Source organism: Nostoc sp. UHCC 0870, assembly GCF_022063185.1.
In the GTDB taxonomy this organism is placed as follows: domain Bacteria; phylum Cyanobacteriota; class Cyanobacteriia; order Cyanobacteriales; family Nostocaceae; genus Trichormus.
Window position 1 is genome coordinate 5,169,457 of the sequence record NZ_CP091913.1, and the last position, 57,671, is coordinate 5,227,127.

The 57,671-nt window shown below is 40.7% G+C and carries 47 protein-coding genes, 1 pseudogene and 1 riboswitch (2 of these 49 only partly in view); of the genes and pseudogenes, 18 read left to right on the top strand and 30 right to left on the bottom strand.

Annotated features, from left to right (window positions below; translation table 11 throughout):
• Window positions 1–415, bottom strand: the start of a protein-coding gene (locus tag L6494_RS21850) for a CHAT domain-containing protein (RefSeq protein ID WP_237989852.1). It extends 1,055 nt beyond the left edge of the window; only the first 415 of its 1,470 coding nucleotides appear in the window; the start codon lies at window positions 413–415; its stop codon lies beyond the left edge, outside the window.
• A gap of 457 nt (window positions 416–872) precedes the next feature.
• On the opposite strand from L6494_RS21850, the gene L6494_RS21855 reads away from it, so the two are divergent.
• Complete coding sequence (locus L6494_RS21855; protein WP_237989853.1) at window positions 873–3,308, top strand: beta-propeller fold lactonase family protein; 2,436 nt, start codon at window positions 873–875, stop codon at window positions 3,306–3,308.
• A gap of 347 nt (window positions 3,309–3,655) precedes the next feature.
• Here the strand turns inward: L6494_RS21855 and L6494_RS21860 are convergent, their stop codons facing one another.
• The 4 genes from L6494_RS21860 to L6494_RS21875 form a co-directional block, all read right to left on the bottom strand.
• Window positions 3,656–4,297, bottom strand: a complete 642-nt coding sequence (locus L6494_RS21860) for a hypothetical protein (protein ID WP_237989854.1) — start codon at window positions 4,295–4,297, stop codon at window positions 3,656–3,658.
• Between the two features lie 124 nt (window positions 4,298–4,421).
• Window positions 4,422–5,342: an SGNH/GDSL hydrolase family protein gene (locus tag L6494_RS21865; protein ID WP_237989855.1), complete on the bottom strand. Its 921-nt coding sequence runs from the start codon at window positions 5,340–5,342 to the stop codon at window positions 4,422–4,424.
• Window positions 5,343–5,411: 69 nt separating this feature from the next.
• On the bottom strand, window positions 5,412–5,756 hold the full coding sequence (locus tag L6494_RS21870; protein ID WP_237989856.1) for a type II toxin-antitoxin system PemK/MazF family toxin: 345 nt from the start codon (window positions 5,754–5,756) through the stop codon (window positions 5,412–5,414).
• On the bottom strand, window positions 5,743–5,967 hold the full coding sequence (locus L6494_RS21875) for a ribbon-helix-helix domain-containing protein (protein WP_190708513.1): 225 nt from the start codon (window positions 5,965–5,967) through the stop codon (window positions 5,743–5,745). The genes L6494_RS21870 and L6494_RS21875 overlap by 14 nt, the downstream gene beginning before the upstream one ends.
• A 537-nt stretch (window positions 5,968–6,504) precedes the next feature.
• Between L6494_RS21875 and L6494_RS21880 the strand changes: the two genes are divergently transcribed.
• Together L6494_RS21880 and L6494_RS21885 are read left to right on the top strand one after the other, a co-directional pair.
• A complete protein-coding gene (locus L6494_RS21880) occupies window positions 6,505–9,381 on the top strand; it encodes a glycerol-3-phosphate acyltransferase (protein ID WP_237989857.1) in 2,877 nt (958 codons plus the stop codon).
• On the top strand, window positions 9,378–9,728 hold the full coding sequence (locus L6494_RS21885; RefSeq protein ID WP_237989858.1) for a cupin domain-containing protein: 351 nt from the start codon (window positions 9,378–9,380) through the stop codon (window positions 9,726–9,728). Before L6494_RS21880 ends, L6494_RS21885 begins: the two co-directional genes overlap by 4 nt.
• A 73-nt stretch (window positions 9,729–9,801) precedes the next feature.
• On the opposite strand, the gene L6494_RS21890 is transcribed toward L6494_RS21885, so the two are convergent.
• Window positions 9,802–10,683 carry a hypothetical protein gene (locus tag L6494_RS21890; RefSeq protein ID WP_237989859.1) on the bottom strand — a complete coding sequence of 294 codons (882 nt, stop codon included), beginning with the start codon at window positions 10,681–10,683 and terminating at the stop codon, window positions 9,802–9,804.
• A 367-nt stretch (window positions 10,684–11,050) separates the two neighbouring features.
• Here L6494_RS21890 and L6494_RS21895 point away from each other — a divergent pair, with 367 nt between their 5' ends.
• From L6494_RS21895 to L6494_RS21905, 3 genes are all read left to right on the top strand, one after another.
• A complete protein-coding gene (locus L6494_RS21895) occupies window positions 11,051–11,326 on the top strand; it encodes a hypothetical protein (protein ID WP_237996209.1) in 276 nt (91 codons plus the stop codon).
• Window positions 11,327–11,701: 375 nt separating this feature from the next.
• A complete protein-coding gene (locus tag L6494_RS21900) occupies window positions 11,702–12,004 on the top strand; it encodes a DUF6464 family protein (protein WP_237996211.1) in 303 nt (100 codons plus the stop codon).
• A gap of 141 nt (window positions 12,005–12,145) precedes the next feature.
• Window positions 12,146–13,123: a carbohydrate kinase family protein gene (locus L6494_RS21905; RefSeq protein WP_237989860.1), complete on the top strand. Its 978-nt coding sequence runs from the start codon at window positions 12,146–12,148 to the stop codon at window positions 13,121–13,123.
• Between the two features lie 60 nt (window positions 13,124–13,183).
• Here the strand turns inward: L6494_RS21905 and L6494_RS21910 are convergent, their stop codons facing one another.
• The 5 genes from L6494_RS21910 to ntrB all read right to left on the bottom strand — a co-directional run bounded on the left by L6494_RS21910 (window position 13,184) and on the right by ntrB (window position 19,063).
• The gene (locus L6494_RS21910) at window positions 13,184–13,828 is read right to left on the bottom strand and encodes a universal stress protein (RefSeq protein WP_237996213.1); all 645 of its coding nucleotides are present in this window, start codon (window positions 13,826–13,828) and stop codon (window positions 13,184–13,186) included.
• A gap of 232 nt (window positions 13,829–14,060) precedes the next feature.
• On the bottom strand, window positions 14,061–15,572 hold the full coding sequence (locus L6494_RS21915; protein WP_237989861.1) for a transposase: 1,512 nt from the start codon (window positions 15,570–15,572) through the stop codon (window positions 14,061–14,063).
• Between the two features lie 161 nt (window positions 15,573–15,733).
• Window positions 15,734–16,570 (bottom strand): ABC transporter ATP-binding protein, encoded by an 837-nt coding sequence (locus L6494_RS21920; protein WP_237989862.1) that lies wholly within the window; start codon window positions 16,568–16,570, stop codon window positions 15,734–15,736.
• Window positions 16,571–16,677: 107 nt separating this feature from the next.
• Window positions 16,678–18,120 (bottom strand): ABC transporter substrate-binding protein, encoded by a 1,443-nt coding sequence (locus L6494_RS21925; protein WP_237989863.1) that lies wholly within the window; start codon window positions 18,118–18,120, stop codon window positions 16,678–16,680.
• 91 nt (window positions 18,121–18,211) lie between these two features.
• Entirely contained in the window at window positions 18,212–19,063 is an 852-nt protein-coding gene (gene ntrB, locus L6494_RS21930) for a nitrate ABC transporter permease (RefSeq protein WP_237989864.1), read from the bottom strand.
• Between the two features lie 97 nt (window positions 19,064–19,160).
• A riboswitch (cyclic di-AMP (ydaO/yuaA leader) is annotated at window positions 19,161–19,349 on the bottom strand.
• Window positions 19,350–19,653: 304 nt separating this feature from the next.
• On the opposite strand from ntrB, the gene L6494_RS21935 reads away from it, so the two are divergent.
• Window positions 19,654–20,853, top strand: a complete 1,200-nt coding sequence (locus L6494_RS21935) for a sensor histidine kinase (RefSeq protein WP_237989865.1) — start codon at window positions 19,654–19,656, stop codon at window positions 20,851–20,853.
• A 134-nt stretch (window positions 20,854–20,987) separates the two neighbouring features.
• Here L6494_RS21935 and L6494_RS21940 read toward each other — a convergent pair whose 3' ends face one another.
• Entirely contained in the window at window positions 20,988–22,658 is a 1,671-nt protein-coding gene (locus tag L6494_RS21940; protein WP_237989866.1) for a transglutaminase domain-containing protein, read from the bottom strand.
• 401 nt (window positions 22,659–23,059) lie between these two features.
• On the opposite strand from L6494_RS21940, the gene L6494_RS21945 reads away from it, so the two are divergent.
• The 4 genes from L6494_RS21945 to L6494_RS21960 all read left to right on the top strand — a co-directional run bounded on the left by L6494_RS21945 (window position 23,060) and on the right by L6494_RS21960 (window position 30,436).
• Window positions 23,060–25,954: a cation-translocating P-type ATPase gene (locus L6494_RS21945; protein ID WP_237989867.1), complete on the top strand. Its 2,895-nt coding sequence runs from the start codon at window positions 23,060–23,062 to the stop codon at window positions 25,952–25,954.
• 130 nt (window positions 25,955–26,084) lie between these two features.
• Window positions 26,085–27,215 (top strand): DNA replication/repair protein RecF, encoded by a 1,131-nt coding sequence (gene recF / locus L6494_RS21950; protein WP_237989868.1) that lies wholly within the window; start codon window positions 26,085–26,087, stop codon window positions 27,213–27,215.
• 87 nt (window positions 27,216–27,302) lie between these two features.
• On the top strand, window positions 27,303–27,716 hold the full coding sequence (locus L6494_RS21955) for a hypothetical protein (RefSeq protein ID WP_237989869.1): 414 nt from the start codon (window positions 27,303–27,305) through the stop codon (window positions 27,714–27,716).
• A gap of 392 nt (window positions 27,717–28,108) precedes the next feature.
• Window positions 28,109–30,436, top strand: coding sequence for a putative PEP-binding protein (locus L6494_RS21960; protein ID WP_237989870.1), 2,328 nt, complete (start codon window positions 28,109–28,111; stop codon window positions 30,434–30,436).
• A 24-nt stretch (window positions 30,437–30,460) separates the two neighbouring features.
• Here L6494_RS21960 and L6494_RS21965 read toward each other — a convergent pair whose 3' ends face one another.
• Entirely contained in the window at window positions 30,461–31,633 is a 1,173-nt protein-coding gene (locus tag L6494_RS21965) for a baeRF7 domain-containing protein (protein ID WP_237989871.1), read from the bottom strand.
• 272 nt (window positions 31,634–31,905) lie between these two features.
• On the opposite strand from L6494_RS21965, the pseudogene L6494_RS21970 reads away from it, so the two are divergent.
• Together L6494_RS21970 and L6494_RS21975 are read left to right on the top strand one after the other, a co-directional pair.
• A pseudogene (locus L6494_RS21970) lies at window positions 31,906–32,773 on the top strand (segregation/condensation protein A).
• A 194-nt stretch (window positions 32,774–32,967) separates the two neighbouring features.
• Complete coding sequence (locus L6494_RS21975; protein ID WP_237989873.1) at window positions 32,968–34,137, top strand: sugar phosphate nucleotidyltransferase; 1,170 nt, start codon at window positions 32,968–32,970, stop codon at window positions 34,135–34,137.
• A 163-nt stretch (window positions 34,138–34,300) separates the two neighbouring features.
• Here L6494_RS21975 and speA read toward each other — a convergent pair whose 3' ends face one another.
• A complete protein-coding gene (gene speA, locus L6494_RS21980) occupies window positions 34,301–36,313 on the bottom strand; it encodes a biosynthetic arginine decarboxylase (protein WP_237989874.1) in 2,013 nt (670 codons plus the stop codon).
• Window positions 36,314–36,539: 226 nt separating this feature from the next.
• Here speA and ndk point away from each other — a divergent pair, with 226 nt between their 5' ends.
• Window positions 36,540–36,989, top strand: a complete 450-nt coding sequence (gene ndk / locus L6494_RS21985; RefSeq protein ID WP_237989875.1) for a nucleoside-diphosphate kinase — start codon at window positions 36,540–36,542, stop codon at window positions 36,987–36,989.
• A gap of 90 nt (window positions 36,990–37,079) precedes the next feature.
• On the opposite strand, the gene L6494_RS21990 is transcribed toward ndk, so the two are convergent.
• Together L6494_RS21990 and L6494_RS21995 are read right to left on the bottom strand one after the other, a co-directional pair.
• Window positions 37,080–37,808, bottom strand: coding sequence for a TerC family protein (locus L6494_RS21990; RefSeq protein ID WP_237989876.1), 729 nt, complete (start codon window positions 37,806–37,808; stop codon window positions 37,080–37,082).
• 173 nt (window positions 37,809–37,981) lie between these two features.
• On the bottom strand, window positions 37,982–38,269 hold the full coding sequence (locus tag L6494_RS21995) for a hypothetical protein (protein ID WP_330911036.1): 288 nt from the start codon (window positions 38,267–38,269) through the stop codon (window positions 37,982–37,984).
• Here L6494_RS21995 and L6494_RS30990 point away from each other — a divergent pair.
• Both L6494_RS30990 and L6494_RS22000 read left to right on the top strand, forming a co-directional pair.
• Window positions 38,255–38,383: a hypothetical protein gene (locus tag L6494_RS30990; protein WP_330911037.1), complete on the top strand. Its 129-nt coding sequence runs from the start codon at window positions 38,255–38,257 to the stop codon at window positions 38,381–38,383. The two genes, L6494_RS21995 and L6494_RS30990, sit on opposite strands and share 15 nt — an antisense overlap.
• A 355-nt stretch (window positions 38,384–38,738) precedes the next feature.
• Window positions 38,739–39,173: a hypothetical protein gene (locus tag L6494_RS22000; protein WP_237989877.1), complete on the top strand. Its 435-nt coding sequence runs from the start codon at window positions 38,739–38,741 to the stop codon at window positions 39,171–39,173.
• Window positions 39,174–39,258: 85 nt separating this feature from the next.
• Here L6494_RS22000 and L6494_RS22005 read toward each other — a convergent pair whose 3' ends face one another.
• The 3 genes from L6494_RS22005 to L6494_RS22015 form a co-directional block, all read right to left on the bottom strand.
• The gene (locus tag L6494_RS22005) at window positions 39,259–40,149 is read right to left on the bottom strand and encodes an ABC transporter permease (RefSeq protein WP_237989878.1); all 891 of its coding nucleotides are present in this window, start codon (window positions 40,147–40,149) and stop codon (window positions 39,259–39,261) included.
• A gap of 78 nt (window positions 40,150–40,227) precedes the next feature.
• Window positions 40,228–41,310, bottom strand: a complete 1,083-nt coding sequence (locus L6494_RS22010) for a polyamine ABC transporter substrate-binding protein (RefSeq protein ID WP_237989879.1) — start codon at window positions 41,308–41,310, stop codon at window positions 40,228–40,230.
• Between the two features lie 3 nt (window positions 41,311–41,313).
• On the bottom strand, window positions 41,314–42,447 hold the full coding sequence (locus L6494_RS22015; protein WP_237989880.1) for an ABC transporter ATP-binding protein: 1,134 nt from the start codon (window positions 42,445–42,447) through the stop codon (window positions 41,314–41,316).
• A gap of 262 nt (window positions 42,448–42,709) precedes the next feature.
• Here L6494_RS22015 and mrdA point away from each other — a divergent pair, with 262 nt between their 5' ends.
• The gene (mrdA, locus tag L6494_RS22020; RefSeq protein WP_237989881.1) at window positions 42,710–44,527 is read left to right on the top strand and encodes a penicillin-binding protein 2; all 1,818 of its coding nucleotides are present in this window, start codon (window positions 42,710–42,712) and stop codon (window positions 44,525–44,527) included.
• An 86-nt stretch (window positions 44,528–44,613) separates the two neighbouring features.
• On the opposite strand, the gene L6494_RS22025 is transcribed toward mrdA, so the two are convergent.
• Together L6494_RS22025 and L6494_RS22030 are read right to left on the bottom strand one after the other, a co-directional pair.
• Entirely contained in the window at window positions 44,614–45,015 is a 402-nt protein-coding gene (locus L6494_RS22025) for an ExbD/TolR family protein (RefSeq protein WP_237989882.1), read from the bottom strand.
• Window positions 44,999–45,652 (bottom strand): MotA/TolQ/ExbB proton channel family protein, encoded by a 654-nt coding sequence (locus L6494_RS22030; protein WP_237989883.1) that lies wholly within the window; start codon window positions 45,650–45,652, stop codon window positions 44,999–45,001. Before L6494_RS22030 ends, L6494_RS22025 begins: the two co-directional genes overlap by 17 nt.
• A 261-nt stretch (window positions 45,653–45,913) precedes the next feature.
• Between L6494_RS22030 and L6494_RS22035 the strand changes: the two genes are divergently transcribed.
• Entirely contained in the window at window positions 45,914–47,350 is a 1,437-nt protein-coding gene (locus tag L6494_RS22035) for a TonB family protein (protein WP_237989884.1), read from the top strand.
• Here the strand turns inward: L6494_RS22035 and L6494_RS22040 are convergent.
• The 9 genes from L6494_RS22040 to L6494_RS22080 form a co-directional block, all read right to left on the bottom strand.
• The gene (locus L6494_RS22040) at window positions 47,314–48,450 is read right to left on the bottom strand and encodes a WD40 repeat domain-containing protein (RefSeq protein ID WP_237989885.1); all 1,137 of its coding nucleotides are present in this window, start codon (window positions 48,448–48,450) and stop codon (window positions 47,314–47,316) included. The two genes, L6494_RS22035 and L6494_RS22040, sit on opposite strands and share 37 nt — an antisense overlap.
• A 129-nt stretch (window positions 48,451–48,579) precedes the next feature.
• Window positions 48,580–49,146 carry a ferric reductase-like transmembrane domain-containing protein gene (locus L6494_RS22045; protein ID WP_237989886.1) on the bottom strand — a complete coding sequence of 189 codons (567 nt, stop codon included), beginning with the start codon at window positions 49,144–49,146 and terminating at the stop codon, window positions 48,580–48,582.
• Between the two features lie 406 nt (window positions 49,147–49,552).
• A complete protein-coding gene (locus L6494_RS22050; RefSeq protein ID WP_237989887.1) occupies window positions 49,553–50,866 on the bottom strand; it encodes a glycosyltransferase family 4 protein in 1,314 nt (437 codons plus the stop codon).
• An 86-nt stretch (window positions 50,867–50,952) separates the two neighbouring features.
• Window positions 50,953–51,717 (bottom strand): class I SAM-dependent methyltransferase, encoded by a 765-nt coding sequence (locus L6494_RS22055; RefSeq protein ID WP_237989888.1) that lies wholly within the window; start codon window positions 51,715–51,717, stop codon window positions 50,953–50,955.
• Between the two features lie 5 nt (window positions 51,718–51,722).
• Window positions 51,723–52,733: a glycosyltransferase gene (locus L6494_RS22060; RefSeq protein ID WP_237989889.1), complete on the bottom strand. Its 1,011-nt coding sequence runs from the start codon at window positions 52,731–52,733 to the stop codon at window positions 51,723–51,725.
• A 34-nt stretch (window positions 52,734–52,767) separates the two neighbouring features.
• A complete protein-coding gene (locus L6494_RS22065) occupies window positions 52,768–54,123 on the bottom strand; it encodes a glycosyltransferase family 2 protein (protein WP_237989890.1) in 1,356 nt (451 codons plus the stop codon).
• Window positions 54,120–55,331, bottom strand: coding sequence for a glycosyltransferase family 2 protein (locus L6494_RS22070; RefSeq protein WP_237989891.1), 1,212 nt, complete (start codon window positions 55,329–55,331; stop codon window positions 54,120–54,122). The genes L6494_RS22065 and L6494_RS22070 overlap by 4 nt, the downstream gene beginning before the upstream one ends.
• 28 nt (window positions 55,332–55,359) lie before the next feature.
• Window positions 55,360–57,153, bottom strand: a complete 1,794-nt coding sequence (locus L6494_RS22075) for an ABC transporter ATP-binding protein (RefSeq protein WP_237989892.1) — start codon at window positions 57,151–57,153, stop codon at window positions 55,360–55,362.
• Between the two features lie 96 nt (window positions 57,154–57,249).
• A protein-coding gene (locus L6494_RS22080) for a glycosyltransferase family 2 protein (RefSeq protein ID WP_237989893.1) crosses the window boundary here: on the bottom strand, window positions 57,250–57,671 show its 3' end. Its footprint extends 682 nt past the window's final position; only the last 422 of its 1,104 coding nucleotides appear in the window; its start codon lies off the right edge, out of view — the gene reads right to left on this strand; it ends in the stop codon at window positions 57,250–57,252.

Sequence of the window (57,671 nt, forward strand, 5' to 3'; positions counted from 1 at the left end):
CCAAGAAGTGACAATTCCGACCATAATATTTTTCTATCTCTATCATTTGCAAATCACCAATATCGGCAATTGCTGAGTTAAGATTGTTACTCGTATACCGGATATTTTCCGCTACTAAACTTAGTTTGTTACCAATTGATTGACGGCGGAAATTTTCCCCAATACCTTGATTATCAGACTGCGAATTTATTTGATCAATACAAACATCACCACGATTTTCTTTTAAATTTCCAGATGCTGGTTGAATATCATTTTTTGTATTGACTTTAGATAATACACTAGCTGTCTTTACTAAACTTCTTGCTGCTGCCAATTCCATCGATCCATCTGTGATAAAAATCTGGTTGATTACTAAGTTGAAAATCAGGCTACACAGAAATAGCCATCCTAATAAGTGATGTCGCTTTAGCATCATAGCTTTTTATTCAGGATTTAATTACAGATCAATGATGAGAATACACTTGTCAAACAACTATTAGCTTGGCAGAACAGCACTAATAAGACTTACGCAATTTTCATATGATATATATCGTATAGGGTGCGTCAGATATCAAGAATCTGTTTATTGACAGCATTTGATCTGTCTGACGCACCCTACTAATATGCCAGTTACGTAATTCCTGACTAAGTAAAAACTTAATATAGCATTTCTAGCAATCAACATTTAGCATTTTTGGTAGGCGGAATCTTGTTAAACTGAAGAAATTGAAGAAATTGAAGAAATTGAATATTTATCTCTGACAAAACTAAATTACAGTATTAAATCAAGTGACAAAAGAAACTAATTTATAGGACAATATAAAATATTAGAAGTAATTGCTGAATTATTTTGAACATTTATTAAAAAAGTTATTGGGTTTTTAGTACGTATTATGCTAAACACAATTCTGAATTTTGTAGAAGTGCAAAAAAATCTGCATCTCGCTAGTTCTGTAACGATCAGTGCTGACGGCGAATTTCTCTATGCAACAACATTAGATAATCCGTTAACACCGGAAATCAATGAGTCAGCGATCGCAGTATTTCGGCGAGATGCTCTTACAGGTAAACTAAGTTTCGTAGAAGCTCAACGGGATGATATAGGCAATATTAATGGGTTAGGTGGTGCTTATTCGAGCGCAATTAGCCCTGATGGTACTTACCTCTATGTAGCGGGATTTGATGATGCAGCGATCGCCAGATTTCAGAGAGATACGATTACAGGCGAGTTGATTTTTATCGACTTTCAACAAGATGATGATCTCCTGGGTGGTGTCACTGCGATCGCTATTAGTCCTGATAGTGAATTTCTCTATGCGATCGCTTCTAATGAGGAATCTATAGCAGTATTTGCACGAGATCCCATTACAGGTGAACTGAATTTCTTTGAAGTTATACAAGATGTGAATGGGCTAGGTGGTGCTTATTCCCTCATCCTTAGCCCTGATGGTAAATTTATTTACACAGTTGGAATTGTTGATGAAGCTATAGCGGTATTTGAGCGCGATTTGATCACTGATAAACTGAATTTTGTAGAGGTTCAAACAGGTTATACAGATAGTATTGATGAGCCATTTATTCCCTACTCTCTAACTATTAGCCCCGATGGTAAATATCTCTATGGGGTGGGAGTGAGTGGTGTCATCGCCGTATTTGAGCGAGATAACAGCACAGGTAGTTTAAGTTTAGTAGAACTTCAAGAAGATGCTGCAAGCGATACCGAGGGACTGGCTGGTGTCAACGCCATTACTATCAGCCCCGATGGTAAATTTCTCTATGCGGCTATATTTCCAGATGACGCAGTGGCTATATTTCGGCGGGATGCAGCTACAGGTAAACTGAGTTTCATCGAATTTCAACAAGATAATACCGACGGTGTAGATGGGTTAGATGGTGTTTTCTCCCTCACCACCAGCCCCGATGGTAAGTTTATCTATGCAGTCGGATTTGCTGATGCGGCTGTAGCGGTGTTTAGCCAAAATGTCCTTCCTACTTCCACAGATACCAACATCTACACTCAGCCCAACAGCCTCTACACCTTCAAATCTGCTGACTTCCCATTTAGTGATGCTGACACTGACGACAGCTTACAAGCTGTGCAGATTGTCAGTTTACCACAATTAGGAGAGTTTTTTCTAGATAGCAATGACGATCAAAAGCTCAACGATGGCGAACTTATTGCTATTGGACAAACTATTCAGATAGCAGAGTTACGCCAGCTAAAGTTCCAGACTGATAAAACTGCGATCGGTGACAATTATACGAGTTTTCAATTCAAAGTTAATGATGGTGCAGAAGATAGTAATGAGGCGAATAAATTAACTATTAATGTCCAGGGAACAATCATAAATAACACTAAAGATGATATTTTTACTATCAAAAATTCAGATATTACTACCAAAGCAAAACTACAATTTGAACTCACAAAAATTAGTGCTAATACTATTTATGAGTTAGGCGTATTTAGCGTTGATGATGCACAAGGTAATATTAATGGTATAGCCCCAGGTACAAGTAATTACAATCTCACCGCATTAGAACGAGCTAAAGTAGTTTTATTCTCTCTAGCCGATGCGCCCAATGCTTTTAATCCCCTTGACTTACAAAGAATAATAGAATTTAATTCGGGGGAGAATTTCAGGTTTTACTTGATACCTAATAGTACAACTAATGAGGTGTTATCAGGAAAAATATCGTTCTCTGAAGTAGTGTTTCTCTCGAATCAAAATATTCAAGTAGAAGATGATGGTTTCTCTTTAAATTTATCAGATTTCGGAGTGAAGATTCAAACTACACAACAAGTATTACCCCTGGGTATTAGTCAACAAACAAAACATCAAGGTGAATTGATTGATTTGCGGGGTGTAACACAACCAGTCAAAGCTGAATTTATCGTCAATAGAGAAGCAGCATTTGATAATTTTGTCGGCTTCTATCAAGTGGTTGATGAGAATGGCGGGATTGATACTAATGGCGATGGGACAGCAGATATTTTAGTAGGACAGGCTGGTTATACACAAGCGGCGGTGCGTGGACGAGTGAGTGGGATTGATTTGATTGTGCGTAACCAAAGTACAGAAATTTACACTGGTTTTTTCGAGCATGGGGCTATTTTTGCGCCATTTATGATTGTTAATAGTAGACCCGATGCAGTTCTGAATGGAGAAAATAATCCGGCGGTTTATTTTCCCTTTTTAGGTGCGAATGCTGACAAGACAGATCATATACATTTATTGGGTGATAATACTTTCGGTTTTGAAGATTTAGTTAATGGTGGTGATAGAGATTATAATGATATGATTGTGCGCGTTAATTTAAGTTTTATTTAAGGCGATGTTTGCACAATTATCAATAGCCTAATATAATTTTTGCGCTCAAAATGACATTTTATACATCCTAAAACTTTTAAAACATCCTCTAAGAGGATGTTTTAAAAGTTTTGTCAGGTATCCTTTGTCATTCTGAGTGGAGCTTTGCGGAAGGAAGAATCCGCGTTTTCACCGTTATACTGGGATGCTTCCTTCGTCAGCATGACATAAAAGGGGACTTTTCAAACATACTCTAAAGTGGGGAAACAAGAAAATCCCTAACCCTCCCATTTCCAAGGGTAGGGTTAGAGTGGAGTAAAAAGATATTTTGATACATCAATCATGATTTTTCAAACATCTTTTTAGTTTTAAGATTTACAAGATTTCAGTTTGCTTTTAAGAGTTGAACCTACACCTAAAGTACCAAGGGCGAAGAGACTTAGAGTTGAAGAGGTTTCTGGAATTGGTTTGGCTGTCAAAGATATTCGATAATTTATGAGTGCTTGTGTAGCAATCCCAGGATCTTTCCAGCTTGTTAAAGTTCCTGAACCGATAAAATTTGGTACAGATGGATCAAGAATTGGATCTCCTGATGCGTTTAAAGCAACGCTACCGTTGATTCCTAGATAAAAAATGTCATCCTTTACTCCGCTAAAGCTTAACTTACTAAAACCTGTTGCTAAACCTTGGCCGCTTTTGTCAAAAAGGAATAAATTTAAGCTGGGTTCAAAGCTTGCTACGTCCACTTTTCCATCAAAGCCTAGCTGAAGTTGATATAAATTAATATCTCCTCCATTTCTGAGAATCCCTTCAATTGTGTTGAAAGCAGGAATTGTGACTGGACCAGATCCTGGAATCAGGTTTCCAGCACCGATTTCTCCTATATAAGTAGCAGCCTGTGCCATACTTTCTATTCCTGGCGTTAGAATTGTCCCGATGATTGTCAGGGTTGAGATTGTGCTAGCTAGTCCTACAGAAGATAGTTTCTGAAATAAGTTAGATTTACTCATAAGCTGAGATTGCTCACAAAGCATATAAACAAGTTGCTATTAATTAACTTACCTCAGATCGCCTTACTAGGAAAATTTCTTAAATATTTGGAACTTCATCAGAAATTTAGTCCTGACTACAAACTCAATTCATCAGCGATCGCTCAATTTCTTGACTAACTAACTGATTCCCTTGTAAGTTGAGATGAATGTGGTCTTGGTATAAGGCTTTGGGGTTGTCGGTAGCGTTAAATATGGGGAGAAAATCTATATAGGTAATTTGTTGGTCTTGGGTAAAGTCTTTGAGGCGTTGACGGGTTTTAATTTCATAGTCACGGGGGCCGGGTTCACCAATTTCTCGCAACAGGGGAGTCATGGCTAGCAAGAATTTGGTATTGTGTTCACGGGCGAATGTCTGAATTTTACCAATAGTCTCTAAATTAACTGCAACTATATCGCCTTTTTCTTTGGGTATGGCTTTGAGTTCTGGATGTGGCGTTGGCTTTTGTAGATAACGCTGCCATACTTCTATATATGCTAAGGCTGGTTTTTGATTAGGGTAATTGCGATCGCGTCCTACTGGTAATGATGTAGGTGCAGTAGCAAATAAATCATCTGTATTCAGCAATAAGACTACCACCTGAGCCTGGAAAGTCCCGAATTTCTGGAGATAAGCGAGTTCATTTCTTGGCCCCCAGGAGTTAGCAGAAGCATTCATCACTTCTGTAGGTTGACGATGAGACAGGCTAGCCATCAGCAAGCTAGAAATAGTATTAGCTTGATCTGTCCACCAACCACCATTAGCAATTGAGTCTCCTAAGATTAATATTCTTAGGGTTGAGGGTGCAGGTATTTTGGATATAGACCCACTCCGCATAGAATACTCATTAATCTCAATCCGATTACCAAAGCGGCGCGTGCGTTGGTTTGGTGCTAACAAGTAACCGATATTATCATCAGCAATATAAGTCAGAGGATTACCAAAACCAAATAGCGATCGCAATCCGATTTCCCCTAGCACTAAAGCTACCACGACTACCCCAAAAATCACCAATAATAATTTCACCTGCAAACACCCTCCTTTTCCCAGTCTAAGAACCTATTTTCTGGAAGTCCCTAATGTTTAGCAGAGATTTTACCTTTTCTCCAACTCTAAATGTAGTTTGAGAGACGCATCTACTAATTGCATCAACTCTTCACTTAAACTATTTACCACCTCTGACACAATCCTTTGCTTGGAAATTGTTCTTACCTGCTGCGCCTGTACTTTGGACGCTAATGGTAAACCACTATCTTCTGGATTCAGTAAAACCTCGAAGGGGTAAACACGGCTGACATTGGATGTAAGGGGTAAAATTGTTACCGTGCTAGCTGCGCGATTATTAGCATCATTGCTAACTATCAGCACTGGGCGGCGTTTATCCATCTCAGAGCCTAAAGTCCGACTGAGATTAGCGTAATAAATATCACCACGCTTCATCAGTTAATCCATCTGTAATCGTGATTTCCCAATCATTGTCAACTTCCGCAGATGCTTCTCGGTAAGCCTGTTCTAGTTCCTGTGTTCGCAACAACTGCAATGCTTTTTCAATGACTTGGGAGCGAGATTTACATTCATGGGCTACTTTGTAACCTTCAATAAATTGCACCAGGGAAGCTGGTAAGGAAATTGATAGCTTTTCAACTTGCATAGTGTTACCAAGTGGTAGTAAGCATCTTCTTACTTAATGGTACTCTAGAAACTAGTAATTAATTACAAAAAATGTTTGTATAAATTTAAACAGCGAAATTATAATAAACCGTAAAATTAATGTGGAAAACGTTGCAAAGCTTAAACAAAATATTATCTGTAAAATCGTTCTATCTGCAAATAGAAAGACTAAGATTAAAGCGGACAAATTAGCACCGTAACAAAGGGAGTAATACAAAGCTATGTCCGACTTAAATAGAGGAATTATGAAATTTGAAGGGGCAGATGCCCCCAAACTAGTCACAATCTCTACTGTGTTACTATTGGGATCAATCGCTGTTTTGATTATTTGGGCGTTACAGTCTGCTTACGCTCTTAATTGAGCAAATAGCAGCGAAGAAGGACACCGGTTAAAGCCGCGTGTCCGCTAACTAAATTTCTTGTGCGCCCTAAAAATTATCAAAAACTTGCGGAAAAACTTAAGATGTTAAGATTTGAGATTTTAGGTGGAAAATCAATCTAAAATCCAAAATCCATAATGAGAGAACTTTGGGGTGCTTTAACTATTTTAATTGTCTGTCCGTTCTTGGGTGCGTTACCTGTAATCGCTTGGATTACTTACGCACTGAAGGGGAGACGACTAGGACAAATTGGGACGAAAAATATCAGTGTCTCCGCCGCTTTTTATCATGGTGGGACAATAGTAGGGGTTTTGGCAGTTTTGTCAGAAGCCCTTAAAGGTATGGGTGCTATTTTTCTCGCCCGTGCTTTTTTCCCAGAGGGATCAGTTTGGGAACTCCTGGCGTTAATTACCTTGGTATTTGGTAGATACTCGATGGGGCGAGGCGCAGGGACAACTAATGTTGTTTGGGGGTTGCTGGTACATGATCCGCTATTATCAATATTTATCGGGTTACTAGCGATTATTAGCTTTACCCTGTTGCAGTCAAGAATTTTGGTGAAGTATGGAGTTTTAGTTGTGTTTCCGTTATTTATGGTAATTCTCCATGCCGAAGATTTACCGAAAATTCTGGCGGCTGTGGCCTTGGCTGGGTTATTAGGATGGATTTACAAAAAAATCCCCGATGATTTGAACCTACCATCCCAAGAGGGAGATGCTCAATCTCAGGCAGTCTTTGAATATTTGCGCGGCGATCGCGTTATTCTTTCTTTAGATGATCAGTTAGATACTGCCCTAGTCGGACAAAAAGCCTCTACCCTATCGCAAATTAAACGTTGGGGTTACTCAGTCCCGAAAGGTTGGGTACTCGTTCCCGGTGATGATCCCGAAAAATTATTAAATTTCCTCCAACCTTCCGATTTATCGCCCTTGGTGGTGCGTTCCTCCGCCATTGGGGAAGATTCAGAACAAGCTTCGGCGGCTGGACAATATCAAACATTGCTGCAAGTTACCAGTAAAGAGCAATTACAGCAAGCCATTGCCATTGTTAGGGATTCTTATAATTATCCAGCTGCGGTACAGTATCGGCGCGATCGCGGTTTACCAGACTCAGCGATGGCGGTACTGATTCAACAGCAAGTCCAAAGCGCATATTCGGGAGTCGCTTTTAGTCGTGATCCCATCACCCAGCAAGGCGATGCAGTCGTGATTGAAGCCTTACCCGGTAGCCCCACACAAGTAGTCTCAGGGAAAGTCACACCAGAACAATATCGGGCGTTTGTGGTGGAAGCAGACAATCTTTCATCTGTGCAGTTGGAGGGTACAGGACGAGTTCCCCAAGCTATTATCAAGCAAGTAGCATACCTAGCCCGCCGCATTGAAAAACGTTACCTTGGTGTACCCCAAGATATTGAATGGAGTTACGACGGTCAAAGCCTGTGGTTACTCCAAGCTAGACCTATCACTACCCTACTCCCCATCTGGACGCGCAAAATCGCGGCTGAAGTAATTCCTGGGGTAGTTCATCCCCTCACTTGGTCGATTAATCGTCCTTTAACTTGCGGAGTTTGGGGAGATATTTTTAGTTTAGTATTAGGCGATCGCGCTACGGGATTAGATTTTACAGAAACTGCAACTCTGCACTACTCTAGAGCCTATTTTAATGCCTCCCTCCTAGGAGAGATTTTCTTGAGGATGGGATTACCGCCAGAAAGTCTAGAGTTTTTAACTAGGGGCGCAAAAATGACTAAACCGCCCTTGCAGTCTACCTTTAAGAATCTGCCAGGGTTAATGAAATTACTCCAGCAAGAACTAAATTTAGAAAAAGATTTTAAGCGGGACTATCAAAAGGTATTTATTCCCGGTTTGTCAAGATTAGCTAATGAAAACACAGAAGAATTAGAACCGGCGGAACTATTAGAAAGAATAGATTTTAACCTAGAATTAATCCGTATTGGTACTTACTACAGCATTTTAGCCCCCTTAAGTGCTGCCATCAGACAGGGGATTTTTCGGGTGAAAGATGAGCAAATTGATAACAGCATCACCCCAGAAGTAGCCGCCATGCGTTCCCTGAGAACCTTAGCCGCCGATGCTAAACAAATATTATCGGAATGTGAACCGGAGCAAGTATTTGAGCAGTTGACGCAAACCCCAGAGGGAGAAAAGATTCTCTATGAATTAGATGAACTACTGGAGGACTACGGCTATTTAAGTGATGTGGGTACTAATATCGCCGTTCCTACTTGGAAGGAAGAACCCCAACCCATCAGACAGTTATTTGTGCAGTTGATTCAGTTGAGTGAACCCGAAAAAGCGGCTTTAGAACCAAGTAAACGTAAACGCGGCATAGTCCAGAAGCGGATAGATATTAAAGGCAGAGTTACAGAGGTTTATTCGCGGTTATTGGCAGTATTACGCTGGAAATTCTTAGCTTTAGAGCAGATTTGGTTACAGTCTGGCTGGTTAAAACAACCAGGGGATATCTTCTTTTTGGAACTGGAGGAAGTGCGCCTGTTAGTCGCGGATGCTAACACCGAATTAGTACAACACTTAAACCAAATAATCGAATTTAGGCGATCGCAATTTTACCAAGATAGCCAAATTGAGCAAATCCCCCTCGTCGTCTACGGTGATATACCTCCCCATCCTACAACCGCCGTCGGTGTTTACTCTGACCAAATCTTACAAGGCATTCCCGCCAGTCACGGACAAGCTGAAGGGCGAATTAAGGTGGTGCGGAATTTACAAAACCTACCAGAGATAGACAAAGATACAATCTTAGTCGTACCTTATACAGATTCCGGTTGGGCCCCTTTATTAGTCAGGGCTGGAGGCTTAATTGCCGAAGCTGGTGGTAGACTTTCTCACGGTGCGATCATTGCCCGTGAGTACGGGATTCCCGCAGTTATGGATGTCAAAGGTGCTACATGGATTTTACAAGATGACCAACGGGTCAGAATTGATGGATCTAGGGGTATTGTGGAATTATCAAACGATTTAAGACCACAATGATCACCACATCTCTGAACGATTTACCAGAAGAATCGGTTTCCCATAATCCTGAAATTAAAAAAAAGGTCATGCTGAGGTTTGGTGATTTACCCCACCTCACCAACTTTTCTCAAGCCCGTTTTGCACCCGGACAAACCTCCCCAGCCCACGCCCACCAAGATATGTGTGAGGTATTCTTTGTAGAAGCCGGTGCAGGGATAATTAGCATTAATGGCGAAGAATATCCCTTGCTACCTGGAAACTGTATAGCCATCGAACTGGGAGAAGTTCACGAAATTGTGAATAATGGTACGACTGAATTAGTGTTGACTTACTTCGGCTTAAGAGTGGAAGCGGGAGAGAGGTGACAGGTGACAGGTGATAGGTGACAGGTGACAGGGGAAGAAAGGAAGAAAAAACCCAATCACTAATGACTGTTGACTACTGAGTGTTGACAAAATAATCTACCTTTCCTAACCAAGAAACTCCAGGAACTTGATATGGCTGAAAATGCAGACTATCTAAGCCGCCAAATTTAACTAGGTGAGATAAAAAATGTAAAGAACCAGTCAGCAAATCAGTAGCATTTGGTAGATTATCGTTTTCTGATGCTAAGTTTGGCTGTAACTTGACTAGATTTTTCACCGATTTATAGACATTAGATGCCGCACTAGACAACTTAATATATGTAGAGACAGTACGGCGAATTTCAGCTTCTACAGTGTCGGGATTCTGGAGTGTATTACCTAAAATATTTCCTCCAAGACGTTTGGTGAGAAATGTTTTGATATGTGCGGCATAGTCAGTAGTGTCATATTGCACAATTGTTTGGGAAATGATAGCTTTGCGATCGCAATTTAACTTATTCCCAATGACATAAGCTGCAATATTTGCCGTGTAATCAGTATCACTTGCTAGTCTTTTGAGTGCTTCATCAAGGGTAATTTTAGCAGTGCGTTCAGATTGGGAGCGATAAAACACAATAGCCGAACCAATATCCCCCGCCCATGAAGTATGGTCGCCTGTCCAACTCGTTAAATCAGACTTACGTATTCCCTGTTGATTGATTTGGTCCGACAGGGAAGCGATGAAGTGAGCAAAATCAGTCTGCTTACCGCTTAACACTAATTCCTGATTGAGTTTTCCTTGGAATTCTCCCTGAATATATTTTTGGTTATATCCTGTCGCTAGAGTCCATAGCTTAGTTGTGTATTGTGGTTTGGTATACCCACGTAGCTTATTCGCTATTTCATAAGCACATTGACCAAAACTTTCAGATTCGATCTTCTCAATAAATCTTAATACTTCTTTTAAGTCAGCCATAAATTTAGCCAGTTGATTTAGTGTAATGAGTGAATTTTATTAATTAATCTACCCAATGTCAGAAGAAATTTACGAATTGGTGTTTAGTTTTACCAAATACTTGTTTTTTTTGTTGATAATACGTAACTCTTAACTCAGATAAATTTGATCTAGTATTAGCGAAATATAAATATTAAAATATTGATTCCTTAATACAGCACCGCGAAAATAAAGCTACCATCTAAAATGAGTAAAAAGCTGACAACATCAAAAAGTGTTATTTCTTTTTACTGTTGTTGTTTGCATTATTGTAATAGTCCTGATTTTCAGTAACAACCCATCACTGAAGTACCGGACGGATTGATCAGTGAGTTAGACAGGTAAAATGATGGAAGTAAGAGAAATTAAGAAACCCTACAAACCAAGAAACCAAGACAACGAAATCAGGAATTTTCAACACGTTAAAATACTGGACTGCAATGAACCAGTTCATCGCATCATTTTTGAGTGTTGGCACTGTAAACAAGGTTTATTAAGTGAGGTGGAAGGAATATCATCACAAACTCTAGATGTTCCTTGTCCTAGTTGTGGTAGAACTGCAATCAAGTTGATGGCAAATCAAGTCATTTCCACAACTCCAATTCCCTCACCTTGGCAATCTTGACTTGCTGAGAGCCTATTTATAAAGTAAATATTAAGTAGGGTGTGTTACGGCAGTGTGATGATTTGAGTATGAGCGACAGTATAAATTGCCGTAACGCACCATAATCACACGGTGCGTTACGCGTTGCTTTAACGCACCCTACAATTTAAGCTTTACTTTATAAAGTATCTCTGAGACTTTCTTTTGGGATATTTTAGAAACAAAAGGATGCAGGAAACAAGGGCGATATCGCTCAAAATATGGGATTTCCTAGAAATAAATTATCCATCTTGTGAGGTGCGCCCGGAATCTGGGAAGGGTGGGGACACCCATCCCACCAGAAAATTTGGGATATTTTTGTATTTGGAAGTCCCTAATCAAAGAGGTGGAGACAAGGTGTTCAAAACACTTTTGCTAATTACCATTGGTTTGTTTCCCTCCCTGTTTTCCCTATGGGTGATCCGTAAAACTCAGTGGCGGATACGTTTACGGTTGCAACAAGCGGCCATTAATGCTTCTAGAGCCAGGATACAGCAAAATCTCAGACCAGTGACAGGCGATCGCTATTACCTAGAGGGAGTAGGCTTTTTAATTGGTGACATCAGCTGCAAATTTAATGCTCGTTCCGGCTATCTCCGTTGTGCTATTAACCCCAACGGCCCCTGTGAAAGCTGCCGATATTATGAACCTAAAGACTAGTTGAATAAAATTAAACTTATTATTTTTCTCATAAAAATAGAAAATTAGAGGTGAATGAGCCTCAAATACCAATAAAAAATCAACAAAAATTTAAAATGAAATCAGATGAGATGAACAGTCCCCTTGAAAGACTAAAATGAGATGAGTAATCCCCGTGTTTTGTGCCTCGGTGAAATTCTATTCGATTGTTTAGCTGATCAGTTAGGGCTAAAGCTAGAAGAAGTGCAATCCTGGACTCCCTACCCTGGTGGTGCGCCAGCTAATGTAGCCTGTGCTTTAGTCAAGTTGGGAACTCCCACCGCATTTATTGGATGTGTTGGAGAAGATGAGCCAGGTAATGAACTAGTCAAGCTATTACAAGAAGTAGGTGTAGATACAAGGGGTGTACAGCGTCATTCTACTGCGCCAACGCGCCAAGTTTATGTGGTGCGGGATATGACAGGCGATCGCAATTTTGCAGGCTTTGGTAAATATGACACCTCAGAATTTGCCGATACTCGCTTACAAGCCAAACAATTGCCAGAGTCGCTGTTTCAAGATGCAGAGTTTCTAGTTTTAGGTACTTTAGAACTAGCTTACCCTGACAGCGAAAAGGCAATTAATCGCGCTCTAGAACTGGCAGAACAGTATGATTTAAAAATTGTGCTAGATGTCAACTGGCGGCCAGTCTTTTGGCAAGATGAAAATATTGCACGGCAAAAAATTCAAGCTATATTCAAACGTGTCGATTTTCTCAAACTCTCCAAAGAAGAGGCGGAATGGTTATTTGACACCGCAGATCCAGGTGCTATCACTTACCGCCTAGGTTCGATTGAAGGGGTACTGGTGACAGATGGTGAACATGGTTGTGCCTATTGCTTGGGTGAAAATGAAGGTAAGCTACCTGCTTTTGATGTTGCTGTCACTGATACCACTGGTGCAGGAGATAGCTTTTTAGCAGGATTCATCCACCAACTAAGTCAAAATGGCCTCCATAGCCTCAGTAATGCAGACACCGCTAAAAGCATGATTGCTTATGCTAGTGCTGTAGGTGCGTTGACTACCATTAAACCAGGTGCGATCGCTTCTCAACCCACCCCAGCTGAAGTCGAATCTTTTCTAGCTGACCATCAGGGATAGGGACTGGGAACTGGGGATTGGGGAGAAATATTTACTGCCCAATTCCCAATTCCCATGCCATTATTCATCTATGCAATTAGGAATACCTACAACAGCACAGGGAAAATTAGAATGTAGCTGTTTAATAAGGGGATGGTAAACAGATTTACATCCCAAAAATAAGATATCAGCAGATTCATTTTCCACCACTGTTCTTAGTTCTGTGCTAACTCCACCAAAGCGCAAATGTGATTTAAAAGAACCTTGCCATTCTTCAGCTAAACTTCTAGCTTGCCAAAGAATTCTATCGGCTTCATGGAGGGAATTTAGCGTCTTTTGTTGTAGATGTGATGCAATTCCCTGAAGTTTCGGTTGAGTTAATACAGATGTGCTAGATTTGGATAATTCACCAATAGGACATTCTAATTTTGGTAATTTATCGACCAGTTGCAATCTATTATTATTTTGACTATCATGACTTTCTTCTAATACATAAACAGCTTGCACTATGACTTCTTGATTAGTTGCTAACCGTGTTTGATATGCAATCCAAAAAGCTATATCTAGTGCAGTATGACTATTAGGAGAACCATCATAAGCAACAATTAAATTAACTGATTTAGCTAGTTGACATTGCTCATAAACAGCTTGTTTTGCTTCTGGCAATAATAGAATTTGTTCGATTAAGTCATCTCGACCCATCGCGCTTTGTAAGCGTGCTAACATTGGCTTGATGTTCACAGTTTTGACTTCTCCTAAATTTAACTAAACAATGAATGAGAAGCAGGGTAGAAACGAATAGATAAAGCCTTATTCGCTAGGAATCTCCAAGAACAACTGGTATACAGCCAAAGTTTTGGAAGTTCCTTCCATTGCCGACGGAGTTAGCTGACGGGCTAAGACTGGAAGTTGAGCCATTCCACGAACTAGAAGTTGGTGGATTCAGGCAAAGTTCACGCTAACTTTTCGCGCTTTTCACTATCTGGTTAACGCTTTTGCCCTTTAGATCGAACTGCTCTGAGGATAAATGAGATAGCCTACTTTCAGACGCGCTTACTTGTTCGCAGTTTGTTTGATATTGCTGCCATGCCGATCTTAAGATTAACTCCAACCCCGGATACTGATTCACAGCATCCCGCAATGACAACGTATCATCCTCATTAACATATCTACTCAGAAATGCACTGAAAATATCACGGTGCATAACAATTCCTGTCACATCTCTATGAACTCTTTGGGATAGCGATTTTTTGACACGGCTACCATCTAAATGAGTTTGAGAGAGTGCAGTTTTCTGGGTAGAAAAAGTTATGAATTGACCACCAGCATTTTCAGCTTTGCGTTTCAATTCAGATTGTACAAATCCAGGTGACTTGCTTAAAATCGCCTTACCATATCGCTTCTGCCAACCTTTTATCGATACTTTCTCGGTTTTTATGATATTGCCATACCTTAAAATCTCATTGACTAATTTACGGTTTTGAGACTTGGCATAAGCACCCTTTAGTCTTTCTAATTCACGTTTTTTTTGAGCAATCTTTTTGTAGATATTAGACTTGTTCCACTTGCGACTACCTTTTTTTACTTTACCTTTTGTAACAACTATTTTACGTCCCTTCTTAGCTATAAAATCTGGCTCATAATTATCAGAATTAAAGCTACGTTGGAAACGTTGCATTTTTCTTTGTAGTCGCGTTATCTCCTTCTGGAAACTAGGAACTTTATCAGCAAAGGGTAGTAATCCAGCGTGATTATCCGCTACAAAAGCAATATTGGAGATATTAACATCCAGTCCAACAACGCCATCAATAATATAGTTTTGTGGCTTTTGGTATGGAACTCCTTCATGAATTAACTGTACAAACCAGCGACGTTTACCATTAATCTCTTTCCACAAAAGGCGAACATACTTAACAGGTGAATATAACCCATGTTGTATTACTGGATTAGATTCATCGATAATAGGATTGAGTTTAATTTTTCCCCAGACTAATTGATTATCTTTCCAGCGTAAGCCTTGTTTATTGGACTTGCCTTCAACAGACCTGAATCGGTTAGGGGTTTTAAACCTGACTTTTTTAGCTAGTCCAAACAAAACTTTTTCGCTTGTTCTAAAAGCGCGAGTAGCTATTGTCTGTTGAGTATTCGAGTCTATTTTGTCAGCAATCCACTTTGATTTATTGCTCACATTAGTGGCATAAGCTTGCAATTCATAATCTGAATATCTATACAACTTTCTAGCTTCAGAGAACATGGTAGAACGTTGTTTCTTTTGTTCTCTAGACAGCTTTTTAGCTGCTTGGTAAAAATCAGATTTTTTTACTAACTCCATCCTAGTCATTGCTTCATTTAGGCAAGCATTATATAGCTGTCTACTTGCTTGAAAACGAGCTAGTAACTCTGATTCTTGCTTGCTATCAACCAATAAAGGAATTGTATTTACAAAAGATGGAGTTTTACTCTTAGCCACTATTTAATCACCTCCTTTATTGCTAACAATATTCTCCTACTTAGTCACACCCTGAAGTTGCTACTCTCTATAAGATACGCCCCATGATTTGGTTTCTCCGCTTCAAATCTATTTTGACTGAATTTGAATTAGGCCACCCACTACAAAAATCATAGTCCACTTCACTCTTCCTGAGTAAAATATTTATCAAGAAAGTTTAAGGCATGATTACGAAGTTCAAAATATTCTTTTGAGTTTCGTATAGCAGTTCTATCCCGTGGATGGGGAAAGGGGACTTCTAATATTTCACCAATTGTAGCTGCTGGCCCATTGGTCATTAAGACGATGCGATCGGACATATAAATAGCCTCATCAACATCGTGGGTAATCATCATGACGGCTTGGCGATTATTTTCCCAAATATCTAATACTTGCTTTTGCAATTTACCTTTAGTTAACGCATCTAATGCGCCAAAAGGTTCATCCATGAGTAACATTTTTGGACGTATAGCTAAAGCTCTCGCAATGCCTACTCTTTGTTTCATCCCTCCAGAAATTTCATCAGGATACTTCTCTGCTGCCGCCGTTAAGTTTACCATTGCCAAGTGTTTGTTCACAATGCTAATTTTTTCAGCCCGATTAGCATTTTTTAATACTTCATCTACAGCTAGACGAATATTGTCTCGAACTGTTAACCAAGGTAACAAAGAATAATTTTGAAATATCATCATTCTTTCAGCACCTGGCTGGCGAATTTCTTTACCGTCAAGCCTGACTGAGCCAGAGGTTGCTTTCTCTAACCCCGCTACAATTTTTAACAAAGTTGATTTGCCGCAACCAGAATGTCCAATTACAGAAATAAATTCATTTTCACCGATGCTTAAATTAACTTCATTAAGAACTACAAAGTTACCTTTATCCTGTGTCGGATAAGACTTGACTAAATTTTCGATTTGTAAAAAGTTTGTGGGAAAGTTAGCTTTTTCGTGAGTATCAACTGACAATGGTATATATTTCATTTGACATACTCCTAATAATTGCAAGTTTTTACTTTACTGGGTGCTGAAATAAGAGGAAGAGTAACTAGCATTTTTCACCACAGAGTCACAGAGGCACAGAGAGAAATTTAAGACATGAAGAAATTTGTGGGGGCGTTAGTTCTAATTTCAAAGCTATTTAAATAGCCAATTGGATCGCTAGGATCAAAGCTTTTTTTATCGATGAATACTTCTGATGATTCAACTTTATAGTCTTGTTTAGGACATTCAATGCCCATTTCACTGGCTATCTCTCGATATAAGTCTGTTCTCCAGCCTTGTGCTGCTAGTTTGTCAGCATTTTTGGGAAATTCTTTGATCTGTCCCCAACGGGCGGCTTGAGTCATTAACCAGATACTTCTGGATCTCCATAAGAATGTTGAGTGTTCGCCTGGTTCTTTGGGTAGGTTGTCAGGAATATCATAGAAAATCGTGGTGTCTGCGGCGTTGATGGTGCGGTCTTTGCCATCAAACCCACCATAGTTGTAATTGCCGATAATTCCGGGTGCGGTCAATTTGGTAATTGGTGCATTCTGTTTTTTTGGTGTTGCACCTGTAAAGGAACGGTCTGTCATGAGTTCGGCGACTTCTTGACGATTTTCAGGCTTGCTGCAATACTGACAGGCTTCTATCATGGCTTTGACTAAAGAACGATAGGTTTTGGGATATTTGTCAATGAAAGATTCCATCACCCCTAGTAACCTATCTGGGTGTCCTAACCAGACTTCTTTGCCTTGGGCGAAGGTGAAGCCGATATTTTCATTACCTGTAATGGCTCTGGTGTTCCAGGGTTCTGCTACCATGTAGGCTTGCATTGCCCCAATTCGCACGTTTGTTAGCATCTGCGGGGGTGAAACAATGATGACACGAAACTCTTTTAGGGGATCGACACCAGCAGCCGCAGAGATATAGCGGACGAAGTATTCATAAATCGATGAACTCAAAACTACTGCCCAGACTTTGTTTTCTGCTGGTTGTTTTTGAAAGTAGCCACGAAAATCTTTGCCGAAGGCTGCTAATGCCCCATCGCCATATTGTTGTTGATACTCGTACCAGGGACGTAAGCCAAAATCCCACATGGCCTTATTCATGGTCATGGCGTTACCGTGGCTGTGAATGGTCATGGCTGCACATAGGGGGGCATGGCGTGCGCCTTCTGCACCTATGCGGGCGTTGGTGACTGCACCAGAGACTACAGGTGAAGCATCTAGACGACCAAAGATTAAACCGTCGCGGGAGGTAGCCCAGCTTGCTTCGCGGTTGAGTTGGACGTTTAAACCATACTTGCGAAATAAGCCTTTTTTCCAGGCGATCGCAAATGGCGCACAATCATTAACGGGAACGTATCCGACAATTAGATCCGGTTTTTCTAGGTCATCAGATTTAACTAGTGGTTTGATCGCTAAAGCTTCTTCTGTCAAGCCTTTGGCTGATCTGTCTCCTGATATAGCACAGGCGGATAAGGTGATTCCGGCTGTGGTTGCTCCTATGCCTTTAATAAAGTCTCGTCTTGTCCAGTTATAGTTGCTCATGTTGAGTTCAATGGTGTGATTAGCTCACGCTCCAGACGCTCCAGACGCAGAGAGAGAGGCTGCGTCTGGAAGTGTATTAAAAATGAGAGTTTTATTTAGAAGTTATGGGGCGATGGGTGGCTAGTTCTTGCAATTTGCTGACGGCGAAATCTAGGATGAGTCCAGTTAAGCCAATGACGAAAACGGCTAGGAAGACTGAACTGAGGTTTAAACGACTCCATTCATCCCAGACAAAGAAGCCTATACCTACTCCGCCGGTGAGCATTTCTACTGCAACTATGACAAGCCACGCAATTCCTAAGCTGATTCGTAAGCCTGTAAAAATGTAGGGTAAACTAGCAGGCCAAATAATTTTGATAATTCGCCGCCAATGAGGGATTTCTAGGACTTTTGCAACGTCTAAATAATCTTTGGGAACGCTGGCTACTCCTAGGGCTGTATTAATAATGGTCGGCCATAGGGAGGTGATGAAAATTACGAAAATGGCTGAAGGCTCTGCTAAGTTGAAGATAGCTAAAGCTATGGGTAGCCAAGCTAAGGGTGATACTGGTTTGAAAATTTGAATAATGGGATTAAGTGCTAGCATGGCTGGTCTAGACATCCCAATCAAAAAGCCTAAAGGTATAGCTACTACTGCACCTAATAAAAAACCTATCAGTACCCGTCTTAGGCTGGCTATCAATAACCAACCAATCCCTAAATTACCTGGGCCTCTTTGATAGAATGGATGAAGTATGTAGTCTAAGTTAGCCACGAATGCTTCAGGTGGTGTAGGCATTAACTCGTGGTTCATGAGTGCTACAACCCACCACAGCAAGATAATTCCTAAAAAACCCATGATAGGTAATAGGAATACATCCCTCAAAATTACAGGTTTAGTCTTTTTCCAAACAGCTCGACTCGCAACAGATGCGATCGCTGCTAAATTTAATTGCAATATCATTCAGGCAACCTCAACAGAGTTAAGTGCAGGTACAAAAAACTGAGCAGTACCAGCCACGGACACTGATGAGAGCAAAACATTAAAAAATGCTGTCTCTTCAGTCTCCTCCCAATGCCTACGAAGTTAGCTGACGGGCTAGGGCTGAGAGTTGCCCTTCTCATAAGAGTTTTAAGTTCTGAGTTCTGAGTTCTGAACTTGCTACTCTCTACAAGATACGCCCCAAAAACTTGGTTCCTCCGCTCCAACATTACATACTGTGATCTGTTGGATTAGGCTGACTTACTTTTAATAGATAGTAATCTTGATCAAGATAACATTATTGATCCAATAAAAACAACTTCAACCTGATAAATTTTTCTTATTATAATACCAATATTAAATGCTGTTTTAGCGTATAGTATAGGGTCAAAGCACAAAATTACACTTTATTGATTTTTTTTGTGTTGCGGCACACAATAAAGTTAATAACAGGTAAATATATGTCATCCGATAGGTGAAACTTGGCAATAGTTTCGATAAACGTCACTGTAATCGCTAAACTAATGACATAGATAATTTAGTTCCTCTATTTACTCGGTGAATTTAAAAGCATGGATTTTAGTCAATTACTGGCTGAAAATACTCACAATATCATCGAAAAATGGGTTTTAGCAGTTAGGAATGATCAGCATATAGAAAGTGCTGATGATTTATCCTACAGAGCAATTAAAGATCATATTCCTGAAGTTTTTCAGGCGATGGTAAAAGTGCTGTCACCTTCTCAAGAGGGTGATATTAAATCAATAGTGACTGCTAGTTGGCAGCATGGTATACTACGCGCGGAACAAGGGTTTGATCCGTCCGAAATTGCCCGCGAATATCGTCTACTAAGAACAGTTATATTTGACACTGTAGAAGGCGATTTAGTACAGGCAACACCAACAGAAATTATTCGTTATATGCGGTTAATTGATGCGGTGATTGATGAAGCGATCGCTCGGTGTTTTCATAGTTATGTTAAAGAACGCTTGCGTGAATTAGAACATTTGCAAACTTCTCTTACTCTCCACAATGAAGAATTAACACGTTTAATTAATATTAATCAAGAAAAACTTTCACAACTAGCCCATGAACTCAAACACCCTTTAACATCTATTATCGGTTACTCAGATTTATTTTTACGGCAGCAACAAAGAGAGATTCCGAGAAAAGATAGCTACGCCAATGTAGAACATATTGAACGTGTACTACGCAATGGTAGACACTTACTGCGTTTAATTAATAATGTATTAGAACTTTCACGCTATGAAGCCGGTCAACTCCAATTGGAATTAGCATCTATTAATATACGGGAATTGATCAACAATGTCTGTGAGATGTTAGAGCCTTTAGCGGCGGAGAAGAATTTACGAATCCTGGTTGATTGTGAAAGTATATCTTCAGAAGTATTCACAGATGGCTTTCAATTACAACAAGTTGTCACAAATCTTGTTAGTAATGCGATTCGCTACACAGACTCAGGCAGTATAAGTATACTGTGTCAGATGCTGGATCATGAGAAGTGGGCGATCGCAGTTTCTGATACTGGTATTGGTATTGAGCCAAAAGACCAAATCCAGATATTTGAACCTTATTTTCGCGTTAGTTCTAAAGAACGTCCCTATCTTCCCGAAAGCACTGGCTTAGGTTTAGCAATAGTAGCGCGGTTAGTCAAACTATTAAAAGGTGAAATTAGCCTAGTCTCTCAACTAGGGACTGGTTCTACTTTCACCGTGATTTTACCTTTAGATTTGAGAAAAGAATTGAGGTAATAAGTAATGGGTATTTACTCATTACTCATTACTCATTACTCATTACTCATTACTCATTACTCATTACTCATTACTCATTACTCATTACTCATTACTCATTACTCATTACTCATTACTCATTACTCATTACTCATTTATAAAGGTGGTAATTCTTGAAGAATTGTAAAGCGAATATGATTAATCGCTAAGTCACCTAGAGGGATATCATCTTTGGTTAACCTCTTACCTTGGCTGCTTAACGTCTCAAAAGAGATGCCTTTGCCAATTTCAATATGATACCAGCATAAGCCCATGAAAAAGCGAGTGGGATAAGGGCCGTTATTACCCAAATCATCGGGATTAGATTCCATTGGTAACCAGCCCATACCCGGTATGTAGAACTCTAACCACACATGATTAAAATCTGGTTGTAGGGGAACTCCTTGGTGTTCGCTATGGGGAGGGCATTTATACCTACCAACGGTGCGGCAAGGAATGCCATTCAAACGACACAGTGCCAGCAACACACCCACATACTCGCCACAAGAACCTACACCCCTTTCTAAAACAATATCTGGTGTATCAATGTAGGGTTTGATGCCATAGGATAATTCATCATAAACGTAGTTGCGGATGCTGTACATTTTCCGCAGCAGATTTGTTTCTGAACCAATAGCATCACGGGCAGAACGTCGGACAATGGGAGTATCCATTGCTAAATCATCATTATCCACCAGATAGCGAGTTTGCAGTTCTGGTGATACTTCGGGAATATTTTCCACATCTTTAGGTGTGATGCGATACTTAATTCCCCGCACTTCTACTTGTGCTTTCCAACCAAATATGTGACGTTCCCCAGGAGCGAGGGAATCAAATTTGAATAAAGCTACCCGTTGTCCATCAATAATCTCTTCTGTGAAGGGGATACCAATGGGTTCGATATGCTTGACCTTTTGGCGTTCGGTTTCTGAGGGGAGGGCAATACGCCATTCCACATCAGGTATATGCACCTCTTCTAAAGGGGCTATTTCCTCAACATAGGACATTTCAATTAGATAGCCATTAGAGAGAGCGTATTTTTTCTCTGGGTCGTAATGATAATACAGGGGGTGAATAAAAGTGCGATCGCGGTATGTTAATTCATGATTAGGATCAGCATTAGGATTATCCCGAATGTAAGGCTCTTCCGAAGCATAGGCGACAAAAATGCTTTCCTTGCCCGTTTGAGTGTCTAGATGTACTGCTATGCCTGTAGGCGAATCAAATGGGGTTAAGACGCTAAATCTAACTTCCCCAGTTGCCCGATCCATAGAGTAAACTGTTTGTTCAGTGCGATCGCAAATCCACAGGGTTTCTCTATTGACTGTTAAATTCTCTACCCCAACCCCAGGAGTATAGAATCTAGTAATTTCTTTGCGACTATCACGGTCATAAATCAAGATATAGCCGAGTTTTTGGCAACTAATATAGACTGTGGAATCCCAAACAGCGACACCATCGGCAGTATAGGGCAATGTAGCAAAATGCTCTAAAGCCAAAGACGGAAGTTTGGATACATAAACACCGTTACCACGAGTTACCCACAGAGTATCTTCCCAGACAGCTAAACCTGTCACCTCACTAAATTCTTCGGTTTGGTGAGGATTGAGAATTCTACTGTTATCGGTATTAGGGTCAATTTCTAATAAATGCCCTTTAATCGTGTCAATCGCAATCAGTCTATCTTGGAGAAACGCAATACCACATAATGTGGCAGCAGTCAATGGTCGAATTGTTCTTTGCCCAAACATTTGGCTAGCTGTCAAACTAGTGGGTGCAAAACTCATATTAAGCATATTTGTCAACGGTTTAGCACACCTAATATTAATTGTGGCATATCTTTAATTGGGGATTGGGGATTGGGGATTGGGGATTGGGGATTGGGGATTGGGGATTGGGGATTGGGGATTGGGGATTGGGAAAAAAAAGTTAATCCCTGTCACCTGTCACCTGTCACCTGTCACCTTCATCATTTAGGTCGGTCATCATTATGGGTTAAAATGTTGTCTAAAAAACTCTTACCTAGGGAATAATACATATGTTGCTCACGAAAAAATTAATCCTTGCTGAGAATCCAATATCATACTTATACAGCTTGGCAATAGTTGTAATGTAACTTTAGTAGATGGTTTTCTTGCCATCACTAAATTATGATCGAATTCTGTAACCATTTCCTGTGACTTACACAATGTCTGCTAATTCTCTGCCTGTTCGCCCAGCATCTCCGTCAGGAGAAGGTGTTGCCATTTGGCATAGTTTGGAAGTTGATAAAGCACTAGAACTGCTTGATAGTCATCCAGACAGTGGCTTAACAACCGAAGAAATTGAACAGAGGTTGCAAAAATATGGCCCCAATGAACTAGAAGAACATGGAGGCCGCAACGCCTGGGAAATTTTGCTCGATCAGTTCAAGAATATTATGTTGTTGATGCTGATTGCGGTGGCTTTCATTTCTGGGTTTCTAGATTTTATAGCTTGGCAAACTGATCAGCTCAAGCCTGGAGAAGTGCCATTTAAAGATACGATCGCTATTTTAGCGATTGTGATTCTTAATGGTATTTTGGGATACGTCCAAGAAAGCCGTGCGGAAAAAGCCCTCGCAGCACTGAAAAAAATGGCTTCTCCCTTAGTGCGAGTTATCCGCAATGGCAAACTGCTGGATGTTGCAGCCAAGGATGTAGTCCCAGGGGATGTGATGCTGGTTGAAGCTGGGGTGCAGATATCCGCCGATGGACGCTTAATTGAACAAGCAAATTTACAGGTGCGAGAGTCTGCACTGACTGGCGAAGCCGAAGCTGTTAATAAACAAGCCACGATACAACTACCAGAAGAAACATCTTTAGGCGATCGCATTAATCTAGTTTTTCAAGGTACGGAAGTTGTCCAAGGGCGCGGGAAGGTGCTAGTAACTAATACTGGCATGACTACCGAACTGGGTAAAATTGCTGTGATGTTGCAGTCGGTGGAGAGTGAACCGACCCCCTTACAGCAACGGATGACCCAGCTAGGTAATGTGCTGGTGACGGGTTCTTTAGTGCTGGTAGCGATCGTTGTGATCGGCGGTATTATTCAAGCTAGAGGCTTCAGCAATTTACAAGACTTGTTGGAAGTTTCTTTGAGTATGGCGGTGGCTGTTGTGCCGGAAGGTCTACCAGCTGTGATTACCGTGACATTGGCACTAGGAACTCAGCGCATGATCCGCCACCATGCCTTAATTCGCAAATTGCCGGCGGTGGAAACTTTGGGTTCTGTCACCACTATTTGTTCTGATAAAACCGGGACACTGACTCAGAATAAAATGGTGGTGCAATCAATTTACACCAATCTCACTAACTTTCGGGTGACAGGAGAAGGTTATACTCCTGTGGGTGATTTTTACTTAGATGGTGAAGCAGATTATGCCGTTGTTCCCGATGAATATCCTGAAATCCCAGCTTTACTAGTTGCTTGTGCTGTTTGTAATGACTCGGTGCTGCAAAAAGAACAAGGGGAATGGGCGATTTTAGGCGACCCCACAGAGGGAGCTTTAGTCACCTTGGCGGGGAAAGTGGGGATTGAAAAAGACCAATGGCATAGTAAATTACCCCGTGTGCGCGAATTTCCTTTTACCTCAGAACGCAAGCGCATGAGTGTAATTACTCAGGTGGAGAACGTAGACACAGGGGAACAGTCTTTTACAGATGTTGATCCAAAACTTGCCGGGTTGATCAATGGTGAACCTTACATCATGTTTACCAAAGGTTCACCAGAATTAATCTTGGCGCGTTGCAGTGAGATTTATGTAAGTACCAACTCAGCAGCCATTAGCGAAGAGCAACGTAGTCAAATTTTGGCTCAAAATGACCAAATGGCAAGTAAAGGTCTCAGGGTGTTAGGTTTTGCCTACAAACCCTTGGGAGAAGTGCCGCCAGAAGGTACTGATGAAACCTCAGAGCAGAACTTGGTGTGGTTGGGCTTAGTGGGAATGCTAGATGCACCCCGTCCAGAGGTGAGAGCCGCAGTCCAAGAGTGCCGGGAAGCTGGGATTCGTCCAGTGATGATTACTGGCGACCATCAACTAACTGCACGCGCGATCGCCACGGATTTAGGTATTGCTCAAGAAGGTGACAGAGTTCTCACTGGTCAAGAATTGCAACGCATGAGCGACCAGGAACTAGAAGAACAAGTTGACCTAGTAAGCATTTATGCACGGGTAGCCCCAGAACATAAACTGCGGATTGTGCAAGCACTGCAACGCCGGGGCAGATTTGTCGCCATGACAGGGGATGGTGTGAACGATGCCCCCGCTTTAAAACAAGCTGATATCGGGATTGCGATGGGTATCACTGGTACTGATGTCAGTAAAGAAGCCAGTGATATGGTGCTACTGGATGATAACTTTGCTACCATCGTTGCCGCCACTAAGGAAGGTAGGGTGGTTTACACCAACATCCGCCGTTTTATTAAATACATCCTCGGCAGTAACATTGGGGAAGTTCTCACTATTGCCTCTGCCCCGCTTTTAGGGTTGGGTGGTGTTCCATTGACACCGTTACAAATTTTGTGGATGAACTTGGTGACAGACGGTTTACCTGCTTTAGCCTTAGCAGTAGAACCAGCAGAACCAGATGTAATGAAACGTCCCCCCTTCAGTCCCCGTGAAAGTATTTTTTCTAGGGGTTTGGGTTCGTATATGATTCGGATTGGGATTGTTTTCGCCATCATCACAATTATTTTGATGCAGTGGGCATACCATCATGCTCAAGCCTACACAGAGGGAGGACTTGATCCTGAGCGTTGGAAAACAATGGTATTCACTACTTTATGTTTAGCTCAGATGGGTCATGCTATAGCCATTCGCTCAAATAATCGCCTAACCATAGAGATAAATCCCTTCTCTAATCTATTTGTATTAGGGGCAGTAATTGTCACCACGATTTTGCAACTAATGCTGGTTTATGTTCCACCCCTGCGAGCATTCTTTGGCACTCAATGGCTACCACCTACAGAGTTGGCAATTTGTTTTGGTTTCAGTGCTTTAATGTTTGTCTGGATTGAAATGGAGAAACTCTTCTTCCGCTTTATGGGCAAAAAGACTGTGTAGAAGAGGGGGAATAGGTGACAGGTGACAGGTGACAGGTGACAGGAAGGAAGCAGAGGGGTAAAGGAGACAAGAAATAATTTTTTAACTTTTGACTTTTGACTGTTTTCTGCCCTATTCCCAATTCCTGATTATGTACCTAAAAACTCTACAACTCCGGCATTTTCGCAACTACCAAGACCAAGAAGTAGAATTTACTGCTGCTAAAACAATTTTGGTAGGTAATAACGCCCAGGGAAAGTCTAATTTGTTAGAAGCAGTGGAGTTATTGGCAACATTGCGATCGCATCGGATGGGACGCGATCGCGATTTTGTCCAAGAAGGTGAACCAGTAGCTAAAATTAATGCCACCGTCGAACGTCAAAATGGCGTGAGTGACCTAAGTTTAACTTTCCGTCGCAACGGTCGCCGGAGTGTGGCGTTAAATGGGGAGACGTTGCGGCGACAAATGGACTTTCTGGGCGTACTCAATGCCGTCCAGTTTTCTAGCTTGGATTTAGAATTAGTCCGTGGTAGTCCTGAAGTCCGGCGCAACTGGTTAGATACGCTCCTAATTCAGTTAGAACCGGTTTATGCTCACATTTTGCAGCAATATAACCATGTGTTGCGCCAACGTAACGCCCTATTAAAAAAGTTACAAGACTCAGCACCCAGCACTCACAACTCAGAACTCGCCCTTTGGGATGCACAATTAGCCATCACAGGGACAAGGGTAATTAGAAGACGCGATCGCGCTCTACAAAGACTTGCTCCCCTGGCGGCTGCTTGGCACTCTAGCATTAGTGGTAGTACAGAAGTTTTACAAATTACATACGCCCCTAATGTCCCCCTAATCCAAACCCATCCCGAAGAAGTACAGCAAGCTTTTTTAACCAAAATACAACAACGCGCCGTTGCTGAACTACACCGAAATACTACCCTGGTAGGCCCTCATCGTGATGAAGTAGAATTAACAATCAATCAAACTCCGGCTCGTCAATACGGTTCTCAGGGTCAGCAGCGCACACTTGTACTAGCATTAAAACTAGCAGAATTGCAACTTATTGAAGAAGTTATCAAAGAACCACCATTACTTTTACTTGATGATGTTCTAGCTGAACTAGATCCTTCTCGCCAAAATCAATTGCTTGATGCGATTCAAGACCGCTTTCAAACCTTAATCACTACCACTCATTTGAGTTCTTTTGACTCTCAGTGGTTAAATTCTTCTCAAGTTATGTGTGTACAAGCAGGAAAAATATTATCAACAAATGTGATCTCATAAATTAAGCTATGTTTATCAGGAAAAAAAAAGTTTTTCTGAGAATAATTATTGACTAATAAATGCCTATTATTGATTAAGATATTCCTTATGCGAGAAACAGAATTTATATTAAATCACAGTGAAATCTTATCCCTAGGTAAATCTTTACGAAGAATTGAACAAAAAATTCTCAAACAAAATTCCAGTGGGGGTAAATCAAAAATTTGGTTTCAAGGAGAAGAGCCATACTTTGATGTTTTTTTTGAGTTTGAACATACTGAAATAGTATGGTTTCAATTTACATTGCGTGGTAAGTCACTTTCATGGGATCGAAAAAAACACGAACTACAAACAGGTACTACCAATGAATTAAGTATTTATGATGCTAGTTTTTATGCGGCTAGTAAAACAATTGAACAGGATATTAAAACAGATAGTGAATTTATCTATTTAGTAAAATCAATCCTCGAAACAAGGTCAGAAGAAGTAGTTTTCGCTAAAGCACTAGAATTATTTAACTAGGAATAATTAGAAACAAGGTAGAGGTGTAGGAGAAAAAAGTGAATATCTAGGAAAAAATCCCATACAAACACATATAAATATAAAATTAGATTTAATGGGCAATTAAATAGTAAACTTTGACACAAATAAATATTTTGTTGATAAATTCAAAACGATTCTGCAATAAGCATTTATACTTCCTGCCTCTGGATTTTGAGTAATAGGAGATGAAGTTGGCAAAATTATTACACTTCAGGCATTATTCCTGGGAGATATTTATTAGCCATCATGAACTGCGTACACCAGAACTGATGAAGAATTTTTTCCCCTACCTCCCCTGTTCCCCCAGCTTTTTCAAGTCAGGTTGGATAGCTGTAGCTGTAAACTAAGCAAATGATAATCAAAAAAATTGAGTGGATAGACTCTATTGGCTTGACCAAATTAAACTGCAAGACCGCACCAAAGTAGGTGATAAAGCGTTTTACTTGAGTAGACTCAGACAGCGTGGCTACCCGGTTGCCCCTGGTTTTGTAGTTCCAGAAGAATTGCTGCGGTTATTTTTAGAAACTCTCAACACTTCGGAGTCATTAGTCGCTAACTTACCCAATTCTTCTTTGCACTTGGATGTAGGTAACTGGCGACAACTTCAACAAGTGGCTAGTCGTTTGCGTCAGGAAATTATTAATGCAAATGTACCACCCGACTGGGTGAGTACCATTTTTACGTCAGCAAAAGAATGGCAATCTGAGTATTTAATTTTACGCCCAACCCTAGCAACGCCAAAGGTGAGGAACACTGCCGGATTGCTGGAGTCCAGCTTTTGTAGTTGTGATGAAGCTGCGATCGCTTCTTCACTAAAAAATATCTGGAGTCAACTGTTTCGTGCCAAAAGCCTACTATATTGGCGGCGCATGGGAGTTAACCTACAACAAGTTAATTTAGGAATTCTCATCCAACCCGTCAGAAATGCGATCGCTAGCGGTTTACTCAAAGTGAATGCTACGGGATGGATCATCCAAGCAACTTGGGGGTTAGGAAATGCGATCGCTCAAGGTGAAGTTCTCCCGGATACCTACTACATTCAACAAGAAACAGGTGTTATTTTAGAAAGGCATTTGGGTCATAAAATCCTGGCTTATCACCTGAATCACGATAAACCAGTCTTAACTATCGATCACAGGATTCCCAATGTGTATTTAATTGAGGAAGCCCAACAACAGGAATACGCTTTACAAGAAGAATTACTTCAACAAGTAATTACCCTAGGGCATCAGCTTGTCAGTGAGTTAGGTAAAAACTTTACCATTGAGTGGACAATTGCCGAAGAAAACCCAGTTCCCCGTATCTACATCACCCAAGTTAGCACCCCCCAATCAGCAATTCCCAATTTACAGTTCATTAAAGGCGTAGGTGCAGCTGGAGGACGGGTAACTGCCAATGCTCATGTAGTAACCAACGCCCAATTAAAACCAGCACAATTACCTAAAAAAGTAATTTTAGTAGTACCGAAAATTACGGCAGATTGGTTGCCACTGATGGAACAGGTTGTGGGTTTGGTGACAGCAGAGGGAGGTATGACTAGTCATGCAGCGATTTTGGCTAGGGAATTGGGCATTCCAGCCGTAGTCAATGCAGCAGATGCGACAGTGATTATTCACAGTGGAGAACGTTTACTTGTAGATGGCGATCGCGGCGAAGTGTATCGTTTGAGGGATGATGAAGTCAGCGAGGGGGAAACTCAAAAGCTAAATACACCCTTACAACCCCTGACTACCTCACCTAAAACTGTTGTTACTTCCCACTTACCAATGATTGCTACCCAACTGTTGGTTAATCTGAGTCAAACCAGTTTAATAGAGCAAGTACAAAAATTACCTGTGGATGGCGTGGGGTTATTACGCTCAGAACTCATGCTAGTCTCGCTCTTGAAGGGACAACATCCCCATCTTTGGGTGATAGAAGGGCGACAATCAGAATTATTAGCATATTTGACGGAGCAAATTACCCAATTCGCCCGTGCTTTTGCTCCCAGACCAGTTTTTTATCGCTCCTTAGATTGGCGATCGCACGAATTATCATCAACTAATTTACCATCTACACAGCAATCAGTTTTAGGCGATCGCGGGACATTTAGCTATGTCCAAAATTCCGCCGTTTTTGATTTAGAATTGACTGCCATAGCCAATGTTCAAAAAGCAGGCTATGGCAATATTCACCTGATTTTACCCTTTGTTCGCAGTGTCGCTGAGTTTAGTTACTGTAAACAAAAAGTTGAGCAAATCGGCCTCACCCAAGTACCCCAGTTTCAATTGTGGATCATGGCTGAAGTCCCCAGCGTCTTGTTTTTGCTCCCAGAATACATCAAAGCCGGAGTAGCAGGTATTTCCATTGGTACAAATGACCTCACCCAATTATTGTTGGGAGTAGACCGCGAACAGGCACAATTAACCAGGGTATTAAATGAACGTCATCCGGCGGTGATGGCGGCAATTTCGCAACTTATTCAAATGTCAATAGATGCGGGTATACCTTGCTCCATCTGCGGTCAAGCACCAGCCACCTATCCAGAAATGATTGATCAACTGGTAAAATTGGGGATTACTTCTATTTCTGTAGAACCGGAAGCAGTAGAGCGAACATATCAAGCGATCGCTCGTGCTGAACAACGTTTAATATTAGCAACAGCACGTCAAGTCGCTTCTCTACAATTCAAAATTCAAAATTCAAAATTCAAAATTTAAAATTAGAGACAATTAGTGGAAGCTTCAATATCGGAAAATTGCTGCTACTAGCTGATTATTTGGCATTTCTTCTGGCTCAACCGTGTAAACATGACCACCGTTTAAGAAGGTGTGAACAGCAGCAAAATCTAACATATCCTCATCATCTGGCTGGGGTTCGGGGTGTAAGTCTACAGTCATGGTATCAGGGTCAAACTTACCCCAAAGTTGCTGTCCCAGAGAGACAAACAAAGTGTCAACCTTTTGATAATAGGCCGCTGGGACAATTTCTTTGATGTCACCAGAGGCTTGAACAACATCTTCTCCAGCTAGTTGTTCATAAAGTGCGATCGCCTCCTCTTGTTTTTGTTGCGCTAACGGTGACACAATTGGCCAAGCTTGATGGTGTAATTCTTCCAGGTTTGTCACTTCGTGATTACCAGTTATCCCTTCTTCCAGCAAATGGGGATAGGTATTCGCCTCCTGATAAAGTGGGTGAAGATACTCAACCCCTGCCACAATTAAAGGTGCTTGTTTGTCCCGTAGTTTGTCATGTAATGCCTTATCAACGGCGTAGCAAAATTGTAAAATGCCAGCTTGAGGTCTATCCATCTCTGGACTTCCCTCCCCGTGAAATTGACCTGGTTGTTGAGCAGGATTAGCCGTTCCCCCTCTTGATGTGGCCATTCGGTGCTGTACGCCTTTTTCTGAGTTATCCTGCATCAGCAGAACTTCTTCTAAATTTTTGGGCATATTTTCTACTTCCACTTCTTTAATGTCATAGTAGTCGCCCTCAAAGAAGCGGACATCTTGTTGGCTCAAAGTAAGGAGGTAAAATTGGCGATCGCTATTAATTAAATGCAGTAATGGCTTGATGTGAAATTTATTACCAACAACTACCAACTCTGGTGACTCCATTGGTAAACAATAATACCGAAATATTTCGGGAGAAATAAAAATGGCTAATCCCTGGTCTTGGTGTTCCCAAAAATCATTCTGATCCAGTTCCATTGCAGGTTGCAGAAAGTTTATAGCTTCCGTAGAGCGCATTCCTATTACTTCTAAACGTTCTTGAGCTTCACGGATAACATTTTTAAATCGAATAGGATTTTGTCTGATCTCTGCACCTAATTTTTGCATGGGAATATACAGAGATAGGCAGGGTGTATGGGAATTCTCAACAAGAGTTTTTAATTCATCAATAGATAGTAGTGTCATATTATTAAATTCCTATCTTCATGAAATAAACTTAAATTGTGTAATCTTATTTCAAGTCATCATTGATAGAAAATCATCTTTCTTTTGATAAGAATTTAACTGTATCTACACCTTTCCTAAGTAAGATAAATCTGCTTATATTTCTATTAGATTGGTGAAAATGACGATAAAAATATAAGATTATAATAATTTTTCTCTCCATACCACACTATGTGCTTATATAGTGGTCAACAAAATACTGTAAGTAAAAACTTGCGCCATCAAAAATCAGCATGGATGCTTCCGAGCTATTAGAAACAATTACACTCCTAATTGAGCAAGCAGAACAAGGAGAAATAGATCCTTGGGATGTCCAAGTAATTGAGGTGATTGACCGTTATTTGCAACTGATGACACCAAAAACAACAGCTAGAGGCTACGAAGCTGACTTGTCTCAATCTGGACAGGCTTTTTTATCGGCATCAATGCTAGTTCTATTCAAGGCTAATACTTTGATGCAATTGTCAACAGCAGCCGCCGAATTAGAAAATGTAATAGATGATACTTTATTAGACGGTGAAAACGGATTATTACATCCAGGTCATCGTTTACAGTTAGAGCGACATTTGCGCCGTCGTCCAGCAGCAATGCCGCCACCAAAACGGCGCGTAACACTGCAAGAGTTAATCCAGCAACTGCAAATCATGGCGAACCAGCTCAAGCTGGTGCAGAAAGTCAGTAAACCTATCCGTGCCAAACGCCAATCCAGTGTCAAAAGTATGCGTGAGGCACTGGAGTTAGCGCACCAAGAAAATTTAACGGAGGTGGCTGATGAATTAGAACAAGTATTGCTGTCTTCCGCACAAGAGTTACTTTTAGAGCAAAATTACTTAGATTTAGAACAACTAGTACAATTATGGACTCAGACTAAGCCAGCACCAGAAAATAGCTCTCACCATGAATCAGAAAATAGCCATTTAGTTAGTGTTTTCTGGGCTTTACTGCTGCTATCGGCTCAATCCAAAGTAGAGCTGCTTCAAGAAGAGTTTTACCAAGATATTAAAATTAGGTTAATTACAGATCACAGCTAACACCTGCCAATCTTGGGAGCAGACAATGAAATTCCGGGAATCTACAGACGAGGGCTTCAGTCAAGGCTAAAATCCGATTATCTTAAAAAGATAAGCGATCGCTTGTCATTTGTCCGTACCTCTGCTTGCATTAATCACTAGATTCCTGCTATCCCTGTTGACAGAGGTTAATCAACGGTTACTTAGAGCAGACATAAAAACTGATGATTAAGTATCACTCAATGAAAGAAAGTAAACTGGCTGGTGGTTGAGGAATAAACTTTTATGAAAGCGATGATTCTCGCAGCAGGTAAAGGTACTCGTGTCCGTCCGATTACCTATACAATTCCCAAACCGATGATTCCCATCCTGCAAAAGCCAGTGATGGAATTTTTACTGGAACTTCTACGTCAACATGGATTTGACGAGATTATGGTCAACGTGAGCCATTTGGCTGAGGAAATTGAAAACTATTTCCGTGATGGTCAACGGTTCGGCGTACAGATTGCCTATTCTTTTGAAGGGAAAATCGATGACAACGGTAAACTCGTAGGGGAAGCTATTGGTTCGGCGGGAGGGATGCGACGCATCCAAGATTTTTCACCATTTTTCGATGACACCTTTGTAGTTTTGTGCGGTGACGCTTTAATTGACTTAGATTTGACCGCAGCTGTTAAGTGGCATAAATCCAAAGGCTCAATTGCGACTATCATCACCAAAACTGTTCCTCAAGAGGAAGTTTCTAGTTACGGCGTAGTAGTTACTGATGAAGATAGCCGAATCAAAGCCTTCCAAGAAAAACCTTCAGTAGAGGAGGCACTTAGCACTAATATCAACACAGGTATTTACATTTTTGAGCCAGAAGTATTTAAATACATACCTTCTGGAGTGGAATATGACATTGGTGGTCAATTATTTCCCAAACTAGTAGAAATCGGTGCGCCCTTCTATGCAATTCCTATGGATTTTGAATGGGTGGATATTGGTAAAGTCCCAGACTACTGGCGGGCGATTCGTGGCGTGTTATTAGGTGAAATCAAAAATGTGCAAATTCCTGGTCATGAAGTTGCTCCTGGTATCTACACTGGTTTAAATGTGGCGGTGAATTGGGACAAGGTAGATATTACCGGCCCAGTTTATATTGGTGGTATGACCAGAATAGAAGATGGAGCAAAAATCGTTGGACCAGCGATGATTGGCCCCAACTGTTGGATATGCAGTGGCGCAACAGTCGATAACAGCGTCATCTTTGAATGGTCAAGATTGGGGGCTGGAGTGAGATTGGTTGATAAGTTGGTGTTTGGTCGTTACTGCGTAGATAAAACAGGATCAGCTATTGATGTCCAAGCCGCCTCCCTGGATTGGTTGATTACCGATGCACGGCAAACACCACCAGAACACACGCCCGTAGAACGACAGGCGATTGAGGAGTTGCTGGGGACGAATGTAAGTTAGTTAGGGCAGGGGGCAGGGGGCAGGGGGCAGGGGGCAGGGAGTAGACAAGGGAGACAAGGAGGATAATTTTTTATCGCCAATGCCCAATGCCCAATGCCCAATGCCCAAAATTCTTTAATTTTGAATTTTGAATTTTGAATTTTTCTGCCCCAGTCCCCAAATCCTAGCTATTTAGATATGTGTATCTTCTGAGACTTTGCTCATAGGTTTGCAGCAGTCTTTGAGATTCAGCTAGAGTGATGCGCTTTTCTTCTAAGGCTTTTTCACAACGCTGGCGGATGTTTTCTACCAGATCCTCAGAGTCATACTGCACGTAGCCAACTACTTCACTCATGGTGTCACCTTTGACTACGTGTTGAATTTGGTAGCCTTTGGGGGTCAATTGGATGTGAACTGCGTTAGTGTCGCCAAAGAGGTTGTGTAAATTACCCATGATTTCTTGGTAAGCACCATTGAGGAACATTCCCAGATAGTAAGGTTCTCCCGGCTGGAAGTGGTGCAACTCTAAAACTGATTTGACATCCCGCAGGTCAATAAAACGGTCGATTTTGCCATCGCTATCACAGGTGAGGTCTGCTAAGATTCCGCGCTGTTTTGGTTCTTCGTCTAGGCGATGGATGGGCATAATTGGGAATAGCTGATCGATCGCCCAGCAATCTGGTGCTGATTGAAACACTGAGAGATTAATGTAGTAGATGGAAGCCATGATTTTCTCTAGGTCTTCCAATTCATCGGGTACGTAATCATGCTGTCTGATAATGTTCAGAATTTTTTGACAGGAGGCCCAGTATAAGCGTTCGGCTTTAGCTCGTTCTCGGAGTCCCAAAATTCCCAAGTTAAAGCGGCTGATGGCTTCTTCTTTGAATTGAGTTGCGTCGTGATAGAACTCTTGATAGTTCTCTTTGTTAATTGATTGGTAGGTTTCCCACAGGTAATTAATCACTGGAGATTCACCTTCCTGGGGCGGTTCTGGTAAATCAAGGAGGACATCGCTGGTACTAAGAACATCAAAAATTAGTACCGACTGATGGGAAGAGATCGCTCGACCGCTTTCGCTAACCAGTGTGGGTACGGGTATTTGTCGTTCCGCACAGGTATCTTTTAACTCTGCTACGATGTCGTTAGCATAGTTCTGCATATTGTAGTTTTTCGAGGCGTAGAAGTTGGTCTGAGAACCGTCATAATCTACACCCAAGCCACCACCAACATCGAGGTATTTCATATCTGCACCCTGGGCTGCTAGTTCCACGTAGATACGGCTAGCCTCTTGGATGGCATCTTTAATCACGTTAATGGCGGAAATTTGCGAGCCGATATGGAAGTGCAGCAATTGCAAAGAACCGAGTAAATCAGCATCACGCAACTTGTCAACGGCCTGGATAATTTCGGGAATCGTCAGCCCAAACTTAGCGCGATCGCCTGTGGATGTACCCCAACGTCCCATCCCTTGGGTGCTTAATTTGGCGCGTACACCCAAAATCGGTTTAATTCCCAATTGGTGGCTAGCAGCAATCACCAAATCGACCTCTTCCACCTGTTCTAAGACGATAATAGGCGTTTGGCCTAGTCTTTGGGACAACATCGCCGTTTCGATGTATTCCCGGTCTTTGTAGCCGTTGCAAACGAGCAATGCGCCTGGGGTATCCAATAAAGCTAAGGCAATCATCAATTCTGGTTTAGAACCGGCTTCTAAACCAAACTGATGGGGTTTGCCAAATCTCACTAAATCTTCTATCAAATGACGTTGCTGATTACACTTGACAGGAAACACGCCACGATATACACCAGGGTAATTATAACGGGCGATCGCTTTCGCAAAACAAGCATTTAACCGTTCAATGCGGTCTTCCAAAATATCTGAAAAGCGGATTAGTAGGGGTAGCCCCAAATTACGCTGTTTCAAGGCGTTGACGAGTTCAAATAAATCAAGAGAACCCCCGCGATCGCCTTTGGGAGAAACAGTCACATGACCAGCCGCATTAATCGAAAAATAAGGTTGTCCCCAACCTTCAATCCGATATAAATCTTCGCTATCCTCAATTTTCCAAGCGCGAGATACATCTCCTGTACTTGGTGGTAACAGCTTTTTCTGTCTGTAACCTTTTCCTTCGAGTTTGTTCCCGTTGGACGGTACTTTTACCACCTCGTCTGATGTAGCAGTTGATTCAACACCCATGTCTGACCTCTGTGTTTCACCCACGAATAAACAATTTAACGCATTCATTTGGCAACGTATATGCACTCAGCGATAATTTCTGAGATAAACTCTGATTGGTCGTTAGTAATTAGTCATTAGTAATTAGTTATTAGTTATTAGCAAAGTAGTCTGAGGCTGTAGACTATGGACTTTTGACTGTGACTCTTGACCGAATAAAAATTTTATTAAGTTTTGGGAGATAGCAATGGAGCGCACATTCTTAGCAATTAAGCCTGATGGCGTACAACGTGGACTGGTAGGCGAAATTATCCGTCGCTTTGAAACCAAAGGTTTTACCCTGGTTGGTTTGAAGTTTTTACAAGTAAGTCAGGAATTGGCTCAAAAGCACTATGATGTCCACCGTGAAAGACCATTCTTCCCCAGTTTAGTTGAATTTATCACTTCTGGCCCAGTGGTGGCAATGGTCTGGGAAGGTGATGGTGTGATTGCTGCTGCTAGAAAAATGATTGGTGCGACAAATCCCTTAACCGCAGAACCAGGAACAATTCGGGGCGATTTCGGGATTAATATCGGTCGTAACCTCATCCACGGTTCTGATGCACCAGAAACTGCTGTTCGGGAAGTCAGCCTGTGGTTCACGGATGCAGAATTAGTCAATTGGCAACCTCAGTTAACACCTTGGTTGCACGAGTGATTGAGTAATTGAGTGCTGAGTCGGGAGTCGGGAGTCAGGAGTAAATTAATTTTGACTTTTGACTTTTGACTTTTGACTTGGTTTGTCCCCTCACTTCGTTACTTCACTTTTTTCCGGTTCAACTTGGGGTGCTGGTGCTTCAATGAGAGTGCGTTTAGAGAATCCCCAAGCGAAAATTAAACCAATCGCAGTAATCATTACCCATTCTGGGGGGACAAAATCATCGTTTACTACCTTCAATAACAGGCGTAAACCCACTAACGAAACTGTGATGTATCCGGCATCTTCCAGGTTGGCAAATTCATCTAACCAACGGATAAATAAGCCAGCCATGAAGCGTAGGGTAATAATACCTATGGTTGTTCCCGTTAGCACTAGCCACTTTTCTTGAGATACTGCGATCGCGGTTGTGACGCTATCTAAAGAAAATGCTAAGTCAGTGAAAGCAATTACTGGTATTGCTCGCCACAATGAGCTAAAACGCGGCCCGTGGTGATGGTCGTCTTTTGTTTCTGCTGAAGAAAAGTGTTGGAATACCAACCATAGCAGGTATACAGCACCCAACAGTTCAAATTGCCAGAATTTTTGGATCTCAGTGGCAGTCAACAGTAAGGTGATTCGCAGCACATAGGCAAAGACTAAACCAATGTTGAGTGCCTGACGTTCCAGTTTTTTATCTTCTAGTCCTTGGGCTATGGCGGCCAGCGCGATCGCATTGTCAGCAGATAGCACTGCTTCTAAAAGTATCAATATCAGCAGGACTATAGAGGCTTCAATGCTGAGATGAAAGTGCAGGTAATCAAAAATTTGGTCTAGCATTCCAGGTTTCTCAAGCAGGGAAAATTTAAAAGTAGCAGGGATAGCCAGTTTAAACTAAAAAGTGCAACAAATTGCTACCTTCATTCAGCTTAACGTGTAGGTGCTGCATTTTAAAAATCTCAGGGGTGATAGGATAACCGATTCCCTGAGTTATAAAATTCAGGGTTGATATTTCAGGTCATACAAAAACCAATCCTATTGCAGTAATTCTTGGCTTCTTGCTCAAGTCTCAGAATTTCAGTGTTCCATACCTGAATTTTTCTTTCTCTCTCTTGCCATTGATATGTTGTAGGACTGTTGTAAGGTGCAGTACCAGCGTTGGGGAAAATTCCTTTATCTTTGAGCCATTGGCGACAAAAGAATTGCCAAAGATAAACGTGATCGTGCTTATCACCACCTAAACAGCGAATTTTTTTAACAGATAGCGGAGAATCACCAAAAAGAATTTGCTGATTTCTCAAGTTATTCTCCAACAAGCGCGTTTCACTACCTCTTCCACGGAAAAATTCTACTACCAACCACTCACCAAAATCGAAAATACAAACTTCAGTGCGATCGCTACCATCATTCTCTAGGAAATGAATATCACCTTGTAGCTTAATTTATACAAGCTTTAACAAGCTTATATTTCCCACATATAGGCGTTAATCCAACTTTTTTAGTTAAGAATCGTCTAAAGCATCAATATGAGTGTCTTTTTTGTTTAACCGTCATTTGTAATTGATCTCTTCCACCTGGGGAAGAATCGGGTTTATTGAGAATAAATTAAGCTAAAACCCTAATTTATTAGTTAAAAAACCCAATTATTTAATTCTTATTGAGAATAATGCAGTATATTATAAAGTTATACTAGATTTGCCTAGAATCAAGATTCGTGTAAAATTATGCCATTGACAATGTGAATCATACTGAAGATTAAGGATATTCTCAATGGCTATTGGTAAAACCAGGTTGTATCCAAAACCGTTAATTGTTGGTTTAGGTGTCGTCTGTGGAGTGTTGGGTGTGGTAGTTCCTAATGCTGTTTATTCTCAGACTCAAAGCGTACCTGTGATCAGGATTTTAAGGGTTACTTCTAATGGAGGTACTACTTTCAAGCTACAAGAAAATTGGTTTCGCCAGTCAACTGAAATTAAAGAAAATAACAAAAAGTGTCCTCTCAGATCAGGCGATAAATTTTTTGTTGCGTCTATTAATGATAATAAAAATAGTACTACAGAGTTTCGTGAAGGTAATCGGGTGGAAAAACTCAAAGATTATTACACAGTAACTTTTGACAAAACACTGGCTTGTAATCAGCAGGGGCAAACATGGTATATCTTTAAAACCCATGTACAACAATTACAAGCTGTTCCGGTGCGTTAAACCCTGATTTGCACTCAATCGAAAGTGTGGGGGATATAGATACCCGAATTATTTAAATTATGAGGGTATCTCAGTATTCCAACTATTATTGCTTAGGTGTGGCTTCACCAAATTTAATTAGTAGAGCGATCGCAATACTCACAGTTAAAATTAATGTCATACTCAAAGCTGAACCAAACCCCCAATTTTGAGTAACTCCGAGAAATTGGTTATAAACTAACCTCGCTGCCGTCATACTAGAACTACCACCCAACAATTCTGGATCAATAAAATCCCCTAATCCTGTGATAAATACTAGCAGTGAACCAGCCATAATTCCTGGTAAAATTTGCGGAACTGTCACTTTCCAAAAAGTCTGGATGGGATTTGCACCTAAATCGGCTGCTGCTTCTAATAAACGCCTATCTAACTTTTCGAGGGAAGCATATAAAATTAAAACCATGTAGGGTAAAAAGCTGTAGCTCATACCAATCAATACAGCCGGTACACTGTGGAGTAATTGTAAAGTAGGTAAACCTAGACTAGTTAGCAGACTGTTGAATAAACCCGTGCGGCGCAAAATCGTAATCCAAGCATAGGAACGCAGTAGAGAAGAAGTCCACAAAGGTAAGACAAAACCCAATATCAGTAAATTACGCCAACGTTGCGGTGCAATTTGAGCAATCCAATATGCAACGGGAAAACCAAGAATTAAACAAATAATTGTTGTGCTAACGGCTAACCCTAGCGATCGCACAATCACTCTCAAGTATAAAGGATCAAAAATGCGGATATAGTTATCAAATCCACTTGGGTTAACTATATCACCTGGTCGAATATCCGGTACTAAACTTAATTGAAAAATGATCAGTGTTGGTAGCACCAGCAAAAGTAACAACCAAACACCAGCCGGGGCGAGTAATGTTAAAGGTTGTAACCAATTAAATCGGGGGCGATTTATTTCTATGTTCTCAATATTACGAATTTCAATAGACACAATTTTTATTTGAGAAATTACTTTAGCGTAGCGGGACGCAGCCCATTATGAATTACGAATTACGAATTACGAATTATTTTAACTGCTAGTTAATTGAGTCCAATATCGCTCATAAACTTCTTCAAATTGTCCCAAGGGACTAAGGCGTTCACACTTTTCTAAAAGCGTATCTGGAGGAAACAAATTAATATTATTTTTAATTTCATTAGGTAATAGTTCAAAACCTGCACTATTGGGTGTGGCAATTTTTAATCTTTTGCTAATAGTTGCTGCTATCTCTGGTTGCAAAATAAAGTTAATCCAAGCATAAGCACCATCTATATTTGGTGCTGATTTGGGAATTACCATTGTGTCAGTCCATAGTGAAGAACCACTGCGAGGAATTACATATTTGAGTTTGGGGTTTTCCTTCATCACTCTGATGGCATCGGCAGAATAACACATTGCTAAAACTAAATCACCTGCTAATATTTGATTTTGCCAAGCATCAGTGTCAAACGCTGCGATCGCTGGCTTAAGTTCTGTTAATTTTTGATAAGCTTCTTTAATTTGGTTTTCATTTTGTGAATTGTAGGAATAACCCAACATTCGCAATACTGCACCCATAACTTCCCGCACATCATTTAATAATGTCATGCGCTTATTGAGTATGGCTTTATTTTGCCAGAGATAATCCCAATCTTCCGGTGCTTGTTTCAGGACTTCCGAGTTATAAATTAATCCGGTTGTTCCCCAATTAAAGGGGATACTGTAGCGGTTTTTGGGGTCGTAACTGGGATTTTGAAACTGAGGAAATAAATTATCTAAACCAATCAGGCGATCGGGTGTTAATTCTCTTAATAAATTCCTGTCTACCATCTTCTCTACCATATAATCAGATGGATAAATCACGCTATAAGTACCACCACCCCCAGCTAGCAGTTTAGCTAACATCACTTCATTAGAATCATAGGGATCTACAAACACCTTCATTCCCGTTTGGGTACTAAAAGTTTGCAATAGTTGTTGATCAGAATATTGCGTCCAAGTATATAGATATAATCTATCAGTGCGCCCAGAACTAGTAGAAGCCCGCACATCAGCCAATCTCCAGCCACAACCAGCTAAAGATAAAGTAGCAAGTGCTGTTACTCCTTGTAAAAAATTGCGTCTGTTAGTCATTAGTTAAGAATCAATCGCTAAACAATCATCTTCTACCCACCAAGCGTAAATAGGGGTGTCACGGTCTGGTAAGCTGCCAAAGGTGTTGGGCTGTAAAACATTAAGACTGATACCGTTAATTAATTCCACAACATAATTAACGTGAGTTCCTAAATACATGATATTTACTAGTCTTCCCTCAAAGCAGTTGTTTACTAAAGTAGGTTGATATAAGGAAAGCTGGATTTTTTCTGGCCGCACACTAACTACTACAGCTTTTAATAGTTCCGTTGGTGTGTCTTCTGTGCGATTAACTACAATAGTGAGTCCGGTTTTGGTGACAACTTGCACCAGTGAAGCTTCTACGGCTGTGATTTCACCGCTAAATAAATTTGTATCACCAATAAAATCCGCTACAAAAGATGTCTTAGGTCGTTCGTAAATTTCGCTAGGACTGCCAATTTGCTCGATTTTGCCTTGATTCATCACGGCGATGCGATCGCTTAATGATAACGCCTCCTCTTGGTCGTGTGTCACCATGATGAAAGTTAAACCCAGGTCTTTGTGTAAATTTGATAACTCGAACTGCATTTCCTTACGGAGTTTTAAATCTAACGCCCCTAATGGTTCATCTAGCAGCAACACAGCCGGACGATTTACTAAAGCCCTAGCTAATGCTACTCTTTGCTGTTGACCACCAGAAAGTTGATGAGGAAAACGCGATCGCAAACTTTCCATTTTCACCAACTTTAAAGCTTCATTGACTCGACTATCAATTTCGGCTTGACGGAGTTTCTCTTTTTTGAGGCGTAGTCCAAAGGCGATATTATTCCAGACATTCAGGTGGTTAAACAAAGCATAGCTTTGAAATACTGTATTCACAGGGCGGCGGTAAGGTGGTACATCAGTCATCGGCTGACCCTGAATTAATAACTTACCCGCATCAACCTGTTCAAACCCAGCAATGAGGCGTAGTGTAGTAGTTTTTCCACAACCAGAAGGCCCTAAAATACTAAAAAACTCCCCCTGTCTAATATCCAAATCTATTCCATGTACTGCCGGTTCTTGGTTAAAAAACTTGAACACGTTACGCAGTTCAACATCAAGCGGCTGAAAAGCCACAATTCCTCTCTGGTGCTGGGTCACAGTTTGAGCCATAATCTTTAGTAGAATGCCGTGATTTTACGTAATTTTGTCACCTAATGTAGCCTATTAAGCAGACAGAACATCACACTTGGGTTTATTGTATCCGCCTAAAACCTCTGTGCCAAAAAGAATATTCCCAATTGTTACATACTCAGCATTAAGTAGCAGTTTCTGGGAACTTTACGTACAAGGAACTGGGATTAACAATTCAAAAGTAAAAATTCAAAAGTAAAAATTCAAAAGTAAAATTAGTTCATCTACAATATTTTTTCCTATGGCTACATTCCAACCAACTCCCCTGGGAGGAAAAAAAGATACACGTACAGTTGGACGGAATTACCAGTCTATATTTTTGATTATATTTACCTTATTAATGACGACTGGGATTGGCGTGCGGTTGGCATATTTGCAAATTGTGGAAGGAGAATACTACCGCAAACGAGCTGAATCAAATCGGATTCGGATGATTCCCAAACAACCAGAAAGAGGTAATATTTTTGACCGCAATGGCAAACTATTAGCTAGTACACGTTATCCTCGCTCTGTCTATTTGTGGCCAATGGCACATACCAAACCTGCGTGGAAAGTCGTGGGGGCGCGTCTAGCCCAAATTTTGGATATTCCCCAAGACGAAATTGAAAAGAAACTCGAAGAAGCTGGTGCTAACTCATCTTCACTGATTCGGATTGCACGTGATTTGAATGAAGCCCAAATTACAGCTATAAAAGAGTATGAAAACGAACTGCAAAATGTGGAAATACATACGGAAGCCGTTCGTTACTATCCCAAAGGTCGGGAATTAGCCCATATACTAGGCTATACACGAGAATTAACCGCCGAACAACTCCAAGAAAAGAAAAAAGACGGCTACCGTCTAGGAGATGTGATTGGGCAAATGGGCATAGAAAAAGCCTATGAAACCTCACTAAGGGGTGAATGGGGAGGTCAGCAGGTAGAAGTGGATGGGGCTGGGCGACCACTGCGGGTATTAGGAGAAAAACAAGCCAAACCAGGTAATGATATTCGCCTGACCATAGATTTAGATATGCAATTAGCAGCAGAGAAAGCCTTGGGAAGTCGCAATGGTGCGATCGTTGCGCTTGATCCCAAAAACGGTGCTGTTTTAGCTATGGTGTCTCACCCCACTTTTGATCCCAATATTTTCTCCAAGCAAAAACTGACACAAAAAGATTGGGAGTCTGTACAAGGTGAAGATCATCCCCTGGTTAATCGCGCCCTGAGTGCTTTCCCACCCGCTAGTACCTTTAAGATTGTCACCAAAACCGCCGCGCTAGAATCAGGTAAGTATTCTCCTAGCACAGTTCTACAAACCTACGGTTCATTAACTATTGGTGGTACTAGATTTGGTGAGTGGAATCATGCTGGTTTCGGCCCATTAGGTTTTGTGGGCGCAATGCAGTGGAGTAGTGATACTTTCTTTTATCAAGTTGCTAAGGGAATTGGTGGTCCGACTCTGATTAAGTGGACTCGTAAATATGGCTTTGGGGAAAAAACAGGTTTTGAGTTCACTTCGGAAGAATCAAAAGGTTTAGTCCCGGATGACGCATGGAAGCGGAAAGCTCGCAAGATGCCTTGGACTATAGGCGACACGATTAATATGTCTATTGGTCAAGGTGCTTTATTGGGTACACCTCTACAAGTGGCGGTAATGTTTGCTATCCCAGCTAATGGTGGCGATCGCGTCCAACCACATTTGCTTAAAGACAATGAAGAAGCCAGAAGTTGGCGAAAAGAGGTGAAGATGAAGCCCTCAACGATAAAACTTCTACAGGAAGGATTGCGTAAAGTAATCACTGAAGGAACAGGCAAAGTTTTAAACAAACCCACTATTCCCCCAGTAGCCGGGAAAAGTGGTACAGCCGAGGCTTGGAAGCGCGGTATCAAGCAAAATCATACTTGGTTTGGTGCTTATGCCCCGGCTGACAAGCCAGAAGTTTTGATTGTTGCCTTTACTGAACATTCTGGGGGTGGTGGTGGTAGTCTTGCAGCACCAATGATTTTACAAATCATGGAAGACCATTTCCAACGCAAATATCCCGGTAAGTATCAGAAACCAGTTAATGGTCAATAGGAATTGGGAATTGGGAATTGGGAATCGGGTATCTGGTATTGAATTTTTCTCCCTCAGTCCCCAGTCCCCAGTCCCCAGTCCCAAAACTACTTTTGAGTAGCGATCGCTAATTTTGCTCCCTTAACTTGCCTTACCTGATCCATAACAGCTACTACTTTACCGTGTCCTACTTTTTCATCAGCATTAATAATTACCAAGGGTTCTGAGTTAGAACCAGCTATATTACGTATTTGTTCTGCTAGAGAATTAACTAAAATTAGTTGGCGATTCAGGCTAACTTCTCCTTTCTCGTCAATGCTGATGGTAATTTTTGTCGGTACTTGCTGTTGATTAGCTGTAGATGCCTTCGGTAAATTTACTGGTAAACCTTCTGATCTAGTTAAAAACAGCGTTGACATGATAAAAAATGTCAAAATCGCAAAGATGACATCAATCATCGGCACAATATTAATCTGTGCTGGGATATCAGGTTCATCTTGTAGACGCATAGGTTTTCTCCCCTCTTTCATAGCGGCGGCGATAGAGTAATTCTAACTGTCCTCCATATTCCTGAAATAAGGCCATTTGCCTGCTATAAAGTCCGCGAAAGGAGTTGGCGAAAAACAGTGTAAATATAGCAACCACTAATCCGGCGGCTGTAGACACTAAAGCTTCACTGATCCCATCTGTAACTTCTGCGGTTTTCGTCCCTCCCACATCCCCAATATCCAAAGAAGCAAAGGAAGCAATCAACCCTAATACTGTACCGAGTAGACCTAACAGTGGTGCTAAACCAATGATGGTGTCAAAAAGATTTTGAAAGCGTTTGAGTATGGGGATCTCAGCTTGCGCTTCACTTTCTAAAGCTAAACGAAATTCTTCTGGATTTGGTTCTTCTAATTCCAGCGCAGCTAAAAAAACCCGTGCAAGGGGCAAATCTGCATTTTTTTGGAGTTTATCTATTGCACCTACTACATTGTCTAACCGATAGAGTTTCAATACCTCTGCGATGACACGACTTTGACGATTATTAATTCTCAGCCAAAACCTGACACGTTCAATAATTAGTGCCACCCCCAATATAGAAAATCCCAATAGCGGCCACATAACTACGCCGCCAGCTGTAAACAGATTCGTAATTCCCATGAAGAGCCTCGTTAAACTAAAAACACAGAGACTATTAGCATCCTCAGATAACTTGAGAGGAATTGTCAAGACATTTTAAATAAATATGCAACTTTTTTGCAATTAATTTATGATAATTTTCCTAATAAAAACGCTATAAACGTCTCTGTAACTATTTTATAGTCATTCAATACAGCTAATAACTTGACTATTTAATTACTTGATATTTGTATCTAAGCATTCTACTATGTTTAAGTTAGTAATATTAGCTCGCAATAAATTATGACCTTTTCGGGCATAGCTGTTGAGCAGCGTTCAAAGGAAACTGAGGCTCTCAGGTCTTTTCTGGTTTACAGTCTGATTGGCTCAGTGGCGTTGCATATTGGGATATTAGCCATAGGCATAGGCAATCTGTTGCAAAGAACTTCTGAGGTTGAGAATGAACCTCTAGAGGTGACAATCATTGATACTCCGAAGGTAGAACCAGAACCAACACCACTGGAGATTAAACCTGAACCAAAACCTGAACCAGAAACTCGACCACAACCTCAAGCGATCGCTCCCGTGGCGATCGCACCTGTAAAATTAAACCCTGAGCCAGTACAAAAGATTTCTAATAACCTCAAAACTCCTCAAGTTCAACAGCAGCCTAATAAAACTATCGCACCAACCGTAAAAACACAGTTAACAACACAACCCCAAAAAGTCCTCACATCTGAACCTACCAATACACAACAAACGACAACCCAAGCTGTAGAGCAAAGCAGTAATAAATTAAGAGGGTTGTTAAGTGGCATTAGAGATGCTAGAGCAAATAGTAATGCTGTAGGAGAGTCAAACAATTCTACAAATACAGGCTCTAACGTCCCTGTACAGTCTAGTAATAATAGACGAAGCAGAGGCATGGAAACACAAGCTACAGCCCCAAGTCCGGCCAAAATAGAAACTCCATCAAGCAGTAATAATACTAATAACTCTTCCAGATCAGGAAATGGCCGTGCAGCCTGTCGTGATTGCGGCACTAATTATCCAGAAGCGGCTAGAAGACGAGGCGTAGAAGGCAAAGTTGGAGTAGCTGTTGATACTGATGAAAAAGGTAATGTTACTAATGTCAGGATTGTCAACTCCAGTGGTAATCGTGACTTAGATGAAGAAACCTTGAGACAAGCACGTAACTGGAAATTAAAACCTTCTGCTAGTGGTAGAAGTGGAGTATCTATCGATACTGAATATGCCATTGCCGGTTCTCGGCGTTACCGCGAACTACAAGAACGCAAAAGACAAGCAAGACAACGAGCTGCTGCTAATACAAATACAACAGAAGCAGCATCTAGTAATCGGCAAAGTTCTAGAGCATCAAGTAATACAGAAACTCCCACAAGAAGTAATACAGAAACTAGAGTCAGACGCAGGCGGTTATCTCCTACATCATCTCCAGACACTCCCACATCCCAACAATCAACAGCATCAAGCACCAATAATAGAAGAACATCGGACAATCAAACAAGTGTCAGAAATTCTTTACGTAGGGTGCGACGTGAGCGTACAGCTACCCAATCATCACCCTCATCACAACCAAATGCAACTCGGCGGCGGAGAAGAAATCAGACAGAAGAAGCCCCATCTTCTAGTTCTAGTCGGTTAAGGAATGCTTTACGTCGTTCCCGCCAGCCATCTCAACCTCAATCTTCATCTCCAGATGCTTCTACATCTGAGTAAGTTTGTAGTAAGGGCTTTAGCCCTTTCTTGTTCTCGTACTGTTTCCTCTTCTCCAGTATTTGAGTATGAGTAGTGGTATTGTGGGGTGCAGACCAAAGTTTGATGGTTTCGTCACTACTACCACTTGCTAGGGTTTGCCCATTCGGACTAAAGGCAACAGACCATACAGACTTGGTATGTCCTTTAAAGTTGGCAAGCACTTTGCTAGTAGCGAGATCCCAGAGCTTAATTGTTGTGTCATAACTACCACTGGCCAAGGTCTTTCCATTCGGACTAAAAGCAATAGACCATACAGAATTGGTATGTCCTGCAAAGTTAGCAAGGGTTTTGCCAGTAGTTACATCCCAGAGCTTAATAGTTTTATCCATACTCCCACTAGCAAGCTTTTGCCCATCAGGACTGAAAGCAACAGAGCATACTCCTTGGGAGTGACCTGTCAGAGTTTGGATGAGTTTTGGACTACCTGTGCTTAACTGCCAAATTTTGATGGAATTATCTTTACTACCACTGGCTAACTTCTGGCTATCAGGGCTAAAAGCAACAGACTTTACCCAGCCTACATTCTGGAGCGTCAAGAGTTCTTTTCCTGTATCTAGATTCCAGAGTTTAATGGTATGGTCAGCACTGCTACTAGCAAGTAATTTTCCATTTGGACTGATAGCGATCGCTTGTACATCGTCTCTATGTCCATCAAGGGTACGTATAAGAGTTCCTGTTTTCAGATTCCATAGTTTAATTCGATTATCCCAACTGCCACTGGCGAGTACAAGCTGATCAGTGCTAATTGCTAAGGATACAACTGCATCCGTATGACCTTTAAAACTGTGGAGTAATTTGCCAGTGTGCAGATGCCAAATTTTGATTGCGCCTTTATAGCTACCACTAGCCAAGGTATGACCATCTGGACTGATAGCGATCGCATAAATCCAGGCTGAATGTCCTTGAAGGGTTCGATCAGGTTGAATAATTGGCAAGGAAATAATGTCAGGTTTTACCATTGGGAATGGTAATTGCAAACGACAAGAGTTCAACCCAACCAAGGTTGCTGTAGACGTAATTGCCAGTATGGCTGTAATTTGCTTAACTATTGGGTTTGACACTACAAAGTAACTCTCCATTTACACAATTTGAGCGACAAATAGTACAAGAAAAAAGAAGGCAGAAGAAAAAAACGCTGGTTTTACCTTTTTCAAGTAATTAGTTACTTCTGCCATGTTTTACTAATGAAACTATCTAGTGCTTTTTCCTGCTAAATCTACTTGAGTTACTTTAGTAGTTTTTCTTTGTTGCTTACCTTTGTGTTCCATCCAAAATCGGATGATACATAAAACTGCAATTATGGTAGTAGCAATCAGGCTAATTGGTGTTAGATACGTCCAATGACCTGACATCTTATCCCAAATATGCCAAATCAAAATAGCCAGAGCGATATAAGTGAGTTGGTGTAATTGTTTCCAGGTTTTTTTCATAATTTTTACACTCCAATTATTAGAAGTAATGAATAGCAATGTAAAAATTATGAAAGTTCCTACACCCTGGATATATATCCAAAATGTGCTGAGGTCTAAAAAATCAAACTTTCTCTTTTGAATCATTAGTAAAGCATGACCTAAAGCTAAAATGAAAGATGCAATACCTATGATTCGACGGCGTTTTAGTAGCCATTGGGGAATACCAGTAGCTTTAGTTTCTGGAAAAACAATTCTGAGATTTGTCGGCAGTAATGTGACTATATAGCTAGCTAATGCTATAAATCCAAGTGTATTAGCCAGGGGTGATTCATCAATTGTAAACATGATTAACCATCTCACAATTAGATTGTTGACTATAGTCCAATACGGTTAAGTTAAGGATTATTTGTTCAGATAATTGACATTAAAAGACACGATAAATCACGCCTAAAAATGATGTTTTTGGGCTTAACTTAACCGTATTATGCTATAAGTAGGATAAATATAAACAATGAAAAACAGACGTGATTTATCCGAATTGAAATAGTAAGCCAACCGGGAATTTTAGTCGGTAACGTCAATTCTACGTATTTATCAGGAATTTACTTAAAGTTTATGCAATTTCCCCAAAAAATGAAGAGAGAATTTTTTGGAGGAGATGATCAACCATTAATCAGGGATTTTAAATCGGTTATCAAGATGGATAAGGAAGCAACGCAATTTTGTGAGGTCGGATTTTATCGTTAACAACTTAGTCACTTTGCGCCAAAATAAACTCACGTAGTTGCTTACCAATAGCTTCTAAAGAAAAGTATTTTTCTGCGCGATCGCGCCCGCGTTTACCCAATTCATGTCTCCAAGCTTGGTTGTCTAGGAGAGAACCAATACCTTCAGCTAAGGCTGTGCTGTCTTCACGAGGTACGATTATTCCCCCTGATAACTCTCTGTCTGGCAAAATATCAGGAACACCAGGGGCATCAGTAGCTACTACAGGTAGACTACAAGACATGGCTTCGATGGGTGCGACAGGAAAACCTTCGTGGCGAGAAGGGAGGGTGTAGACATCAGCCGCCGATAAATAACGTTGAATAGCAGTGCGATCGCGGACGTATTCATTTCTCCAAATGATTCCCGGTAACTGCTTCTGGGCAATTAGTTGTCCTAACTTCTCTGCATCAGAACCAGTACCGACAAGAAGTAAACGCAAATTCCTATCAGGGCGTTTTTCACAAATATCTTGCCAGGCATCCATCAGGATATCTAGCCCCTTACGATATATTTCTATCCGCCCGTGATACACTACAACCTCAGCATCTAAAGGAATCTCTAATATTGTTCTAGCTTCAGTGCGATCGCTGGCGTGCCAATTCGCTACATCCATTGGGTTAAAAATCTGTGCTATCTTGGTAGAGGGCAAACTGTACCGAGACTGTAATCGTTCCAATTCCGTTTGGGTAGCTACTACTAAACCAGCACAGGCTGAAAGTGTGATTGGACGTACCAAACCTTCCCAGCGTGAGAGTTGAAAATCACCTCCTTGAAAAGTAGCAAATACAGGTAAACGCATTAACCATCCCAACAATACGCAAGTATCAAATCGCGCATATTCGTATTCTTGACACAAAATAGCTTGACATCCTTCGTGGCGCAGTTCACGGGCAAGATGTAATATTGGTGTAGCTAGATAAGGTGCAGCATCTCTCAGCACTGCTAACAGATTACGACGGACTCCCTGTACATCCCCAAATACCTCGGTAATATTCCAACCGTAGGGGTTCAACATGGGACGACGTACAACTTGATAAAGTTTAGGCGCAGGTAATACACAGATAGTTGCACCTGTAGGCTTGTGGGTATAGCGCACAGTTGTAGTTACCCGTGCGGAAATACAAAACAGCACTGTCCGTACATTAGCCAGCTTTAAAGCATCGATATAACCGAACATCCAACCGCCAGTCATCTCATTGCAAAAAGCCTCGAAAGTAACTCCGATGGTGTCTAAAAAATCTTCAATTAAATCACCCCAATGTAAAAGGGCAATAGTAAATTCTGATTGGTTGCTCATGAGATGATGAAGATTAATTATTGACTAAACTAAAGCCGACTTATTATTAATAGTTTTTTTTGAAATTTCCATAATCATTATTGCTCTTATATTTTCTGCCAAACTGAAGCTGTTTCTGTTCCCAATCCTTGTGGTTTGTGCAGATAATAACTCAACCATGTCAAAGGACTCAGCATATTACACAAAATTCGACGCTTACGAGGTGATAAGTTAGAAAATGCTACATCATGACATATAACTGTTAAAGGGTTAATAAAAGTAGCATATTCCTGACAGGGTAAATTGATTAAAGCTTTGAGTTCTGCTAACGTGTAACCACGTCTAACATGACCCCATTCCGCCATCACATCGGCTTCACTAGGGCAAACAGATTTCATAAATTTATAGTAAGGAAACCGCCAATTCTCATTAGGCGTACTAATTAACAGAAAACCATTTGGACGCAATACTCGTAACGCCTCTGAGACTGCTTTTTGATCATCTGGTACGTGTTCTAATAGGTCGAACATTGTTACAGCATCAAATGATTCATCTGCAAAAGGTAAATTTGTCGCATCTCCACAAACAAAGCTGACTTGTTCTTGTTGGTTGCAAGGAGCGTTGGCGTATTCAGGATTAAAGTCTATATTAGTAATTTTTGCTTGGGGATATAGTAAAGATGTTAGTCCACTCTGACCACCACCTACCTCTAGAATTTTTTGTAATGGTTGGTTGGGAGCGACATTATGAATAGCACGCATTTTTTCCCGATAAAAAAATCCTTGAGTCAGAGGCTCTGGAAAAGGATTGTAGGCTAAAAATTCCTGTAAATGCAATTTGAAATTATCTTTTTTAGCGGATAGAGTAACCATATTTTCTAAGTATTTGAATTAACTAATTTTGCAGAACCTATTAACTTTTGTCTTTCTTGTTTATTCATGCAGATTATTCTGAATATCCCTGTCCATTTGCCCAGAACAAAACCCAAGACGATGGGAATTTCTGCCGCTTCCATGTAACTACGTTTTAGCCGAACTTTTAAGGCTTCTTTACAAATATCAACTGTAGCGGTAAAGGTAGAATAAATAGATTCTATAATCAGGCGTTGGTATGAATTATTCCAAGTCAAACTGTCACCCATTAACTGGCTGATTCCTAAACCATAATTGATATTAACGAGGTATTTATGTTCAGTGCGTCTTGTAGGAATATAGTGCAGTAATTTGCAGGCGGGATTGTACCAAATATCGTAACCTGCGCTGCGGATACGCAAAACCATTTCCACATCACCCCCAGAGACTAACTTTTTACCCACGCGATCGCTCAAGAATTGCTCTTTGATCCAGTTAGTATGTAAAATGGCTTTTCTACTAATAATTAATCCTGCCCCAACTAAACAATTTGGTTGCATAATATTCATGCCATGCTCTTGTTGGGCAAATGAATATCCATACTTCAATACATAACCAGGTGGAGACGTTTCCCAATCTAAAATGACTTTTCCACCAAAAGCACCACAGTCTGGATAGAGAGAAGCAAATTTAGCTGCTTCTGCTACCCAGTCTGGGTCTAACATACAGTCATCATCAACCAAGGCAATCCAATCTCCGGTTGTATTTTGGATGCCGCAGAGACGCGCATGATTTAAGCCTTGTTTTGGTTCTAAAAGCATAGATATTTGGGGTATGCTTTGAGACTGAATGTATTTTTCAACAACTGCTGGTGTTTCATCTGTGCAGTTGTTATTGACAACTAAGACTTGCCACTTTACATTGTCTGGTACTTGTTGGTTAGCAATTTTATTTAAGACTCTATCGAGTAAGCCAGCATTATTGTAAGTGCAAATAACTAAATCAATCGATATTAGCTTATCCTTATTTAAAACCATATTATTCAAGCACCCGAATTTATCAGTGAGGTTATTAATTCTGCATTTTAGAGTTTGATTTTTCAATTCTCGCGTTGGCGTAAGATTCTGTCGATAAGGAACTTGACCAAGCTGGTTTTTTCCTGTTGTTTATGTAAAACTTGATTCCAGCTAGACAGCCAAGTATTTCGGTAAATACAGAACTATATCGCGGCTGAAAACCTTTTTTCAGTCTTTGTAAAGTTAATTTGGCATAATATCTAGGCAAAGCCAAGCATAAGCGACGCAAGTTTCCCCAATGTTTATATTGAGCAAACTGTATTAATAACGCTGTCACATGACCACGCATATATTGATAAGCTTGGTCTGTGAAAGCATCAAAATTCCGGCGATGATAGTGAAAAACTACTGATGTCGGTTCATAGCGACAAATCCAGCCTTCAGCCAGGATTCTGTACCACATTTCCGAGTCTTCACTACATCCAGATGCACCTGCACCCAGGCGTTCATCGAAATACCCTACTACATCAAAAGCATGACGGCGAAAGGCCATATTAGCACCTGCTCCAATGCGCCACACGGGAACACTAAGATGCTTCATATCTTCAAAGAACTGCATATCAAAATGGATGGCGCGATATCCCCACCCTGAGCCTCCTGAACCTTTATAGAAGATGAATTGTGCTTCTGTTTCCAGTTCAGCTGGTAACATGAGTCCGGTAACAGCTAGGACTTTGGGATTTACAAAAGCTTGCTGTAAACGAAGACACCAGTCTGGGTGAACTTCTACATCGTCATCAGTGAAAGCAATAATCTCTCCTGTCGAGTGGCTAATCCCAGTATTACGCGCTACACTTAGCCCTGGTCGTGGTTCTAACACGTACTCAATCTGAGGTATTTGTGCAACTACCTGGCGTGTGTTGTCATCTGAGGGTGCATTATCGACGACAATAATCTGTTGTGGAGGTTGAGATAAATTTACTAGCGATCGCAAACACCGTGCTAGTTGTTCTGGTCGATTGCGCGTACAAATCACTACAGATATAGAATTATTGACTGGTTGAGTGTAAGTTTGTTGCAGTTCTTGGAGGGGTTGCTGTAAAGCCAACAAAGCCTGAAAATCTGATGGTTTATCCCTGGCTGGATTTGCACAAACCACTGGTAAAGGTGCTTTGAAGCCGTTTTCTAGTAAGCGATCGCCTACGGCTGGTGTGATGGCTTGCAATGCTATATTCCGCAGCGTAGTTGCAGCCATAGGTAACTGTGCTGTGAGAATTTCGCGATCGCCAAGAGGAATACCCCGCCACCAAAAAACAACATATATTCCTTGATAATTGCTTTCATGATTCAGTTCTGGTAAGTCTTCGCTCAAGTCAAGATGCAAAACTTTCCAGGGAGCAAAATTACTCATGAAAATTGCCTCCTAATCATTTCAATGCGTTTTAAAGAACGAGGGTATTCCCCAAAAAATCCCATAATTCCACCCCATATTTCTGCTAATATCATTTTTGGCGGTAAAGCATGGCGACCTTGTAAACTTTCTCTCAATTGCTTAAGTTGATCTTTGATCCACCACAATATGAGACTGCGTAACTGTGAATGTTGAGCCGGGTCAGTTTGATAAGCTTTCATCACAAAAGCCATAAACCCTAAACCCCAAGTCCAGTATTGGCGATGCAGTTTTTCGTATTCTCGACGGTGTTGATGAAATACTAAGTATTCAGGCTCATAAACTAGGTTATAACCTGCCCGAATTACACGATAAAAAATATCTAAATCTCCACCACCCGGTAAGGGCGCACCTGTATCTAAGGCCTCATCAAATCCACCGATTTTTAATAATATCTCTCGACGAAATGCCATATTACATCCCGCACCAAATATACCTGCGCCACAAGGATACAGGGGATTACCGGGTAAAATTTGACCATAGCAAATTTTTTGAAACCCGCGACGAAATCCCCCTCTTTTTTCAAAAAGAATTTGCGCTTCTGTCACTAATTCATAAGGTAATACTAACCCTGTAAAAGCCGCAGCATGAGGATTTTCTTGCCATGCTGTTATCAATCCTGTTAACCATCGTCGATCTACAACGACATCATCATCTAAAAAGGCCAGAATTTCGCCATTTGCTGAGTTTATAGCTTGATTCCTAGCAAAATCTAAACCTGGTTTTGGTTCTCGCACATAACGCACCCAAGATAAGGAATCAACTAATTTTTTGGTACGTTCGTCAGATGGCGCGTTATCAATGACTAAAATTTCTAATCCTGTAATTTGTGTTGCTAATTCTTGTAAAGATTGCAAACAACGGGTTAAATTTTCTGGGCGGTCTTTTGTACAAATTGCAATGGTTAAAGAGGGAAAGGGAGTTTGAGCAACACAATAATCTAATTCTTCTAGTAGATATTCTTGAATCAGTTTACTGCTAATTTCTGGAGTAATCAATTGAGCTATTTCTGCACTAGAAAGCACCGATTTGGCTGGTAATGCTTGGAGAACAAACCCAATAGGTCTATCTTTGCGGCGGACAATTAAAGCAATACCTGTCTCATCTGGAGAGAGTGATACAGTAGGTAACGGTTCTGTCACTTCTATTTCTTGAATCTTATAAGCCATAACAATTTAATTAAAGATTTAAAATATTTCAAATATGAGCATTACGGTGTTGTAAGTTATAAAGTTGGGCAAATAGTCCGTTCAACTGGAGTAGATACTGAAGATTACCTTGCTCCGCTACTTGTCCCTCATTTAGCACAATTATTTTATCTGCTTGTTCAATGGTAGCTAGACGATGGGCTATCACAATTACTGTACGATTCTCACTTAGGGTATTAAGGGCTTCTTGAATTAAATGTTCAGAAATACTGTCAAGCGCATTTGTAGCCTCATCTAGAATCAGAATCTCTGGATTGCGGACTATCGCTCTTGCTAAAGCGATGCGTTGTCTCTGTCCACCCGATAAACGAACACCGCGATCGCCTACTTTGGTATCATACCCTTGAGGTAATTCACTAATAAATTGATGAGCATTTGCCAGTTTTGCTGCTTCTATAATTTCATCTTCTGTTACTCCCAGGCGACCATAGGCAATATTTTCTAACACCGTTGTGCTAAACATATGCACATCTTGGCTAACAATCGCAATTTGATTACGCCAATCATTTAAATTTAATTCTCTGAGTGCATAATTATCAACATAAATTTCTCCTGATTCTAGATCATAAAACCGACAAATTAAGCCAATGAGTGTAGATTTACCTGCACCAGAAGGACCTACAATAGCAGTTGTTTTACCTTGAGGAATAAACAGTGAAATATCTTGAAGGGCTGATTTTTCTCCCACATTATAAGCAAAGCTGACACCTTCAAAATAAATTCCTTGTTTTAAACTTTTAAAATTAATATGACCAGAACGAATATAAGGTTTATCAGAACTATCTAAGAGAGATAATACATCCTCTACAGCACTAGATAAAGCACTTAGACCTACGCGTGCAGCATCTAGTTGCTTTACTTTAGGCTGTAAGCGGTAGAGGATCACAATAAAAGTGAGTAGTCTTGGTAGAGATGTTTTGTCTTGCAGTAAAGTAATTACTAAAATACTCACTAATAAAATTGACGACAGAACCTCAGAAATTGGATTGACAGTTGCAGAGAGTATATCAAGTTTGAAAAATGTATTACGTACCTTTATTGAAACCCTATCAAAGCGTTCTTGCTCGTAATCTTCGCGTCCAAAAGCTCGAATTACTTTCATCCCAGCTAATCCTTCCCACATACGATTAGCCAGAGCAGAATTACTCTCTAATGCTTGTTCTCCTAATCGTTTAACTGGACGTGTAACTAGATAGGTAATTATAGATATTAATGCCATCAAGATAGAAACTAATATAGTTAGTTGCCAAGAAAGCAGTAACAGCAAAATTATAAACACAGATATCGTACAGCAATTGATGATGAGGTTAACAAAACCTGATAAGGCTTGACTAGTCCGCCAGGTTTCAGAAGCCAAAGTATTCATCAATTTGCCTGATTCATTCCCTTCTAAAAAACTATAGCTAATGCTTAAAAGTTGCCTATATATTCTTGACCGCAAATCATGGCTGATACGTGAGTTGAACCTAGAGAATAAAATACTGTTACTGTAAATCAGCAAGTTTTTTAAGAAAATACTTCCTACAATACACACAGCAATAATTATCAAACGGTTGTTAGTAGGGATATCAACAAATATACGATTGAGCAAATCTACTAAAAAATTGCTGTCACCTATTTGCACCTCTGTCTGATATAAACTTTGCAGTAATGGCATAAATAAGCTAATGCCGATTCCTTCAAATAAAGAGGATAGAGTTCCCAGCAAAACAATTACAGGAATTGCCAAAGGATAAAACTTTAAAAGAGATAATACATTTTTGTATACGTTATTTTTATTCATAAGTTTTATATACATATGAGCTTAAGTGAATATAATTATGCCGAATATTTTTCATGTTGATTTATCCTAGAGAAAAAACCTTGACAAACAATATCATTAATTGTTTTTACATCTTCTAAAAACAACATTGTTATATATATGCCAAAATTTTGGTTTTTCTTCTTTTAGTTTTATTTGAGTAATGTCAGTTATTGGATTTTTATTAAATTCCAATTCTTGTTTAAATTTTAACAAATCTCTATACTTTCCCCCGATTACAGTTTTTAATAGCTGCTTCATTACTATCTTGGAAATCAACTCATATAAGTCTGGATTAAAAAGAAATACTGCATCAAACTTTACGGCTCTGTACAGGTAGAGTATAGTATTCCCAAAGTCCTCAGCCTTGAAGGCTCGAAGTGCTAAATAGTATTGAAAATAGCTATCAGACCAATTAAATATATAACTGGCAATTTCTGGATGTCTTTGTCGAGCAGATTGCATTACTAAGTTATGAGACTTTTCCATTATTGTATACG

Excerpts from the sequence above, each read along its gene's own strand:
- L6494_RS21855 (WP_237989853.1), top strand. The coding sequence starts at position 873 with ATGCTAAACACAATTCTGAATTTTGTAGAAGTGCAAAAAAATCTGCAT.
- L6494_RS21860 (WP_237989854.1), bottom strand. The coding sequence starts at position 4,297 with ATGAGTAAATCTAACTTATTTCAGAAACTATCTTCTGTAGGACTAGCT.
- L6494_RS21870 (WP_237989856.1), bottom strand. The coding sequence starts at position 5,756 with ATGAAGCGTGGTGATATTTATTACGCTAATCTCAGTCGGACTTTAGGC.
- L6494_RS21875 (WP_190708513.1), bottom strand. The coding sequence starts at position 5,967 with ATGCAAGTTGAAAAGCTATCAATTTCCTTACCAGCTTCCCTGGTGCAA.
- L6494_RS21880 (WP_237989857.1), top strand. The coding sequence starts at position 6,505 with ATGAGAGAACTTTGGGGTGCTTTAACTATTTTAATTGTCTGTCCGTTC.
- L6494_RS21885 (WP_237989858.1), top strand. The coding sequence starts at position 9,378 with ATGATCACCACATCTCTGAACGATTTACCAGAAGAATCGGTTTCCCAT.
- L6494_RS21890 (WP_237989859.1), bottom strand. The coding sequence starts at position 10,683 with ATGGCTGACTTAAAAGAAGTATTAAGATTTATTGAGAAGATCGAATCT.
- L6494_RS21895 (WP_237996209.1), top strand. The coding sequence starts at position 11,051 with ATGGAAGTAAGAGAAATTAAGAAACCCTACAAACCAAGAAACCAAGAC.
- L6494_RS21905 (WP_237989860.1), top strand. The coding sequence starts at position 12,146 with ATGAGTAATCCCCGTGTTTTGTGCCTCGGTGAAATTCTATTCGATTGT.
- L6494_RS21910 (WP_237996213.1), bottom strand. The coding sequence starts at position 13,828 with ATGTTAGCACGCTTACAAAGCGCGATGGGTCGAGATGACTTAATCGAA.
- L6494_RS21920 (WP_237989862.1), bottom strand. The coding sequence starts at position 16,570 with ATGAAATATATACCATTGTCAGTTGATACTCACGAAAAAGCTAACTTT.
- L6494_RS21925 (WP_237989863.1), bottom strand. The coding sequence starts at position 18,120 with ATGAGCAACTATAACTGGACAAGACGAGACTTTATTAAAGGCATAGGA.
- ntrB (WP_237989864.1), bottom strand. The coding sequence starts at position 19,063 with ATGATATTGCAATTAAATTTAGCAGCGATCGCATCTGTTGCGAGTCGA.
- L6494_RS21935 (WP_237989865.1), top strand. The coding sequence starts at position 19,654 with ATGGATTTTAGTCAATTACTGGCTGAAAATACTCACAATATCATCGAA.
- L6494_RS21940 (WP_237989866.1), bottom strand. The coding sequence starts at position 22,658 with ATGAGTTTTGCACCCACTAGTTTGACAGCTAGCCAAATGTTTGGGCAA.
- L6494_RS21945 (WP_237989867.1), top strand. The coding sequence starts at position 23,060 with ATGTCTGCTAATTCTCTGCCTGTTCGCCCAGCATCTCCGTCAGGAGAA.
- recF (WP_237989868.1), top strand. The coding sequence starts at position 26,085 with ATGTACCTAAAAACTCTACAACTCCGGCATTTTCGCAACTACCAAGAC.
- L6494_RS21955 (WP_237989869.1), top strand. The coding sequence starts at position 27,303 with ATGCGAGAAACAGAATTTATATTAAATCACAGTGAAATCTTATCCCTA.
- L6494_RS21965 (WP_237989871.1), bottom strand. The coding sequence starts at position 31,633 with ATGACACTACTATCTATTGATGAATTAAAAACTCTTGTTGAGAATTCC.
- L6494_RS21975 (WP_237989873.1), top strand. The coding sequence starts at position 32,968 with ATGAAAGCGATGATTCTCGCAGCAGGTAAAGGTACTCGTGTCCGTCCG.
- speA (WP_237989874.1), bottom strand. The coding sequence starts at position 36,313 with ATGGGTGTTGAATCAACTGCTACATCAGACGAGGTGGTAAAAGTACCG.
- ndk (WP_237989875.1), top strand. The coding sequence starts at position 36,540 with ATGGAGCGCACATTCTTAGCAATTAAGCCTGATGGCGTACAACGTGGA.
- L6494_RS21990 (WP_237989876.1), bottom strand. The coding sequence starts at position 37,808 with ATGCTAGACCAAATTTTTGATTACCTGCACTTTCATCTCAGCATTGAA.
- L6494_RS22000 (WP_237989877.1), top strand. The coding sequence starts at position 38,739 with ATGGCTATTGGTAAAACCAGGTTGTATCCAAAACCGTTAATTGTTGGT.
- L6494_RS22010 (WP_237989879.1), bottom strand. The coding sequence starts at position 41,310 with ATGACTAACAGACGCAATTTTTTACAAGGAGTAACAGCACTTGCTACT.
- L6494_RS22015 (WP_237989880.1), bottom strand. The coding sequence starts at position 42,447 with ATGGCTCAAACTGTGACCCAGCACCAGAGAGGAATTGTGGCTTTTCAG.
- mrdA (WP_237989881.1), top strand. The coding sequence starts at position 42,710 with ATGGCTACATTCCAACCAACTCCCCTGGGAGGAAAAAAAGATACACGT.
- L6494_RS22025 (WP_237989882.1), bottom strand. The coding sequence starts at position 45,015 with ATGCGTCTACAAGATGAACCTGATATCCCAGCACAGATTAATATTGTG.
- L6494_RS22030 (WP_237989883.1), bottom strand. The coding sequence starts at position 45,652 with ATGGGAATTACGAATCTGTTTACAGCTGGCGGCGTAGTTATGTGGCCG.
- L6494_RS22035 (WP_237989884.1), top strand. The coding sequence starts at position 45,914 with ATGACCTTTTCGGGCATAGCTGTTGAGCAGCGTTCAAAGGAAACTGAG.
- L6494_RS22045 (WP_237989886.1), bottom strand. The coding sequence starts at position 49,146 with ATGTTTACAATTGATGAATCACCCCTGGCTAATACACTTGGATTTATA.
- L6494_RS22050 (WP_237989887.1), bottom strand. The coding sequence starts at position 50,866 with ATGAGCAACCAATCAGAATTTACTATTGCCCTTTTACATTGGGGTGAT.
- L6494_RS22055 (WP_237989888.1), bottom strand. The coding sequence starts at position 51,717 with ATGGTTACTCTATCCGCTAAAAAAGATAATTTCAAATTGCATTTACAG.
- L6494_RS22060 (WP_237989889.1), bottom strand. The coding sequence starts at position 52,733 with ATGGTTTTAAATAAGGATAAGCTAATATCGATTGATTTAGTTATTTGC.
- L6494_RS22065 (WP_237989890.1), bottom strand. The coding sequence starts at position 54,123 with ATGAGTAATTTTGCTCCCTGGAAAGTTTTGCATCTTGACTTGAGCGAA.
- L6494_RS22070 (WP_237989891.1), bottom strand. The coding sequence starts at position 55,331 with ATGGCTTATAAGATTCAAGAAATAGAAGTGACAGAACCGTTACCTACT.
- L6494_RS22075 (WP_237989892.1), bottom strand. The coding sequence starts at position 57,153 with ATGAATAAAAATAACGTATACAAAAATGTATTATCTCTTTTAAAGTTT.